The following is a 56,377-nucleotide window of genomic DNA, read 5'->3' as shown; positions in this document are numbered from 1 at the left end:
TTGGCCGGAGACGCCGTCCGCCGTGGCGACCAGGTGCGTCACCTGGCCCCCGGGACCAGCCAGCGCCGGCAGGCCGCCGCCGGTGGTGGCGCCGCGGACCAGCGGGCGGACCACGAAGAACAGGATGACCAGCGCCACCAGGCCCAGGATGCCCAGCTCCACGGCGCGCATGATGTCGTTCTTGTCGAAGCCCATCAGCGGGTTGGAGGCGCTGACCCCGTCCGGATCGTCGTCGTGCGGGAACTTGACGTTGACCACGCTGACCACGTCGCCGCGGTCGGCGGAATAGCCAATGGCGGCGCGCACCAGTTCATCCAGATGCTTCATCTCCTCGGGCGTGCGGGCGCTGTAGGCGCCCGGCTTGCCCTTGGCGCCGGGGGCGGTGACCCCGTCCACGGCCACGGCCACCGACAGTCGCTTCACCTGGCCCGGTGACTGCACCTCGGTGCGGGTGGTCTCGGAAATCTCGTAGTTGGTGGTGGATTCGGTCTGGCCGCTGGAGTTGCCGTTTTCCGTGCCCTGGCCGGGCGTCGTGCCGGGGGTGTTGGCGGTGGCCGAGGTCACCGCGCCGGAGTTGGCGTTGTTTTCCTTGGAATTCTGCTCGTTGGTCTGCTCGGAGCGGACCACCTGGCCATCTGGATCGAACTTCTTCTCCTGGGTGGTGACCTGGTTGAGGTCGACGTCGGCGGTGACCTGCACCCGCGCGTGGCCCGGACCGACCACGCCCTCGACCATGTCCTTCACGGTCTTGCGGATGCGCTCCTCGATGGCCGCCTTCTCGGTCTGCGCCACCTGGCTGGCCGAGCCGGCGTCGGAGCCGCCCGACAGGGTCTTGCCGTGCTGGTCGATCACCGTGACCCGGTCGGGCTTCATGTTCGGGACCGCGCCGGCCACCAGGTTCTGCACCGAGCGGACCTGGTCGGCGGAAGGTTCGCGCGCGCCGACGCCGATGGTCACGGCGGCGGTCGGCTGTTCGGCCTCGTCCTCGAACAGCTGGCGGCGCGGCATCACCAGGTGCACGCGGGCCTCGGTCACGCCGTCCAGCGAGCGGATGGTGCGCGCCAGCTCGCCTTCGGTGGCGCGCTTCATGTTCAGCTGCTGGACGAAGTCGGTCTGGCCGAGGGCGCTCTGGTTGTCGAAGATCTCGTAGCCGACCGAGCCGGCCGTCGGCAGGCCCTTGCCGGCCAGCAGCAGCCGCGCGGAGGCGACCTTGTCGCGCTCGACCATGATCGTCGAGCCGTCGCCCTTGACCTGGTACTTGATGCCGGCCTGCTCAAGCGCCTGGGTGATGGTGCCCGCCTCGCGCAGGTCGAGGTTGGAGTACAGCAGGCCCATGGGCTGGCCGCCCACGTTCAGCAGGATGGCGGCGATCAGGGCGGCTGCGCCGGCGCCGATGCCAAGCATCACCGCCAGTCGACCAATCCCGTAACGCTGAAGGGCGTTGAAAAGTTGATTCACGTCCGAAGCCGCAGGGCGTCCCTGAACAAACTCGCGCCGCCGGCCTTCTAGGCGCCCGTCGCTAGGCAGGATTTACCCAGTGCAAGGTAAACGACCCGTTTATGTTTGCCTGCGGCGCCTGCGACGTTTCGGACCGGGCGGCCAGATTTGCCGACCTGGAAAAGAAAGCGGCGGCGCCCTGGGGGGAGCGCCGCCGCGACTGTCGCGAACCTTATGGGGGAGGGTTCAGCGATATTGTTGCAGGCGCGTGGTGCGCAGGCCCGCAAGACCATGTTTTTCGATCGACGCCTGCCAGCCGAGGAATTCCTCGTTGGTCAGGGAGTAACGTTCGCAGGCTTCATCCAGCGTCAGCAGGCCACCGCGGACGGCCGCCACGACCTCCGCCTTGCGGCGGATGACCCAGCGCTGGGTATTGGCCGGCGGAAGGTCGGACAGGGTCAGGGGCGCACCGGTCGGACCGATGACGTACTTTTCGCCCCTGCTGTTCGTGCGTTGCTGCTGCAACATGGCTTTACGCCCTTCTCACCATCACTGTTGCGTCGGAGAATAGACGGTGTGCGATAACGACGACTTAATCGCGAAGGTGAAATTCCGTTTACACATGTGGTCTTCCTGGGGTCTCATTTTGGCACGACGTAGGTAAAACGCGATTAATCTTCGTTAAAGTCAGCGTTTACCTGATGATGTTGAGCAGGTCTTGCAGCATCTGGTCCGCAGTGGTGATGATCTTGGAAGACGCCGAGTAAGCCCGCTGGGTGGTGATCAGGCCGGTGAACTCGCTGGACAGGTCGACCGTCGAGCTTTCCAGGCTCTTGGGGGCCAGAAGACCGGCGCCGCCCACGCCCGGAGCCTTGAGGCTGTAGGTGCCGCTGGCCTGGGTGACGCGGAAGGCGTCGCCGGTGACCGCCTGCAGGCCGTCCGGGTTCGGGAAGGTGGCGATGGCCACCTGGGCGATCCGGCGGGTCACGCCGTTGTCGAAGTCGGCGGTGACGAAGCCGTTCTCGTCGATCTCGATCTTGGTCAGGTTGCCGAAGGCGGTGCCGTTGGTGCTGATCGACTGGGTGGCCGATGGGCTGTCGAACTGCGTCAGGCCGCCGGTGGCGGAGCTGATGCTGAACGCCACCGACTGGGTGTCGATGCCCAGCGACGCGGCCCAGTTGACCTGGCCGGCGCCCGGGGCGCTGGGCGAGTTGGAGGGGCCGAAGTTCAGCGTCGAGGTGCCGCCGAACAGGGTAGTGTTGGTCGGGTCCAGCTTGCCGTCGGCGGTGAAGGCCACCACCCCTGTGGAGATCTGGCCGTTCGACAGGCCCGCGCCGTCGACCACGTCGGAGGCCGGCACCGCGACGACTTCCGCATACCACTGGTTCGGCACGGCGCTCTTCAGGAAGTCGATCTGCACGGTGCGCTTGCCGCCCTTGGAGTCGGAGATCGGCACCTGCAGGCTGTAGTCGGGCTTCACCCCGGTGGCGTTGTTGGAATCGTACATCGCCATCGAGTTGGTGGAGGCGTTGTAAGCGCCGGCCGCGTCGGCGAGGGCCAGGGTGTGGGCCGCCGCGGCGACCGAGGCCGGCGTCGCGCCGGTGGCGGCGGCGGCGGCGTTGATGGCGGCGGTGGCGCTCGGCGCGTTCGTGCCGAGGGCGGCGATCGCGGCGGCCTGCACCGAGGCGACCGTGGCGCCGCCCGCGCCGGCGGCGGTGGCCGCGGCGGTGTCGGCGGCGGCGGCGGCGGCCATCTCGTTCTTGTCCGTGGCCGCGGTGGAGACGGCCTGGCTGGACTGCAGGTTGGCGTTGATGCCGATCTGGGTGGTCAGGTCGGCGGCGCCGCCGGCCTGCGACACGTTGATCGACTGCAGCTTGGTCAGGTCGGACGGGTCGGTGGAGATGTTGCCGTTGGCGTCCACCGGCCAGCCCTGCAGGTAGAGACCCGCCGAGTTCTTCAGATAGCCCTGGTCGTCCTTGGTGAACGAACCGGCGCGGGTGAACGAGCGGGTGTCGTTGGCCGTCACGCCGGTGGCATGGTCGGTGGCGATGAAGAAGCCCTGGCCCGAGATCGACAGATCGAGGTCGGAGCTGGTCTGGGTCTGCAGACCCTGTTCGCTGATCAGCTGGCGGTTCACCGCCAGCACGCCGCCGGACATGTCGTTAGAGCCGGCGGCCTGCGACGTGACCAGGCTCTCGAAGTTGGTCTGGGTCTGCTTGTAGCCAATGGTGTTCACGTTGGCGATGTTGTCGGAGATCGTCGACAGGGCCGTCGAATTGGCCGCGAGGCCCGAGACGCCGGCGAGCATGGCGCTGTTGATGCTCATGGAGGTGATCCTTGTCTTGAAGTCTGGATGAGGGGTCTCAGCTGCCGAGCAGGCCGCTGAGCGGGTTGTTGGGGTTCGACGACACGCTGGTGACCGTCGACAGATCGATGCTGTTGGAGCCCACCTTCAGCATGGTCTCCCCGTTGGACTGGCTGATCGAGGTGACCACCCCGGAGATGTCCGGGTCGCCGGCTTTCGCGCCTGGCGCCGTGACCACCTTGCCGATCAGATTGGCGCTGGCGCCGATCCCGGCCTGGGTGTTCACGAGCTGCTGCAGCAGCTTGTTGGAGAGGAGCTGCTGCTCCACCCCGGTCATCTGGGTGAGCTGCTGGGTGAACTGGTTGGTGTCCAGCGGCGACGTGGGGTCCTGGTTCTTCAGCTGCGTGGTCAGCAGCGTGAGGAAGGTGGTGAAGTTGTTGGCCATGCTGGCCAGGCTGGAGTTCAACCCGGCGCTCGACGTGCCGGTATTGCTCGTCGTCGGGGTTGTCGTGTTGGTGTTCACGGCCGTGGTCATGGTCTGGTCCTAGATCGTGATGTCGACGGCGCCGTCCGCGGTGCGGACGATCGCGGGCGAGGGGGGGGCGGCGTCATCGGCGGTGTCGGCGACCCGGATCTGGGGCTGGGCCGCGCCGCCGGCGCCGGTGTTGGAGCCGTCCTGGTTGCCGGCGAAGTTCGCGCCCGGGTCCGGGGACTGGAAGCTGAGCCCGCCCTGGCCGACGTCGAAGCCGGCCTGGCTGAGCGCCTGCTGCAGGTCGCCCGCCCGCGCCCGGGCTTCCGCCGCGGCGGCGGGATTGTCGAAGGCGATCTGCGCCGACAGCTGGCCGTTGGCGTCGATCCGCACCTTGACGTTCACCTTGCCCAGGCCGTCGGGGTCGAGGGCGATGTCGAACTGCGCCGCCTTGCCGCCGGACGCCTTGCGGGCGATCTGGTCGGCCAGCTGGCTGGTCATCGACGCGCCGTGTGCGGCGGCGAGGGCGGCGGGCGTGGTCGCCGGGGTCTGGGCGGGCGCCGGGCCGGCGACGAAGGCCTGGCTGGTGTCCGAGGCGGCGGTGGCCGCAGAGGCCGAGCCGGCGGCGGTGTCATCGTGCTCAGCCGTGGTGTCGTCGTTCGCGGACGCGGTGTTCGCCGGCGCGCTCACGGCGGCGGCCGTCATCGTGGCGGCGGGCGTGGCGCCGCTGCGGGACTGGGCCGGGTTCGCGGTCCGCGCCTCGACGGCGGCGGCGGTCTTGGCGGCGCCCTTTGGTGTCGTACCGGAGAGTGGGACAGCGGCCGGACCGGCCATCGGGCCGGCCGGGGGCGCCGGGTCGCCCGTGGCGGCGACCGCATCGCCGGCGAGGGCGGGCGAAGCCGGGACGGCCGGCGCCGCGGAGTCCGTCGTGGCGGCCGGGCCGGCAGGCGGCGCCGGCGAGGCGGCGACGTTGGTCGGCGTGGCGGGTGTGGTCGTCGAAGGGACCTGGGCGGCGGGCGCCGCGGCCTTGGCGTCCGTGGGCGCGCTGCCCGTCGGCGCGTCGGCCGGCGAGGCCGCCGCCGCGACGGTCGCCGGATCCGCCGGCGTGGCGGCGGAGGTCGCCAGCGTCACCACGACCGGCGCGTCGGGCGCCGACCGAACCGGCGCGGCCGGCTCAGGGGTGGAAGGCTGGGGCGTGGCCAGGCTGTCGGTCCGGATGAAAGCCGACGGGGCCGGGACGGATGGCTCGGAGGCCGCCTGGACGGTCGGTGCGGGGGCGGGCGCCGTCGCGCTGGCGTCGACCGTCCGGGCGCCCGTCGCGGCCGCATCGATCGGCGCTGCTGACACGGCCGTGGGCGCGGGGACGAGCGTGTCGGCCGTCGGCGCGGCGTCGGCTGAAGAGGGCGCCGTCGCCGGCGCCGCCGGCGGCGTGTTCGTGGCCGGCGCGGAAGCCGCGGCCGGGGCGGTGGTGGCGTCGCCGGTCACGGCGGCGACGAAGCGGCTGACGTTCGCGCTCTTGGCCAGGCTGGCGACGGCGGTCGGCAGGGCGGTCTCGCTCGCCGGCGCGCTCGCGTCGCCGGTCGCGGCGCTGGGCGCAGCCGCGGGAGCGCCGGGCGCGGCCGGCGGGGACGGGGCGGCCGCCGGCGCGGGCGCGCTGGACGACGAAGGCTGCGACAGTCTCTGGGTCGGCTCGCCGGGGCTCTTGGCGGGGGCGGCAGGCGGGGCCGGGGCAGGGGGCGGCGCGGCCAGGGGGACCAGCGCGCTGGCGTCGGCGGCGGCCGTCCCGGCGCTGGGCGCCGACGTCGCGGCGGTGGTTGCTGCCGCGGCGGTGTTCGTCGCCGCCACGCCCGCAGCGCTGTCCGCCGCGGCGGTCGGGACCGCCGTTCCGTTGATCGGGCCAGCCTTTGCGTCGGTGCTCGTGGCGCTGGGCGTCGCGGGGGCCGGCACCGTGGAGGCGGTCGCCGCGCTGACCACCGCGGAGGCGGCCGCGGACGTCGAGGCGGATGAAGCGCCATCGGTCGCCGTCGGCTTCGCCGGCGTGGCGATCGGCGCCGCGGGCAGGGCCGCCAGCAGGCTGGCGGCGAAGGCGCTGGTCATCGGCGCGGCGGCTGTGGCGGAGGCGGCGGCGGCGGTATCGCTGCCGTCCGTGCTGTCGCTCGTGGCGTCGCCCTTGGTCGTGGCGTCGGGTGTGGCGGTCTGCGCCGCCGCCGCCAGGCGCGCGGTCAGGCCGAAGGCCAGGGCCAGGGCGTTGGGTCCCACGGTGCTGGTGGAGATGCTGTCCGCACGCGCCGCCGTCGAGGTCGCGGCGCCCGGCGTGGACCTGGCGTCGGCGTTGACCGCCAGAAAGCCGGCGAGGGCGCCGAGGCTGAGGGCCGCGCCGCCCTTGATCGGGACCGCGCCCTTAGCCGGCGTCAGCAGCGCCTGGGCGTCGGCGAGGCCGGGCAGGCCGCCGGCGCCGGCCACGCCCGTCGTGTCCTGCGCGTTGCCGGAGAGGAGTCCGCTCGCCGGCAGGAGGCCGCTCTGGCCGCTGGTCGCCGCGTCGCCGTTCAGCTCGGCGATCAGCGCCGCCAGGGCGTCCGAGAAGCCGGCGCCAGCCGAGGGCGCGCCGGCGCCGGACGCAGCTTGGGCGGTCCCGGTCGACGACTGGGCGGTCAGGATCGCAAAGGTGGCGGCGGCCGACATGGCGCGGGCTGGAAGCCTGAACGGGAGGACGGGGGCGCCTGCTGCGCCGGACATTCGGCGTCCCAGTAGCAACCCCCGCGCCAAGTCGCTTGGCGCCTCATAAACAACGGAAAAATAAGCATATTATGAGGTTGTTAAGAGCCGGCTTCGGTTCGTGAGCGGCGGAAATTGCCGAGCGCCGATAGGCAAGGGCTCCCCCACCGGGGGCGTTCGCGCCCAGCGATCGTGACCGCCCGTGACGGCGTGTTTCAATCTTGGCGCCGCTCTTGCCTTGCTCTGCGTGACGGTTCTTCGGACCCGAACGAGAAAGCTATGAGATTCAATAGTTTGGCATTTCAGCGAGGTGAGGCCGAGGGCGTCGTTGGGCAGAATCTGCCGATCGTCGCGGTGCGGATTGCCGCCGTGGAGGCGCCCGCATGTCTCTGAACACCATCATGTCGATCGCCAACGCGGGCATGCAGGTGGCGCAGACGGGTCTGACGACCACGTCGGACAACATCTCCAACGTCAACACGCCAGGCTACGTCCGCAAGGTCGTCAACCAGAGCTCCACGGCGCTGAACGGCGCCGGCGCCGGGGTCACCGTGGCCCAGGTCCAGCGCGTCGCCGACAGCTATCTGCAGGCCGCCAGCCTCTCCGCCAGTGCGACCTCCAGCGCGGCCAGCGCGGTCTCGGACCTGCTGGACCAGGCGCAGACGGTGTTCGGCGATCCCTCGTCGTCGACCAGCTATTTCAACCAGCTGAACAGCGTGTTCTCGGCCTTCACCGCCGCGGCGAACGATCCGTCGTCCAGCCTGTCGCGCAGCCAGGTGATCGACCAGCTCAACACCTTCCTCAGCTCCACCCAGCGCATTTCCGGCCAGCTGCAGGGCTTCACCCAGCAGGCGGACTCCAAGATCGGCTCGGACGTCGACCAGGTGAACCAGCTGCTGGGCCAGATCGACTCGCTGAACTCGGACATCTCCCGCTCGCTGGCCAGCGGCTCGGACGCCACCGGTTCGATGGATGCGCAGAGCCAGCTGATCGACAAGCTGTCGACCTTCGTCGACGTGAAGATCACGCCCAAGAGCGGCGGCGGCGTGGTGCTGCGCACCAGCGCCGGCGACCTGCTGGCCGGCGACGGCGGCCCGGCGACCCTGTCCTACAATGCGGCGGGCAACGGGGCCGGCGTCCTCAGCCTGACCCCTCACGGCTCTACCCAGTCAACCGGCGTCACCATCGGCGACGGCGAGTTGCGCGGCCTGCTGGACGTGCGCCAGAACCAGCTGCCGGCGATCCAGGACCAGCTGGGCGAGTTCGTCTCCAAGACCGCCGATGCGATCAACCAGGCGTCCAACGCCGCGACCGCGGTGCCGCCGCCCAGCACCCTGACCGGGCGCAACACCGGCCTCGACCTGCCCACCATCATCGGCGACTTCTCGGGCAAGACCACCCTGGCGGTGGTCGACGCCTCCGGCAATCAGCAGGAGCGGGTGGACGTCGACTTCACCGCCGGCACCATGAGCGTCAACGGCGGGGCGGCGACCAGCTTCACGCCGGCGACCTTCCTCTCCAGCCTGAACACCGCGCTCAGCGGCTACGCCACGGCCAGCTTCAACACCGGCGCGCTGACGCTCAGCACCACCTCGGCGTCCAACGGCATCGCCATCCAAGACGACCCCACCACCCCGTCCAACGACGCCGGCCGCGGCTTCAGCCAGTTCTTCGGCCTCAACGACCTGGTCACCACCACCGGGATCACCAACTACGCCACCGGTCTGAAGGCGACCGACACTGCCGGCTTCACCGCCGGCGGCACGATCACCTTCCGCATGTCGGACACGCCGGGCTCGGTCACCCGCGACATCACCGTCACCATGCCGGCCGGCGGCGCCATGGCCAACCTGCTGTCGACGCTGAACGCCCAGGTGGGCGGGGTCGGCCAGTACGGCCAGTTCGTGCTCGACAGCCAGGGCACGATGACCTTCCAGCCGAACACGGGCTCGTCGACGACGCTGACGGTGCTGAGCGACAAGACCCAGCGCGGGGCCGGCGGCCCGTCGCTCAGCCAGCTGTTCGGCATCGGCTCGGCCCAGCGCGCCAGCCGCGCCGGCACCTTCTCGCTGAACAGCGCGGTGACGGCCAACCCGATGGCCATGCCGCTGGCCACGCTCAACCTGGCCAACGCCGCCCTGGGCCAGCCGGTGCTGGCGCTGGGAGACAATTCCGGGGCCCTGGCCCTGGCGAAGGCCGCCAATACCTCGCTCAACTTCGGCGCCGCCGGCGACCTGTCGGCGACCACCAGCAACGTCACCCAGTACGCCTCGCTGCTGGCCGGCTCGATCGGCCGCAAGGCCTCGGCCGCGGACGACGCCAAGACCGCCGCCGACGCGGTCAAGACCGAGGCCGACACGCGCCGGTCCTCCGTCGAGGGCGTCAACCTCGACGAGGAACTGGTGAACCTGACCACCTATCAGCAGGCCTACAGCGCCTCGGCCCGCCTCGTTCAGGCGGTCAAGGACATGTACGACACCCTGCTGCAGATGACCTGAGGCCAGCATGACCCGCGTCGCCACCGCCAGCACCTACAGCGCCGTCCTCGACAACCTGATGGCCGCCCAGCAGAAGCAGATCGACGCCGCCACGCGGGTGTCGTCGCAGAAGCAGGCCACCGACCTGAAGGGCTACTCGGCCAACGCCGAGACCCTGGCGGCGCTGCAGGCCAACCAGACCACGGTGAAGGGCTATCTGGACCAGAGCACGGTGCTGTCCAACAAGCTGTCCACCCAGGACCTGGCGCTGAACCAGGTGGCCGACGCCGCCACCGGCGCCAGCCAGGCGATCAAGAACGCCCTGGCGTCCGGTAACGGCGACAGCATGATGCAGGCGCTGCAGGGCTATTTCCAGAACGCCGTCGGCGGGCTGAACATGAAGTTCGACGGCCACTACCTGTTCTCCGGCGGCCAGGTGAACACGCAGCCGGTCAGCGCCACGCAGCTGAGCGACCTGACCGCGGCGCCGTCGGTGGCCAGCCTGTTCCACAACGACCAGTACGTGACCAGCAACCAGCTCGATGAATCCACCAGCATCAAGTCGGGCTTCCTGGCCGACGGCCTGGGCACGCCGCTGTTCAACGCCTTCAAGGCGATCGAGGCCTATGACCAGGGGCCCAACGGGCCGTTCACCGGCACGCTGACCCAGGCGCAGCAGACCTTCCTGCAGAGCCAGATCCCCAGCTTCGACACGGCGGGGACCAACCTGACCTATACCGCCGGGCAGAACGGCCTGATGCAGAACCAGGTGGACGCGGCGACCACCGACCTGACCAGCCGTCAGACCATGCTGCAGACCCTGACCGGCAAGATCACCGACGCCGATCCGGCCCAGGCGGCCGCCGACCTGTCGCAGGCGCAGTACGCCGTGCAGGCCGCCGCCCAGGTGTTCGCCTCGCTGAAGGCGTCCTCGCTGCTGACCCTGCTGCCGAACGGTTGAACGGCAGCGGCGCGGCGAGGTTAGTGTCTCAGTTGGGGAAGCGCGGGCCTTGCAAGCAGGCGGCGCAGTGACCCGGCGCCGGAGTTTCATTGTAGCTGTGGCCGCTATAATCACCGCATTCCTGGTATGGCGGGCTCCGGCCCTATACCGCATCTATCGGGATTGGCCCGCCATCGCGGCTTGTATCCACGATCACCGCGACTGCCCGTAATTTCAAACTTGAACACCGCGGTGGGGCGCCGCCCTCGCCATCGTGGCCCCGGCGCACTAAATAGCGCGGCTGGACCCGCCAGGACCCTCGACCGTGCCCCTCGACGCCCCCGCCATCGCCGCCGCCGACCAGGTGCTGGACCTGGTGCGCGAGGCGGTGCGCCTGCCGGCCGGCGCCCGCATCGTCGCGGCGATGTCCGGCGGCGTCGACTCCACGGTCACCGCGGCCCTGCTGAAGCGCGCCGGCTACGACGTGGTGGGCGTCACCCTGCAGCTCTACGACCACGGCGTGGCGGTGAAGCAGAAGGGCGCGTGCTGCGCCGGGCAGGACATCCTGGACGCCCGCACCGCCGCGGAGTCCCTGGGCATCCCGCACTATGTGCTCGACTACGAGAGCCGCTTTCGCGAGGCGGTGATGGAGGAGTTCGCCGACGCCTACCTGCGCGGCGAGACGCCGATCCCGTGCGTGCGCTGCAACCAGACGGTCAAGTTCCGCGACCTGCTGGACGTCGCCCGCGATCTCGGCGCCGAGGCCCTGGCCACCGGCCACTATGTGCAGCGGTCGGCCGACGGCAACGCCCCGCGCCTCAAGCGCGCCGTCGATCCGGCCCGCGACCAGAGCTACTTCCTGTTCGCCACCACGCCCGAGCAGCTGGACTTCCTGCGCTTCCCGCTGGGCGGCCTGGAAAAGCCGCAGGTGCGGGCGATCGCCGCCAGCCTGGGCCTGGGCGTCGCCGACAAGCCGGACAGCCAGGACATCTGCTTCGTGCCGGAGGGCCGCTACACCACGGTGATCGACCGGCTGCGGCCGCAGGGGGCGATCCCGGGCGACATCGTCCATCTGGACGGGCGGGTGCTGGGCCGGCACGAGGGGGTGACCCGCTATACGGTCGGCCAGCGCCGCGGCCTGAACATCGCCGTGGGCGAGCCGCTGTTCGTGGTGCGGCTGGACGCCGACCGGCGCCAGGTGATCGTCGGGCCGCGCGAGGCGCTGCTGACCCATGCCCTGACGCTGAAGGAAATCAACTGGCTGGGCGACCAGCCGACGCTCGAGGCCGCCGCCGCCGAGGGCCAGGCCGTGCTCGCCCGGGTGCGCTCCACGCGCGAGCCTGCCGCCGGCCGGCTGGCGCTCGAGGGCGCGGAGCCGCGGGTGGTGTTCGACAGTCCGGAAGAGGGCGTCGCCCCTGGCCAGGCCTGCGTGCTGTACGACCCGGCCGATCCGGCCCGGGTGCTGGGCGGCGGCTTCATCGCCGGGACGACGGGCGCCGTCTGACGTCCGTCGCGCCGATCAACCGGCGCGGCCCGCCGCGCGGAAGTCCGGGTCCGCCAGCAGGGCCTCGGTCAGCTTTCCGAACAGGCCGTTGTAGTGGTTGAAGGCGTCTGGAATGGCCACCGCCCCCACGAAGTCCGAGGACCAGCTGTCCTCGACCTTCAAGGTCTTGTCGAAGACGGGTTTGCCGTCCCGCACGAGTGTGAAGTGCGCCGCCAGGGAGGCGTGCGCCGTCGGCATGGCGCTGTCGACGTGGGTGTCCGTCACCACACCGGACACCACCAGCCGAGCGTGCTCATCCAGCCGTCCGCCGCCCTTCAGCTGGGCGGCGATGCTGTCGCCGAGATATTTCGCGAACGAGCCGCCGGGCGCGGGCTGAACCCCGGCGCGGACTGACACGGACCGGTCCATGTCGGCCGGCTTTCCGGGCGCGGCCGTGAAGTCGCCGACCCGCATGGGCGCAAGGTTGGCGGCCCGCACCGACTGTATGGCGTCCAGACTGGCCTGCGGCGGCGGCAACGGCGCCTCCGCGCAGGCCGCCACCACCAGGCAGGCGGCGGCGGCAAGGACGGGGCGGATCATTGGGCGGGCGCCGGGGCGGCCGGCTGAGCGGCTGCAGGGGCCGGCGCCGATCCGGCCGGGGCGGGCGGCGCCGCCGCCGCGGCTTGCGAAGCCGGGGTCGCCGCGGGCTGGGCCGGAGTTGCGGCGGCGCCGGGCGCGTCGCTGGCCAGGAAGCCCGGGTCCTTCGCAGCTTCGTTGAGCGGATTATCCACCAGCTCGGTCACCAGCGCCGCGATGGCGGCCTTGGCGTTCGCCATCTTGACCGCGTTCTGCGGGGCCGAATTGATCATCCCCAGCTGGGTCAGCAGCACCTGCTGGGCCGTGCGCGTGATCTTCGGCGAGGTCGGGCCGGGCACATAGTCGACGGTCGAGAGATAGTGGTCGGTCACCGTCGAGCCGGCGATGAAGAACGTGGCGCCCGTGACGACACCCTTGCCTTCCGCTTTGCGCAACTCCTCGGGGTCGACGACGTTGTCGATCGAGATGCTGAGGATCGCGCCGTTAGCCGCGGGGCCCTCCGACACTTCGGAGAACAGGCCGCTGGCCTTCACAGCATCGAACGCCTGCTGCTTGGTGATCTTGGTGGCCTGGGCGTTCGGCGCGCCCTTCGTCTTGAACACATAGATCAGCTGCACCGGCTGCGGGTGTTCGATCTTGGTTCGATCCTCAGGCTTCACGTCGCTGAGTCCGGTTCCCAGGAACATCGCGGCGTTGGCCGCCGAGGCGCATCCGACCAGCAGAACGACCGCGAGCAGCTTTGTCGCCCACGTGAATGACCAAGACAGCGCGCGCCGATCGGCGCGCTTGGCCGCAGACTTCATGACGATTTTCCCCCAAGGCCCAACATGGACACCCAGAGCCTAGGCCAAGCTTGAGCATGACTTCAACCGTCGAGAGAAGGACAGTTTCATGACAGCTGGGAATGCGCCCGATGGGCTACTCGGCGGCCTCGCCAGCCAGCGCTTCGCCGGCCAGCACCTCGCCCAGGGGCGGGGCGGCGTCGTTGCGCTCGGCGCCCTTGATGTCGCGCCCGTGCAGGGTCTCGCCGCACGCGTCGCACACCAGCCGGGGTTCCAGGTCGGCGCCGCAGCTGTGCTTGAGCACCGCCGGCGCCCCGCAGGCGCCGTAGACGTAGCGGTCGCCCCAGGCCTTGAGGGTCAGCAGCACCGGCAGCAGGTCCTGGCCCTTGCGCGTCAGGATGTATTCGTGGCGGGGCGGGCGCTCGGAATAGAGCCGGGTCTCCATCACCCCGAAGGCCACCAGGCTCTTCAGCCGCGCCGCCAGCACGTTGCGCGCCACGCCCAGGCGCGACTGCCACTCGTCGAACCGGCGCACCCCGGCGAAGGCGTCGCGCAGGATGATCAGCGTCCAGGGGTCGCCCACCACCGAAAGCGCTCCGGCGACGGAGCAGATCTCCTTGGAATAGTCGGCTGTGCGGCCCATGGGCTTAAGGTGCGGCCCATTCGGAGCGATGGCAAGCATTGCCTTTGAAGACTGTCCCCATCGGCTGTCAGTGGGGCGCCAGCAGGGCCGCCTTCAGCCACGCCAGCCGGTCGGCGTGCGCGGCCGGGGTCTCCAGGCTGTGGTCGACGTCGTAGACCTTCACCGTGTGCGGGCTGGGCGCGGCGGCGACGATCGCCGCCTGATGCGCCGGCGTGATGTACTCGTCGTGGCCGCTGAACTGCAGCAGCACGCCCCTGGCCTTCGCCCGCGCCAGGAAGCCTGGCGGATCCAGCACCCTCAGCCGCGCCAGGTAGGCGTCGCGGTCCGGGGTCTTCTTCTCCCACAGGTACCACTCGCCCATCGAGCTGTTGGGGGCCATGAACACGTACCAGGCGGGGCGGTGGTCCACCGACGCCATCAGCATGCCGAACATCGCCCCGAAGTCGTGGCCGACGAAGGCCACGCGGCTCGGATCGACGTCTGGGGACGCCAGCAGCGTGTCCAGGCAGCGGCGCAGTTCGACGACCGTGCCGGCGCTGTCGCGAAGGTCGCCCTCGGCCGACCCGCCCAGCGGCCCGAACCAGCCCTTCTGCGACCACGGCGCGTCGATCAGCATCGAGCTGACGCCCAGCCTGGCCAGGGCGATCGCGTCCGCCTCGAACTCGGTGTGATTGGTGGTGGCCGGATCGCCCAGCCAGTGGACGAACAGCACCGCCGGGTGCGGGCCGGGCCCCGCGCCGCGGATCATCTCGGCGCTCACGCGCCGGTCGCCGAGGAAATAGTCGATCTGCTGCGCCGTTACGCCCGGCGCCGGCGACGTCTGCGGCCCGAGGCCCGGCGGGGCAGGGACGGTGTTGGCGTCGTAGTCGAAGCTGGGCGCCGGGTCCGGTGCGGCGAATGCCGGCGTCGCGGCGGCCACGGCAAGGGCGAAGGCCAGCAGTCGAAGTCGCATCGGAGGCTCCCCCCACGGAGCCCATGCGGGTCCGGGCTCCCAGAAAATCGTTGTCGGCGCGACGCTAGCGTGCTTGTCCGCCCGCACACCATATCTGTGGATCGCAATTGTCGATCCTGGTCTCAAGGAGTTCCTCATGGCCGCCGCCGATCCCGTCGTCATCGCCGCCTATGCCCGCACCCCGATGGGCGGCTTCCAGGGGACGCTCACCGGCGCCAAGGCGACCGACCTGGGCGCCGCGGCGGTGAAGGCGGCGGTCGAGCGCGCCGGCGTGTCGCCGGAGGCGATCGACCAGATCATCATGGGCTGCGTGCTGCCCGCGGGCCTCGGCCAGGCGCCGGCGCGCCAGGCGGCGCTGGGCGCGGGCCTGCCGAAGTCGGTGGAGGCGACCACCGTCAACAAGATGTGCGGCTCGGGCCTGCAGGCGGCGATCCTGGCGCACGACGCCCTGGCGGCCGGCACGGCCGACGTGATCGTCGCCGGCGGCATGGAGAGCATGACCAACGCCCCCTACCTGCTGGCCAAGCACCGCGGCGGCGCGCGCATCGGCCACGACCGGGTGATGGATTCCATGTACCTGGACGGCCTGGAGGACGCCTATGATCCTGGCAAGCTGATGGGCGCCTTCGCCGAGGAGACCGCGGCGGCCTATCAGTTCACCCGCGCCGACATGGACGCCTACGCCATCGAGAGCCTGGTGCGCGCCAAGCACGCGGTCGAAAGCGGCGCCTTCCGCCGCGAGATCGTGGCGGTGGAGATCGCCGGCCGCAAGGGGACCGAGACGGTCAGCGACGACGAGCAGCCGCTGAAGGCCGACCCGCTGAAGATCCCCACCCTGAAGCCGGCGTTCGCCAAGGACGGCGCCATCACCGCCGCCAACGCCTCGTCGATCTCGGACGGCGCGGCGGCCCTGGTGCTGACCCGCGCCTCGGTGGCCGAGCGGCTGGGGATGAAGGTGGTGGCGCGCATCGCCGGCCACGGCGCCCACGCGCACGAGCCCGGCCTGTTCACCACCGCCCCGGTCCCGGCGATGCAGAAGGCCCTGGCGCGCGCCGGCTGGAGCGTCGGCGACGTCGACCTTTTCGAGGTCAACGAGGCCTTCGCCGTGGTGGCGATGATCGCCATGCGCGAGCTCGACATCCCGCACGAGAAGCTGAACGTGAACGGCGGCGCCTGCGCCCTCGGCCACCCGATCGGCGCCTCCGGCGCGCGGATCATGGCCACCCTGCTGTCGGCCCTGGAAGCCCGCGGCCAGACGCGCGGCGTGGCGTCCCTGTGCATCGGCGGCGGCGAGGCGGTGGCGATGGCGGTGGAGCGGGTGTGACCGCGCGCGTCAGCCCCCATCCCCGCTTCGCGGGGACTTCCCCCAAAGGGGGAAGAGAGACAGCGCCGAAGCCGCGCCCATCCGTTCTCTTCCCCCACTGGGGGAAGTACGGCCGAAGGCCGGGATGGGGGCTCCAGCGGAGCGCTGGCCCCAACGAAAAAGCCCCCCGCCGTCGGCGAGGGGCTTTCGCATAAAAAAGGCGGCGGCACGGCCGCCACCAGTAGACCGTTACGCCGGCAGGGCGATCTGTTCGGCGGCGATGGAGAAGCGGGCGGTGGCGCGGCTGGAGTTTTCCGCCGACAGCCGGCGCCAGGCGCGCGAAGCCTCGTCACGGGTTTCGAAGGGGCCCAGCATCTGCTGGGTGCCATCCTTGAGCTGCTTGAAGCCGATGCAGGCGTACTCGCCGCCGACGACCCAGAACCGTTCCTTCGTCATCTCGTCACTCCGTCCCGGGGGGCAGGACCCTTGTGTTGTTTTGACTGATACCGACAGTAATTCCCTTGCGCCAGAAGGGATCGGCCGAAGGAAAGCCATCTTGTAACAGCACGACATTGTCGCCTCTGTAAAAACATGACAACGTGCCGGCATGGCCCTGACCCCCGAACGCAAGCTGTTCCTTGGCGTGCGCCTGAAGCGCCTGCGCCGCGAGCTGGGCCTGACCCAGTCGCGCATGGCCGAGGACCTGGGCGTGTCGCCCAGCTATCTGAACCATCTGGAGCGCAACCAGCGGCCGGTGACGGCGCAGGTGCTGCTGCGCCTGGCCGAGGTCTACGACATCGACGTGCGCAGCCTGTCGGCCGACCAGGACGCCGCCGGGGCCCAGGACCTGTCCGAGGTGCTGGCCGACCAGCTGTTCCGCGATCTCGGCATTCCGAGGCACGAGATCGCCGAGGTGGCCGACAACGCGCCCGGCGTGGCCGACGCGATCGTGCGGCTGTACCGCGCCTACGACGACCGGCGGCGGCTGGCGGACCTGGGCGCCTTCGACCGCAGCGAGGACGGCCAGGGGCCGGGCCCGGCGGTGACGCCTTCGGACTGGGTGCGCGACTACATCCAGAGCCAGCGCAACTTCTTCCCCGAGCTCGACGAGATGGGCGAGCGGCTGGCGGCGGAGCTGAAGCCGGAGGTGCAGGGCTTCGTCACCTCGGCGCGCAACCGCCTGGCCGAGCGGCACGGGGTGCAGGTGCGGGTGCTGCCGATGGAGGTGCTGCCCGATTCCATCCGCCGCTACGATCACCACCGGCGCCGGCTGATGCTGTCGGAGCTGCTCGGCGGCCCCGGGCGGGCCTTCGCCATCGCCTACCAGCTGGCGCTGCTGGAGCACGACGCAGAGCTGAACGCCATGGTCGAGCGCTCCGGCGCGCCGATGGGGCCGACCCGGCGGCTGCTGAAGGTGTCGCTGGCCAACTATCTCGCGGCGGCGGCGATGATGCCCTACGAGACCTTCCGCGACACCTGCGAGAAGACCCAGTACGACATCGCCCTGGTGCGGGCCCGCTTCGGCGCCAGCTTCGAACAGGTCTGCCACCGCCTGACCACCCTGTCGCGGCCGACCGCGCGGGGCGTGCCGTTCTTCATGCTGCGGGTGGATTCGGCGGGCAACATCTCCAAGCGCTTCGCCGGGGCGGCGTTTCCGTTCTCGCGCTTCGGCGGCACCTGCCCGCGCTGGAAGATCCACTCGGCCTTCCGCACCCCGGGCAAGATCCTCACCCAGATCGTCGAGACCCCGGACGGCGCCCGCTATTTCACCCTGTCGCGCACGGTCTGGCGGATCGCCTCGCCCTATGCCGAGGAGGATTCCGAACTGGCGGTCGGCCTCGGCTGCGAACTGAAGCACGCCTCGCGGCTGGTCTATGCCCGCGGCCTGGACCTGACCGACCCGGTGGTCACCGAGATCGGCCCGGCCTGCCGGGTGTGCGAGCGCCCCGCCTGCCCGCAGCGCGCGGCCGAACCGGTCAGCCGCACCCTGACCGTCGACGATTTCACCAAGTCGATCTCGCCCTATCCGTTCGCGGGGTGAGGTGCGGACTCCCTTTGTCTGTCATCCCGGAAGGCGCGCAGCGACTATCAGGGACCGCCGGAAGCGCTGCGACTGGACGTGACGGCTCGCGCCGGCGTCTGCCGCGGTCCCGGATATCGGCTGCGCCGATTCCGGGATGACAGAGGAAAATTGGCCGCGATGGCGCGCGCCGGCTTACCGAAGTTTAAGCTGCCGCCGCGCCAAAACCGCTGGCGTTCAGCGCCGGCCCGGCACAACACTCCCGTAAAAGCATAAGCTATTTCATTCGGGAGATTGCGATGGGTTGGGGCCTGGCCGCCGCGCGGGGGCGCGCGGTATCGTGAGCATGTCCGGCAAGTCCGCCCGCGCGGATCTCTCCTTCGGGACCAAGCTGGCCTACGGCGTCGGCTCCATCGCCTACGGGGCCAAGCTGCAGGTGCTGGGCGTCGTGCTGTTCTTCTACAACCAGATGCTGGGGCTTCCCGCCCACATGGTCAGCACGGTGCTGTCGGCGGCGATCGTCATCGACGCCATCTGGGACCCGCTGGTCGGCCAGATCTCGGACAACACCCGCTCGCCCTGGGGGCGGCGGCACCCCTTCATGTACGCCTCGGCCCTGCCCGTCGCCCTGTGCGTGATCTTCATGCTCAACCCGCCGGCCGGCCTGTCTGGGACCGGGCTGCTGGTGTTCGCCGCGGCCATGGCGGTGGGCGCGCGGATGATGATCAGCCTCTACGAGATCCCCAACTCCGCCCTGGTGGCCGAGCTGGCGCCCGACTACGACCGCCGCACGAGCCTGATGAGCTGGCGCTATTTCTTCCAGACCGTCGGCCAGGCCACGGCCATCAGCCTGTCGAGCTTCGTGTTCCTGAGGCCGCACGACGGCCTGCCGGGGCAGTTCAACAAGGCCGGCTACGGGCCTTTCGCCCTGACCGTCGGGGTGATCATGTTCGCCTCGATCGTGGTCTCCAGCCTGGGCACGCACGGGCAGATCCGCCACCTGCGCACGCCGGAGCGGCGCAAGAGCTCCTTCCGGGAGATCGCCCGCGGCGTCCTGCTGACCCTCAGCAACCGCAACCTGGTGGTGCTGTCCGTCGCCGGCATGCTGTTCGGCTTCATGGTCGGCCTGGCCGGCGGCCTGACCTTCTATTTCAACACCTACCTCTGGGGGCTCAGCACGGCGCAGATCGGCACGATCGCCCTGTCGGCCCTGGTCGGCGCGGTGCCGGCGGTGATACTGGCGCCGCTGCTGTCGCGCCGCTTCGGCAAGAAGCCGGTGTGCGTGGCCCTGTTCTTCTGCTCGATCGTCGCGGTCACGGCGCCGATCGCCGGCAAGCTGGCGGGGATCATGCCGCCGTCCGGCTCGGGGGCGCTGGTGCTGCTGCTGCTGGCCGCGCACATGACCACGTCGGCCTTCTCGATGATGGGCTTCATCATCGTCTCGTCGATGATCGCCGACATTGTCGAGGAGATCGAGCTGACCACCGGCCAGCGCTCCGAAGGCCTGCTGTTCGCCGCCGACACCTTCCTGCAGAAGGTCACCACCGGCGTCGCCGCGGGCCTGCCGGGCTGGCTGCTGCTGCGCGTCGGCCTGCCGGTGGGCGCCCACCCGAAGACGGTGGATCCGCACATCATGATCCACCTGGCGCAGCTCTACCTGCCGACGGTGACGGTGCTGATGCTGTGCTCCACCACCTGCATCCTGTTCTATCGCATCGACCGCCAGCAGCACGAAAGCAACCTGCGGCGGATCGCCGATGCGGCGGCCCTGGCCGAGACGGTGGAGGAAGCCCTGCACCAGCCGCTCGACCCGGCCGCCTGAGCCGCCTGCGGCGCCGCGTCGGCCCCGCAAGGGTCGACGGGGCGGCCCGGGAATGTGACACTGGCCGCATAGACGCGTTGCTGGGCGGCATTTCATGCGCCGCCGGGCGGGCGCGGCGCTCCGGCCGGAGCGTCAGCCCGTCCAACAACATTATGATTTCAAAAGAGGTTCACCCTATTCGGGCGAGCCGCTGGGAGTTTGAGATGATCCTGTTCGGGCCGGACGTTGCCTCGGGCTTGGCGGGCGTGGATTCGCCCCGCGCCGGCCGCGTGCGTGGAGACAGGGCCTGATGGACGCCAAGACTCCCGCCGAAGATATCAAGCCGCGCCCCGGCGTGGCCGGCCCGCCGCCTGGACGTCCGCCGGGCGCGGCCGGTGGTCCTCCGCCGCACCTGCGCGGCAAGCGCAACCTCACCGAAGGGCCGATCACCCGCACCCTGCTGACCTTCTCCCTGCCGGTGCTGGGCGGCAATGCGCTGCAGTCGCTCAACCTCACCGCCAACCAGATCTGGGTCAGCCACACCCTGGGGGTGAAGGGCATCGCCGCCCTGGGCAACTCCAACCAGGTGATGATGCTGATGCTGGGGTCGATCTTCGGCGTCAGCATGGCCGCCAACATCCTGGTGGCGCAGTCGGTGGGCGCCGGCAACATGACCCAGGTCAAGAAGGTGATGGGCACGGCCACGACCTTCTTCTTCACCCTGGCGACCATCCTGGCGGTCACCGGCGGGGCCCTGGCGCCGCACATCCTGGCCATGCTCGACACGCCGCTGGACGCGCGCGCCGGCGCCATCGCCTACCTGCGGGTGGCCTTCGGCGCCGTGCCGTTCATGTACTTCTTCGCCTTCATGCAGATGGCCCAGCGCGGGGCGGGGGATTCCACCACGCCGTTCTGGTTCATGCTGCTGGCCGTGGCCCTCGACGTGGTGCTGAACCCGATGCTGATCCTGGGCATCGGGCCGTTCCCCAGGCTGGGCGTGGCCGGATCGGCGACCTCCACCCTGATCGGCCAGGGCGTGTCCCTGGTGTTCCTGATCGCCCACCTCTACCGCAAGAACAGCATCCTGCTGCTGCGGCCGGGCGAGTTCCACCTGCTGAAGCCGGATTGGGAAATCCTCTCGTCGCTGATCACCCGCGGCATTCCGATGGGCATCCAGATGCTGGTGATGTCCGGCGCCGGGATGGTGATGCTGTTCCTGGTCAACCAGTACGGGGCGATCACCTCGGCGGCCTATTCCATGTCGTCGATGGTCTGGAACTACCTGCAGATGCCAACCATGGCCCTGGGGGCGTCGATCTCGTCCATGGCGGCGCAGAACGTCGGCGCGGGGCGCTGGGACCGGGTGACCAAGGTGGCCCGCTCCGGCGTGATCAGCAGCGTGACCATCAGCGCCAGCCTGGCGGCGGTGCTCTACGCCCTCAACGACCAGGTGCTGGGCCTGCTGCTGGGCCAGCATTCCCCGGCCCTGGCCGAGGCGCACCACATCAACATCCTGTCGCTGTGGGGCTTCGTGATCTTCTCGATCACCTTCGCCCTGTCCGGGGTGGTGCGCTCGACCGGCGTGGTGTGGGTGCCGCTGATCATCCTGGCGTCGTCGATGATCCTGGTGCGCATCCCCTTCGCCATGGCGCTGCAGCCCCACCTGGGCGAGGACGCGATCTGGTGGAGCTTTCCCATGGGCACCATCACCTCGGCGACGCTGACCAGCCTCTACTACCGCTACGGCGGCTGGCGTAAGTCGCGGATGCTGCACAGCCAGGCCAGCGGCCAGACCTCGGACTCCGGCGGCTCAACGCCGGCCATGGACCCGCCCGAGGAGGACGGGGAGGCCGCCGAGGCCATGGCCGCCGGCGCCCGTCCGGCCTGAGACGAAGAGACGAAAGGAACACCCGCGCCGATGCCCGATGGGTCCATCGCCGTCACCGCGAAGTTCGGACGCAAGCGCGACACCATCGTCGCCGCCGCGACGGAACTGCTGAACCGCGAGGGCGTGAAGGGCATGACCCTGGCCAAGGTGGCCGAGCGGGTCGGGCTGATCACCACCTCGGTGACCTACTATTTCAAGAAGAAGGAAGACCTGGCCGCGGCCTGCTTCCTGCGCGGCATCGAGCGCATCGAGACGGTGGTGGCCGAGGCGCAGGCGGGCGGCTCGCCAGAGGCCCGGCTGGAGATCCTGCTGGACCGCTACCTGGCGCTGAAGGGGCGGGTGCTCAGCGGCCAGGAGCCGCCGATCCCGGTGTTCAGCGATATCCGCGCGCTTACCGACGAGCCGCACCGCCAGGTCCTGGAGGCCTATCTGCGGCTGTTCCGCGCCGTGCGCGAACTGCTGCGCGGAACGCCTGACCACGCCGGCCTGCACGGCACCGCCTTCACCCAGATGGTGCTGGAACAGCTGCACTGGCTGCAGGCCTGGCTGCACCGCTATCCGGAGGCCGAGTTCGGCGAGGTCCGCGCGCGCATGCATGACATCCTGCTGCGCGGCCTGGGCGCCCCGGGCCAGGCGTGGTCGCCGCGCCCGCTCGATCCGGCGGCGATCCATCCGGCGGAGGGCGGCCAGCGCGAGACCTTCCTGCTGGCGGCCACCCGGCTGATCAACCAACAGGGCTATCGCGGCGCCTCGGTGGACAAGATCAGCGCCTCGCTGAACGTCACCAAGGGCTCGTTCTACCATCACCACAGCGCCAAGGACGACGTGGTGGTGTCGTGCTTCAGCCGCTCGTTCCAGGTGGTGCGCGCCGCCCAGGACGCAGCCCTGGCGCTGCCGGACGCCGACGCCTGGACCCGGCTGTCCTCGGCCGCGGCCGCGCTGATGGGCTTCCAGCTGTCGCCGCATGGCCCGCTGCTGCGCACCTCGGCGCTGAGCGCCCTGCCAGAGGGGATGCGGGTGGAGATGGTGGCGCAGTCCAACCGGCTGTCGGAGCGCTGGGCCGCGATGATCGCCGACGGCGCGGCCGAGGGCTCGCTGCGCCCGGTCGACCCGTTCATCGCCGCCCAGATGTTCAACGCCGGCCTCAACGCCTCGTCGGACCTGCCCGTGCTGCTGGGCGGAGTGACGGCGCACCAGCTGGTCGACCTCTATGCCCGGCCAATGCTCACCGGCCTGCAGCCGGCCTGAGCCAGCGACGGGTCAGTTCGGCCAGCGGTTGGCGAAGTCGACGACCTGCTGGGCGACCATGTTCACCTGCCAGGCGTCGCGCGTGTCCTTGAAGGCGTCGGCCTCGTCGAACAGGCCGCCGGCGCTGTTCAGGGTCGCGCCGAGGGGGGTCGGCCAGCCGCGCATGGCGTGGACGATGCCGCGCAGGGCGGCCAGGGTCGAGGCGGTGGCCTGCCAGCCCTCCGCGGCCACGATCAGGCCGACGGCGCGGCCGTCGAAATAGGGCCGCCGGTCCTCGCGCAGACCCTCCAGCGTATCCAGAGCATTCTTCACCAGGCCCGAGATGGAGCCATGATACCCCGGACTGGAGACGATCACCCCGTCGCAGGCGGCGACCGCGGCCAGGAAGCCGTTGGCGCCTTCGCAGGCCGGATCGGACGGGTTGTAGATCGGCAGCCCGGCCAGGAACGGACCGTCGAACAGCTGGGTGGTGGCGCCCAGGGCCTCGGCCGCTTCCAGGGCCTTCTTCAGCGCCCGCTCGCTGGAGGAGGATGGGCGCACCGTGCCGCCCAGGCCGACGATGAAGGGGCGGCGCCCGTCAGACGTACTCAAGACCCTGGTATCCCCTTGCGCGCATCCAGCTGCTTGAGATCGTCTATAGACCGCCCCCCTCCACTGTCATCCCGGAATCCGCGCAGCGGATATCCGGGACCGCGGCAAGCGCCGGCGTGTGTCGCAGCTGGATGATCCGCGCTTCCGGCGGTCCCGGATAGGCGCTGGCGCGCCTTCCGGGATGACAGAAGAGGGAGGGCGGATCGGCGGGACCGGGGCTACGCCGTCTGCGTCTCGAACAGGGTTTTCAGCTCGCTCTTCAGGATCTTGCCGTTGGCGTTGCGCGGCAGGGTCTCGGGCCAGAACACCACCTTCACCGGCACCTTGAACGCCGCCAGGCGGTCGGCCACGAAGGCGCGCAGCTCGGCCTCGCTGGCTTCCGCCCCCGGCTTCAGCGTCACCACCGCGCCGGGTTCCTCGCCCAGGGTGCGGTGCGGGATGCCGACCAGGGCGGCGTCCATCACCGCCGGGTGCTCGTAGAGGACGTTCTCCACCTCGACGCAGTAGATGTTCTCCCCGCCGCGGATCAGCATGTCCTTGGCCCGGTCGATGATGAAGCAGAAGCCTTCCTCGTCCATGCGGGCCAGGTCGCCGGTCTTCACCCAGCCGTCGACGAAGGTCTGGGCCGTGGCCTCGGGCTTGTTCCAGTAGCCCTTCACCACCATCGGCCCCTTGGCCCACAGTTCGCCCACCTCGCCGATCGGCAGTTCGCGGTCGCCCTCTACCGACATGATCTTCATCTCGCAGACGGCGGCGGCCGGGCCGCAGCTGTCGGGGCGGCGCATGTAGTCCAGCCCCATGTTTGAGGTGAAGGTGGCGGAGGTCTCGGTCATGCCCCAGCCCTGGCCGGGGACGGAGCCCTTGAAGGTCTCGCCGATCTTGCGCACCAGCTCGGGCGCTGACGGGGCGCCGCCGTACGAGACGCCCTGCAGCGACGACATGTCGTACTTCGCCCGCGCCGGATGCTCGATCAGCTGCCAGGCGATGGTCGGCACGCCGCCGGTGGCGGTGACCCGCTCGCGCTCGATCAGGCGCATGCCTTCCTCGGCGTCCCAGCGCCGCATCAGCACCAGCTTGCCGCCGCTGTTGATCGCCGGGACGGTGGTGGCGTTGCAGCCGGTGACGTGGAACATCGGCACCACCAGCAGGGTGACCCGCTGCGGCAGGTTCGGATCGTCCGGATCGGGGGCCGGCTCGCCACGCCGCAGGAAGCCCCGGGCCGCCGCTGCGCCGGAGGTGAAGATGTTGGTGGTGATGTTGCGCTGGGTGCCCAGCGCCCCCTTCGGCCGGCCGGTGGTGCCGGAGGTGTAGAAGATCGTCGCGTCGTCCTCGGGGCCGATCTCGACCGCGGGCAGGGCGGCGTCGGGCAGCCGGCCCCAGTCGTTCACCGCGCCCAGCAGGTCCTCCAGCCTGGCGACCAGGGGATGGGCGACGTCTTCCGGATGGCGGGTGACGAACACCCGCTTCAGGTCCGGGCAGTTCTCCAGGTGCTCGGCCAGCCGCTCCAGGCGCTCGCCGTCGACGATCGCCACCTTGGTCCCGGAATCGGTCAGGCCGTATTCCAGCTCCGGCCCGGTCCACCAGGCGTTCAGCGGGGTGATGATCGCGCCCACCACGGCCGCGGCAAAGAAGGCCACCGGCCACTCCGGCAGGTTGCGCATGATCACCGCCACCCGGTCGCCCTTGCCGACCCCGAGCGCCACCAGTTCGTTCGCCAGGGCGATGGTCGCCTTGTGGAACGCGCCGTAGGTGGCCCGCTCGGTCTCGTAGACCACGAACTCGCGATCGCGGAACGCGAGGCTGTTCTCGAACACCGCGCGCAGGGTCGGCGGGCAGTGCTTCCAGACCCGGGTGCGGACGCCGCGGATGATCAGCTCTTCGGTCTCGAAGCGCTGGCCCGGGGCGGTGAGCCGGGCGTGCGCCTCGGCGATCGACATCGCCGGCCAGCCGGCCGGAAAAGCAGAGGGAGCGGCCGCAGCCGCTCCCTCTTCACGCACGACTTCCGTCATGAACTTAAGCTCTCTCTGAAATACAGCCAGAAGCACCCCGCCGCGGTCAGGCCGAGGCGGTTTCCTTGGCCTTGTTCTCCGCCTTCAGGTCCTCGATGGCCGCGCCGTACTTGTCGAGCGCCGCCTCCTTGAGCTTGGGCAGGTGGTAGTTGGGGAACAGGTCCTGGTCGGGCCGGTAGTTCTTCAGCACCTGCTTGGCCACCGTGGCCTTGTGCACCTCGGTGGGGCCGTCGGCGATGCCCATCACCATGGCGCTGGTGACCATGCCCATGAACGGCATCTCGTTGGACACGCCCATGGCGCCGTGCAGGTGCGCGGCGGTGGCGGCGATGTCGTGATAGACCTTGGGCATCGCCACCTTGATCGCGGCGATGTCCTTGCGCACCAGGTTGTAGTCCTTGTGCTTGTCGATCAGCCAGGCGGTGTGCAGCACCTGCAGGCGGAACTGCTGCAGCTGGATCCAGGCGTCGGCGATCTGTTCCTGCACCACCGGCATGTCGGCCAGGCGGCCGTCGCGGGTCTGGCGGCTGACGGCCCGGCGGCACATCAGGTCGAAGGCGCGCTGGCAGGCGCCGACGGTGCGCATGGCGTGGTGCACCCGGCCGCCGGAGAGGCGGGTCTGGGCGATCAGGAAGGCGCCGCCGCGCGGGCCCAGCAGGGCCTCGGGGCCGACCTCGACGTCGGTGTAGCGCATGTAGGCGTGGCCGCCGCCCTCGCCCGCGCCGACGCCGATGCCGCGCACGATCTCAACCCCCGGGGTCTTGGTGGGCACGATGAAGATCGACGTGCGCTGGTGGATGTCCTTGTGGTCCGGATCGGTCACCGCATAGACGATCAGAATCGACGAACCGTAGGCGCCGGACGAGAAGTACTTCTCGCCGTTGATCACCCACTTGCCGTTCTTCTCCTCGGCGCGGGTCTTGAAGGTGGTGGGGTCAGAGCCGCCGGCCGGTTCGCTCATCGAGAAGGCCGAGCGGATCTCGCCGTTCAGCAGCGGCCACAGCCACTTCTCCTTCTGCTCGGGGGTGCCGTAGTGGGCGATGATCTCGGCGTTGCCGGTGTCGGGCGCCTGGCAGCCGAAGATCGACGGGGCCAGGCCGTTGCGGCCCAGCTTCTCGTTCATCAGGCCCAGCTTCAGCTGGCCATAACCCTGGCCGCCCAGCTCCGGACCCAGGTGGCAGGCCCACAGGCCCTGGGCCTTCACTTCGTCCTGCAGCGGCTTGATGAACTTTTCCCGGGCCCCGGGGACCATCAGGTTGCGGCCGAGGTTGGAGAGGGGCTCGACCTTCTCCTCCATGAACTCCTCGATCCAGTCGAGCTTCTTCTGAAATTCCGGGTCGGTCTCAAAATCCCAGGCCATGAAATCTTCTCCCTTACGCCCCGGCGTTCCGGTGGCGCGTGCAATCGTTCGCTCTTGAAGGCGGCATTATCCGGCGCCGCCAGGACAGGCGCAACGGGGCCGAACGGCTGTTTGAATGAAAATTTGAAAAACCGGAATGTCCTCCCTCCCCCTTTGTGGGGAGGGACAGGCGGCGAAGCCGCCAGGGTGGGGAACGTCTGCCGGAGCACAGGCGATCTGGCGAGCAGGCGCACGGCCCCTCACTTCCCCACCCTGATCGCTTCGCGATCTGTCCCTCCCCATGAAGGGGAGGGCGGGCGTCAGGCGTCGAACAGCCCCAGCAGATCGGCGACGCTGTCCACCACGGTATCCGCGCCTGCCGCCAGCAGCGCAGCACGACTGGGGGCGATGCGAGCCTCGCGCGCATCGGGGGAGAGGGCTTCCAGCGCCTCGCGGCTCAGGCCGACGCCGTTGCCGGAGGCGGCCACGCCCACCGTGAAGCAGCCGGCGGCGCGGCCCTCGGCGACGCCCGCCTCGGCGTCGTCGACCTTGATCACCCGGCTCAGCGGCCAGACGCCCAGGTCCGCGCAGGCCTTGTAGATCATCAGCGGCGAGGGCCGGCCCTGCGGTGTCTCGCCGGCGCAGACCAGGTGGTCGGGGCGGTAGCCCTGGGCCGCGGCCCGCTCAAGCACCGGGGCCATCATCTCGCGGGTATAGCCGGTGGACGAGGCGACCCTCAGGCCCCGCCGGCGCAGTTCGGCGACGGTCTCGGCGGCGCCGGGGATCAGCTCGGCGGCGCCGGCGGCGGCGTCGCGCATCAGCGGGCCGAGGTCGGCCATCAGCAGGGCCACCGCCGCCTCGTCGGGCTCGCAGGCATTGGCGGCGCGCCAGGCGCCGGCGATCTGCGGCCGGGCCAGCAGGGCGCGGACGTGGTCGTCCTTGGCCTTGCCCATGTCGGCGCGGGCGACGGCCTCGTCCAGGGCGACGCCGTGCCGGGCGAAGGCGGCCAGCAGGGCGGCGATGGGCGCGCGGCAGCCGAAGTCGACCATGGTCCCCGCCCAGTCGAAGATCACCAGGTCGAAATCGCTCAGGCGCGGGCGGGGGGCGGTCATGGCTCAGAAGGCTCCATCGAACAGGTCGGCGACCACCTGCTCACCCAGGGCAAAGCCCGTCGAGGCTCCGGCGCCGGTGGTGACCATCGCCAGGCGCACGCCGGGCAGGGGGGCGTCGACCAGCAGGGTGCGGTCGGCGGCGGCGGCATAGGTTCCGATCCAGCGCTCCAGCACCGGCGGGACGGCGCCGAACACGGCGGCGAATTCGTCGAGGATCAGCTGGTCCACCGCCTGCGCGCCGAAGGGATCGGGGGTCGGGGCGTAGTGATGGCTGTCGCCCACCACCAGCGCGCCGTCGGCGCCCTGCACCACGATCAGATGTACGCCATTGGCCAGCTGGCCGGGCTGCTCGGCGCGCAGTCGCTGGCGCAGGGGCTCGGCCTGGGGCAGGGCGCCGTAGCCGGCGTAGCGCTCCAGGCCGAGATCCGACATCACCCCGGCGGCGAGGCGAAAGCCCGGATCGGCCAGGCGCAGCATCTGCAGCTTGCAGCGGGTGACGCCGAAGCTGGCGATGCGTTCGGGGAACAGCGCAGCCAGGTCGTCGCCAGGACAGACGGCGATCGCCTCGGCCCGGACGTCGCCCGCGGCCGTCACCACCCGGCCGGTCTCCACGGCCAGGGCCGCGACACCGCGACGGAACTCCACGCCGTGACGCTCGGCCAGCCAGGCGGCGAGCCTGGGGATCGCCTGTCGGGACTCGACGCGCAGCTCGTGCGGGCTCCACAGCGCGCCGAGCAGCGGCTCGCCGGCCAGGCCCGGCTGGCGCGCGTGGGTCTCGTCGGCGGTCAGGCGCCGGCAGCCCTCGCCCATCTCGGTGGCCAGGAAGGCGTCGATCACGTCCAGCGACTGCGGCCGCCGGGCGGTCATCAGCAGGCCCCGGTGCAGGATGGGAATGCCGGCCTCGGCCGCCACCTCGGCCCAGACCGCGCGCGAGCGGCGCGCCTTGTCCCACATCTCGCCGCGGGCCTGGCCGGTGACGGTCACGAAGCCGAAGTTGCGCACCGAGGCGCCGTTGGCCTGGGCGTCGCGGTCCAGCACGACCACCCGCCTGCCCCGCCGCGCCGCCGCCAGGGCGCAGGCCAGGCCGACGATGCCGGCGCCGACCACGGCGAGATCGAACGGACGGGTGTCGGGCATCGGCGCTCCCAGCTGGACTCGCGGCTGGTTAGCATGACGGATGTGACAGGGGCGCGACGAAAGTCCGCTCTCCGCGGGAGCCCCCATCCCCGGCTTCGCCGGTACTTCCCCCAGAGGGGGAAGAGAATAGTGCTGCAGCCTGCAAGTCCGTTCTCTTCCCCCTCTGGGGGAAGTACGGCCGGAGGCCGGGATGGGGGCTCCAGCGAAGCTCGATCCCATAATCATATCGCGACAATATGAATTGAAAGCCGTCGCAGGTTTTCTGAGTTCCCAGGTCCTGCCCGAGGGGCCAAGGATCACCGCCGCCGGGCCGATCCCGGGCACAACGACAGGAGCTACCCATGCCGACCCTCAGGACCCTGAACGTCAGCCGCCAGGGCTTCGGCGCCATGGGGCTTTCCAACACCTACGGCCCGGCCGAGGACGCCCAGTCGATCGCCACCCTGCACCGGGCGATCGAGCTGGGGATCAACTTCATCGACACCGCCACCGGCTATGGCCAGGGCCACAACGAGCGGCTGGTGGGCCAGGCCGTGGCCGACCGCCGCGACAAGGTGGTGATCGCCTCCAAGTTCGTGCATCGCCCCGCCGGCGGCGACGTGAAGGACGCCGTGCGCCCGCGCGACGCCGTCGAGGCCAGCCTGAAGCGCCTCGGCCTGGACCACATCGACCTGTACTACCTGCACCGCGTCGACCTGGAGATCCCGATCGAGGAGTCAGTGGGCGAGCTCGGCCGGCTGCAGGACGAAGGCAAGATCGGCGCGGTGGGCGTCTCCGAGGCCACCGCCGACGGCCTGCGGCGCGGCAACGCGGCCTATCCGATCGCGGCCCTGCAGAGCGAGTACTCGCTGTGGACCCGCGACGTGGAGGTTGAGATCCTGCCCACGGCGCGCGAACTCGGCATCGGCTTCGTCGCCTACAGCCCGCTCGGCCGCGGCTTCCTGGCCGGGTCCGAGGTGACCGACCCCAAGGATCGCCGCCATCAGCACCCGCGCTTCCAGGCCGAGGCGGTGGCCGCCAACAGCCTGCGCCGCGCCACCATCGAGCAGGTCGCCCAGCGCCTGGGCGCCAGCGTGGCCCAGGTCAGCCTGGCCTGGGTGCTGAGCAAGGCCGTGGTGCCGATCCCCGGTACGCGGTTCATTCCGCACCTGGAAAGCAACTGGGCGGCCAACGACCTGGTGCTGGACGCCGAGTCCGTCGAGGCCCTGGAAAGCGCCTTCCCCCGCGGCTCCACCGTCGGCGCCCGCTACCCGGCCGACGGCCTGCGCCTGGTGCCGCCCGAGCCGGTGGTGGCGTAACAACTCGACTTCGCTGGAGCCCCCATCCCGGCCTTCGGCCGTACTTCCCCCAATGGGGGAAGAGAACGGAAGGCGCCGCGCTGGCTCTCTTCCCCCTCTGGGGGAAGTACCCGCGAAGCGGGGGTAGGGGGCTCCAGCGGAGAACCGCGGGGACGTCATCCCCCGTTGACCTGCGGCCCGTTTCGGACTTGCCTGCCGGCCGACACCAGAGGGAGCTCCGCCCATGACCAAGCCCGAGACCGTCGGTCTTTCCCGCGCGCGGCTGGCGCGCATCGACCAGTTCCTGAAGGACCGCTACGTCGACGCCGGCAAGCTGGCCGGCGCGTCGGTGATGGTTTCGCGCAAGGGCGAGATCGCCCACTTCGGCGTCATCGGCCAGGGCGACGTCGAGCGCGGCCAGGCGCTGAAGGAAGACTCCATCTTCCGCATCTATTCGATGACCAAGCCGCTGACCTCGGTGGCGCTGATGATGCTGGTCGAGGAGGGCGCCATCGCCCTCGACGATCCGGTGGAGAAGTACATCCCCTCGTGGAAGGACCTCGGCGTGTTCGAGGCCGGCGTCGCGCCGCAGTTCCTGACCCGCCGCCCCGCCCGGCCGATGCAGGTGGTGGACCTGCTGCGACACACCTCGGGCCTGACCTACGGCTTCCAGAACCGCACCAACGTCGACGCCGCCTACCGCAAGGCCGCGTTCGGCGGGGTCGATTCCAAGCTGCCGCTGGAGGCGATGATCGAGGAGCTGGCCCGGCTGCCGCTGGAGTTCTCTCCGGGCGAGGCGTGGAACTATTCGGTCTCCACCGACGTGGTCGGCTACCTGGTGCAGGTGGTCTCGGGCATGCCGTTCCCCGCCTTCCTGCACAGCCGCCTGATCGACCCGCTGAAGATGGTCGACACCGGCTTCCACGTGCCCGCCGACAAGGCCGACCGCTTCATCGCCTGCTATGCGCGCGGGCCCAAGGGCGAGCTCAGCCTGCAGGACGACCCGAAGAAGAGCAGCTACCTCACCCCGCCCAGCTTCTATTCCGGCGGCGGCGGCCTGGTGTCGACGGCCGGCGACTACATGCGCTTCTGCCAGATGCTGCTGAACGGCGGCGCGCTGGACGGCACGCGCTACCTCAGCCGCAAGACCCTGGCGCTGATGACGGCAAACCACCTGCCGGGCGGCCAGGACCTGACCCAGATGTCGCGCTCGCTGTTCTCCGAGGCGACCAACGCCGGCATCGGCTTCGGCCTGGGCTTCGCGGTGAACCTGGACCCGGCCAAGGCGCTGATCTCGTCGAGCAAGGGCGAGTACTACTGGGGCGGCGCCGCCTCCACGGCCTTCTGGGTCGACCCGGCCGAGGAGCTGGCGGTGGTGTTCATGACCCAGCTCTTGCCCTCCAGCACCTATGCGCTGCGGCGCGAGCTGCGCACCCTGGTCTACGCCGCGTTCGACGACTGAACGGCCGGCTGAAACGGGCGTTGGAGGAAACCGCCTCCAGCACCTGACCTAGCGGCAGTTTGGACTGGACGAAACGGCGTGGGACCGCCATGCGTTCCGCCGCCATGAGTGACCTGACCCCGCAGATTCAACGCCTCGTCATCTTCGGCGCCACCGGCGACCTTGCCGCGCGGATGCTGCTGCCGTCGCTGTACTTTCTGGACAGCGACAAGCTGCTGCCCGACGGCCTGAAGATCATCGGCTCCGCCCGCTCCGAGATGGACCGCGACGCGTTCGTCAAGCTGGTGCGTGGCATCATGGACAAGCGGTCCGAGGGCGTCGACGAGGCGGTCTGGAAGCGGTTCGCCGAGCGGCTCGACTATTGCGCCGCCGACGTCACCAAGGGGGCCGGGCTGAAGGCCCTGTCCGAGGTGATCGAGGGCAGGCCGTCGATCTATTACCTGGCCCTGTCGCCCAGCCTCTACGGCGCGGTGTGCCGGGCGCTGGACGAGAGCGGCCTGTCGTGCGGCGAGTGCCGCATCGTGCTGGAAAAGCCGCTGGGCCACGACGCGGAAAGCTCGCGCGCGATCAACGCCGAGGTCGCCGAGGTGTTCGAGGAGAGCCGGGTCTTCCGTATCGACCACTACCTGGGCAAGGAAACCGTCCAGAACCTGATCGCCCTGCGCTTCGCCAACACCCTGTTCGAGCCGCTGTGGAACAACCTGGCCATCGACCACGTGCAGATCACGGTGGCCGAGACGGAAGGGGTGGGCGACCGCTGGCCGTACTACGACGAGTACGGCGCGCTGCGCGACATGGTGCAGAACCACATGCTGCAGCTGCTGACCCTGATCGCCATGGAGCCGCCGGCCGACGCCGGCGCCGATTCCGTGCGCGACGAGAAGGTCAAGGTGCTGAAGTCGCTGCGCCCGTTCAGCCGCCACGACGCCCAGCAGATGGCGGTGCGCGGCCAGTACAAGGCGGGCGTCGTCGAGGGCAAGACCGTCAAGTCCTACGAGGAGGAACGCGGCGGCCCGAGCCAGACCGAGACCTTCGTCGCCCTGCGCGCCGACATCGACAACTGGCGCTGGGCCGGGGTGCCGTTCTTCCTGCGCACCGGCAAGCGGCTGCCCGAGCGCCGCACCCAGATCGCCATCCAGTTCAAGCCGCTGCCGCACTCGATCTTCGGCCAGGCGGCCGACAACGACCTCAGCGCCAACCGGCTGGTGATCGATCTTCAGCCCAAGGAAGACATTTCCCTGCTGCTGATGAACCGCCGTCCGGGCCTGGCGGGCACGCGGCTGCAGGCCCTGCCGCTCAGCCTGTCGCTGGACGACGGGGGGCGGCGGCGCATCGCCTACGAGCGCCTGCTGCTGGATGTGATCCTCAACAATCCCCAACTGTTCGTCAGGCGCGACGAGGTCGAGCTGGCCTGGGCCTGGATCGACGGCGTCGCCGACAGCTGGGCCGACTCGGGCCAGGCGCCCCGGCCCTACGCCGCCGGCAGCTGGGGCCCGGCCGGGGCCTTCGCCCTGCTCGAACGCTCGGGCCGCGCCTGGCTGGACGAATAGAGGGATCGCCGGCGATCGGCTGCTGATGACGGCTCGAACCCATCTCTTCCTTCTCCCCTTGCGGGAGAAGGTGGCCCGCGCAGCGGGTCGGATGAGGGGTCGATGGAGCCATGCCGGATGGCTGTTGCGCCGGTCTGACTGGAAGCGCCGCCCGACCCCTCATCCGGCCGCCTTCGGCGTCCACCTTCTCCCGCAAGGGGAGAAGGGCGAGCGCGAGGCCCAAGTCCACATGTTCACCGCTCGAGACGGAGCCCAGTCATGCATCCCGTAACCGCCGAGGTCACCGAGCGGATCGCCGAGCGCAGCCGTGAGGCGCGCGGGGATTATGAGGCGCGGATGGCCGCCGCCCGCGACAGCGGCGTGGCGCGGGGCAAGCTGTCGTGCGCCAACTGGGCCCACGCCTTCGCCGCCGAGGACGGCGACGTGAAGACCGCCCTGCGCAACCCGACCGCGCCCAACATCGCCATCGTCTCGGCCTACAACGACATGCTCTCGGCCCACCAGCCGCTGGAGCGCTATCCGGCGATCATCAAGGCGGCGGCGCGCGAGGTGGGGGCCACGGCCCAGTACGCCGGCGGCGTGCCGGCGATGTGCGACGGGGTCACGCAGGGCCGGCCGGGCATGGAGCTCAGCCTGTTCTCGCGCGAGGTGATCGCCATGGCCACGGCGGTGGCCCTGACCCACGACGCCTTCGACGCCGCCCTGATGCTGGGGGTGTGCGACAAGATCGTGCCCGGCCTGGTGATCGGCGCCCTGGCGTTCGGCCATCTGCCGGTGATCTTCGTGCCCGCCGGGCCGATGACCTCGGGCATCCCCAACGCCCAGAAGGCCCAGGTCCGCGCCCTCTACGCCCAGGGCAAGGCCAGCCGCGACGAGCTGCTGGACAGCGAGATGAAGTCGTACCACGGGCCGGGCACCTGCACCTTCTACGGCACCGCCAACTCCAACCAGATGCTGATGGAGATGCTGGGGCTGCACCTGCCGGGCTCGGCCTTCGTCAACCCGGGCACCGACCTGCGCCACGCCCTGGTCGCCGCCGCGCCGAAGCGGGCGGTGGAGATCAGCCGGGGCGGCAACGCCTACGCCCCGATGGGCGAGGTGGTCGGGGTCAAGAGCATGGTCAACGCCGTCGCCGGCCTGATGGCCACGGGCGGCTCGACCAACCACACCCTGCACCTGGTGGCCATGGCGCGGGCGGCGGGCATCCTGCTGACCTGGGAGGACCTGGACGACCTGTCGCGGGTCACGCCGCTGATCGCCCGGGTCTATCCGAACGGTTCTGAGGACGTGAACGCCTTCCACGCGGCGGGCGGCATGGCCTTCGTGGTGCGCCAGCTGCTGGATGCCGGCCTGGCGCACGACGACGTCGCCACGGTCGCCGGCCACGGCCTGCGCCGGTACCAGACGGAACCTTTTCTCCAGGACGGGGCGCTGGTCTGGCGCGAAGGGACCGCGCGCAGCCTCGCCAGCGACATCCTGCGGCCGGTGGACGACCCGTTCCAGGCCGAGGGCGGGCTGCGGCTGCTGACCGGCAATCTCGGCCGGGCGGTGATCAAGACCTCGGCGGTCAAGCCCGAGCACCGGGTGGTGGAGGCCCCGGCCCTGGTGTTCGACGACCAGGACCAGCTGCTGGCCGCCTTCCAGCGCGGCGAGCTGGACCGCGACTTCATCGCCGTGCTGCGCTTCCAGGGGCCAAAGGCCAACGGCATGCCGGAACTGCACAGCCTGACGCCGACGCTCAGTGTGCTGATGGATCGCGGGCGCAAGGTGGCGCTGGTCACCGACGGGCGCATGTCCGGCGCCTCGGGCAAGGTCCCCGCCGCCATCCACGTCACCCCGGAAGCCGCCAGCGGCGGCCCGCTGGCCTACGTCCGCGACGGCGACCTGATCCGCCTCGACGCCGAGGCCGGCGCCCTGCAGGTCAAGGTCGAGAACCTGATGGCCCGCGAACCGGCCCGCGCGCCCAAGGCCGCCAGCGGCTACGGCCGCGAACTGTTCGCCTGGATGCGCCAGGGAACCTCGAACGCCGACGAGGGGGCCAGCGCCCTGTTCGGGTGACGGCTTGGCGGGCTGGCCGCCATTTCTCTTCCCCCGCTGGGGGAAGTACCCGCGAAGCGGGGGTAGGGGGCTCCAGCGGAGCGCCGACCTTTCCCGCGGTTCAGACAGCGCGCTTCAGCCCCCATCCCCGCCTTCGGCGGTACTTCCCCCAGTGGGGGAAGAGAATCGAGTGAGCCAGCCTCCGGCGTTCCCATGCGGTTGCTCGCGCAACCGCCGCCCCTCACCCCCGGAAGATCACCCGTCGTTCCGCCAGCATGCGGATGCGGTCCTTGTCGAAGCCGTACTCCAGCAGCACCTCGACGCAGTGTTCGCCGAGCTCCGGGTGCAGCCGATCGAACCCTGAGCCGCCGCGGCTGAAGTCGGCGTAGGCGCGGCTGGCGAGCAGTTCGCCCCAGCGCGGGTGGGCCTGCAGCTGGAAGAACCCGGCCTCCCACAGCCAGTCCTCGCCGCTCGCCTCGTCGCCGTGGAACACGGGCGTGGCGGGGACGCCCGCGGCCAGCAGCGCCTGGACGGTCTCGTTCCGCGCGCGGTCCGACAGCAGCACCTCGATCTCTTCGGCGAGCTCGCCGCGGCGGGGCTGGACCAGCAGCGCGTCGCCGAAGCGGGCGCGCCAGCCTCTCGCGCCCAGCACCCGCGCCAGGGCGTCTGCTTGCGCCTCGCTGGTCAGGGCCAGGGTCAGCCAGCCGTCGGCGCAGGGGTAGTAGCGGTCCAGGGCGGCAAAGCCGATGCAGTCCGGTTCGCCCTCCGGCGGGGCCGGCGCCCCCGGCCAGGTGGTCAGGGCGTCGGACTGGAACATGGCGCTCTGGGCGGCCAGGCAGGTGTCGATGTTCTGGCCCTCGCCGGTGATCTCGCGGGCGTTCAGGGCGGCGATCACCCCGAAGCTGACCGTTGCGGCGGTGGCTACGTCGTTGATCGCCACCGAATGGAACACCGGCTCGTGGCCAGGTCCGCCCTGCGCCGACATCATGCCGCTGCGCGCCTGCATCAGCGGGTCGAAGCCGGGGCGATGGGCGTCGGCGCCGACCGGCCCATAGGCGTTGATCGAACAGGAGATGATCCGCGGGTTCACCGCCCTCAGCGCCGCGTAGTCGATGCCCAGCCGCTGGCGCACGCCCAGGCGATAGTTGTCGATCACCACGTCGGCCTGGCGGACCAGGTCGAGGAAGGCGGCGTGGCCCTCCGGCGCCTTCAGGTCGAGGCCCAGGCCGCGCTTGCCGCGGTTGTAGTTGACGAAGCCCAGGCCGTAGGGGCGGAAGGGGTCGCCGTCGGCGCCCTCGATCTTGATCACGTCGGCGCCGAAGTTGGCCAGGATCGACGAGGCGTAGGCGCCGGCGATGACGCTGCCCAGGTCCAGCACCCGCACCCCGGCCAGCGGCGGCCGCGGCGCGGCGCCGGTCGCGGGCGGGGCGGCGCGCGGCGCCGTGAAATCGTCGAGATCGCCGGGCGTGGCGGGCCGCGCCAGCGCGCGCACCGACCCCGGCGTGCGGCTGAGCTTCAGCGGCACGCCCGGCATCTCCACCGGCCCCAGCTGCGGGTCCTCGATCTCCACCCGCATGGCGTTGTCGGCCATCGGCCCGCTCTTAAGCCAGTCCGCGCGATGCTGCACGGGCGCCACCGGGGCGTCGCCGGCCAGCAGCAGGTCCAGCCAGTGCTGGCGCGGCGCCTGCGCGAAGACGTGCTCCATCAGCCCGCCGATGTCGAACACGCCCGGCGGATAGTGGCGCAGCTTGGCCAGGCCCATGGCGTCGACCGCCTTCTGGAAGAAATGCGGAAACAGGGCCCCCAGGAACAGCCACTCGCCGTCACCGCAGCGGTACAGCCGATAGCTGGCCCCGCCGCCCAGCGGGTGCCCCTGCATGCCCGCCGAATCCAGGAAGCCGATCGGGCCGGAGATCTCGGCGGCGCCGTGCGCCCCGCTGACGGTCACCGCCTGGCCCTCGCCCGTGCGGGCGCGGTCGAGCAGGGCGGCGGCCATGGCGCTGGCGGTCATCACCGCCTGGCCGTGGTGCATCATCGGCATCACGTGCCACACCGGCTGGTCGGCATAGCTGCCCTGCCGGAAGGCGGCGCCGGTCAGGCCGGTGAGCATGGCGTGGTGCTCGGGCAGGTGGCTGTAGGGGCCGCTGACGCCGAACGGCGGGGCCCAGACGTGGATCAGCCGCGGGTGGCTCGCCGTCAGGGTGGCGGCGTCCAGACCCAGCGCTTCAAGGCGGCCGGGCGCATGGTCGAAGACGGCGACGTCGGCGCCGGCGATCAGCCGGTCCAGCGCCGCGCGGTCGGCGGCGGCTTCGATGTCCAGCGTGTGGCGCAGCTTGTTGCGGTTCCAGACCACATGGCCGGGGCTCCCGGCGATGCGATCACCGCTTGGGGGCTCGATCTTCAGCACCTGCGCGCCGAAGTCGCCCATCAGCATGGTCGCCATCGGCCCGGCGTGCCCCTGGCTGAAGTCGAGGATGCGAACGCCTGCAAACGCCGTCACCAGAAGCCATCCCGAAGCTGCATCCCGAGCTCAGCCCGCAGATACAGCCTCCGCCGGCAACGTCGCCAGGAAATCCAGCACCGCCTTGTTGAACGCGGCCGGCTGGTCGAGGTTGGCCGAGTGGCCGGCGTGCGGGATCACCGCCTTCTGCGCGCCGGGGATCTTGCCGGCCATGTAGTCGGACGCCGCCAGGAACGGGGTGTCGTCGGCCCCCACCACCACCAGGGACGGCACGGCGATGTCCGGCAGGCTGTTGATCACCCGGGCGTCGCGCTGGGTGAGCATGCCGCGGGCCGCGCGCACCAGGCCGTCGGCCGAGCGGTGGCTGGCGGTGCGCATCTCCTCGCTGCCGGCCGCCAGGCGCGCCAGGCCGTCCTTCTGGTAGCGCTCGGCGGTCTTCAGGGCGTTGGCGTTCCAGCCTTCGCGACCCTCGTCCTTCTTGTAGCCGGGGCCGGTGTCGATGATCAGCAGCGCGCGGGTGCGCTCCGGGTGCTTCAGGTGGAAGGCCAGGCTCATGTAGCCGCCCAGCGACAGGCCGCCGATGATCGCCCGCCGGGCGCCGACGGCGTCCAGGATCGCCGCCATGTCGGCCACCGTGGCGGCCTCTGAATAGGCGCCCTGGTCGTCGGGATAGTCCGACTGGCCGTGGCCGCGCATGTCCCAGGTGATCAGCTTGAAATGCTTGGAGAACGGCTCGATCTGCGGGCGCCACATCTGCGCAGTCGCCGAATACCCGTGGGTCAGCAGCAACGGGGGGCCGTCGCCGTGGACCTCGTAGTGGATGTGCACGCCATCCCGGTCGAGCTTGGGCATGCGGTGTCCTCCCGCTGTTGGACGTCTGCCGCGCCCCTCGCGATCACTTTCCGGCAAGCGACCGGCGACGGCAAGGCCTGCGCTCTAGGAACGGCGTTCTTCCAACGCTACCATGCCGGCGGCCGGGGCAGGGCGATGTCTCCAACCGTGGGAAACGAGGGCGACGATGGGTCTGGTGCGTATCTATTCCGAGCAGGAAGTCGGCAAGATTCTCAAGGAGAGCGAGGGCGTCGGGCTACCGAACGAGGGCGGCCAGGGCCATTCCGAGGGCCTGCATGAAATCGTCGCCGTGGGCCGCGGCCGCGAGAGCACCAGCGTCGCCGGCCTTGAAGACCGGGCGCTGACCGAGCGCAAGTCGACCGTCGGGGCCTTCGACGGCTCGCAGATCAAGGCGGTGACCTTCGCCCTGAACACCCAGGCCGGCCAGAACACCCTGGCCTTCCTCAACGCCAAGGCGGTCTGGTACGTGTTCACCAAGATCAACGTCTCCGGCCAGGGCTTCAAGATGAAGCTGACGCAGGTCGCCGACATGCCGAAGATCGGGCCGGCCACCGCGCCGGTGACCTCCGACAAGATCGCCCAGTTCGTCTGCATGAAGCTGATGGCGAACGACGGCGCGCTGCACATCCGCACGGCCTATCCGGTGTGGGACCAGGCGCCGCTGCCGCAGCCGACCTGCGAGATCGTCTACCGCGGCGACGGCGGAAAGATGAACCAGGAGCTGCCAGTCTGACAGTCTGCTGACCGTCTCCTGGCTGACCTCCTGATGGCGGCCTGACCCTGCGGGGTCAGGCGCCGACGAAGTTCCCGGGGCGGCGTTCGTTCACCGAGCGGACGCCCTCGGCGAAGTCCTTGGTCTCGCGCAGCCAGGTCTGTTCCACCAGTTCGTGGTCGGTCTGCGCCTTCACCGCGGCGGCGAGGTCGGCGCGGAAGGTCTTGCGCGTGGCCTGCACCGCCAGCGGGGCGTTCTCGGCGATCTCCTGGGCCAGGCGCAGGGCCGCCGGGCGCAGGTCCTCCAGCGGGACCACCTCGTCCACCAGGCCCCAGGCCAGGGCCTCCTCGGCCTTCACCCGACGCCCGGTGAGGCACATCAGCAGCGCCTTCTGTTCGCCGACCACCCGGGGCAGGGTGTGGGTGATGCCGAAGCCGGGGTGGAAGCCCAGCTTGACGAAGTTGGACACGAACCGCGCTTCCGGCGCGGCGATGCGGAAGTCGCCGACCAGCGCCAGGCCCAGGCCCGCGCCCACGGCCGCGCCCTGCACGGCCATGACGATCGGCTTCTTCACCGAGAACAGCCGCACGGCCTCGTGGTACAGCGGGTTGATCCCCTGCATGCCCGAGCCGCCGACGCCGGTGGGCGAGGCCAGGTCGGCGCCGGCGCAGAACGCCTTGCCGGCCGAGCACACCACGCTGGCGCGCACGCCCTTGTCGTCGTCCGCCGCGTGCAGGGCGTCGGCCAGGGCGCGCACCAGCTCGACGCTGACGAAGTTGGTGGGCGGCCGGTTGAACTCCAGCACCGCCACATGGCCCTCGGTCCTCGCCGAGACGTCGCCGTATTGAGCTTGCATCGTCGTCTCCCCAAAAAGTCTTGTCATCCCGGACGCAAGCGGCGCAGCCGCTGATGATCCGGGACCGCCACGGGCGCCATCGCCCGCCGTTTTCGATCCCTTAGCGCTTCCGGCGGTCCCGGATAAGCGCGGCGCGCCTTCCCGGACGACAGCCGGAAACAGGCTAGCGCCGCGTTCCCAGCAGGTTGCGGGCCACCACCCACTTATGCACCTCGGTGGGGCCGTCGTAGATGCGCATGGTGCGGATCTTGGAGGCCATCAGCTGCAGCGGCATCTCCTTGGTCATGCCCATGGCGCCGAAGGTCTGCATGGCGCGGTCCACCACCTCCCACGCCATCTCGGTGGCGTAGGCCTTGATCATCGAGATCTCCTGGCGGACGTCGCGGCCCTGGTCCAGCTTCCAGGCGCAGTCGTAGGTCATCAGCCGGCAGGCGTGGATGCGGGTCGCCGCGTCGGCCACCCACCACTGGATCGCCTGGCGCTCGCTCAGCGGCAGGCCGAAGGTCTTCCGCTGCGGCGCGTACTCGCAGATCATCTCCAGCGCCCGCTGCGCCATGCCGATCGACCAGGCGGCCATCTGCACGCGGCGGGTGCCCAGCCGCAGCTGCATGGGGGCAAAGCCGTTGCCCTCGGTCCCCAGCAGCTTCCAGCCCTCGACCCGGCAGTCTTCCAGCGCCACCTCGTAGGTGGCCGCCCCGCCGATCATCGGGATGCGGCGCAGCACGTTGAAGCCGGGCGTGCCCTTGTCGACCAGGAAGGCGCTGATGCCGCCGCGCGCGCCCTTTTCCTTGTCGCTGACCGCCATCAGGATGGTGAAGTCGGCCTCGGCGGCGCGGCTGATCCAGATCTTGCGGCCGTTGATGATCCAGTCATCCCCGTCCCGCTCGGCCCGGGTGATCATCCCCGCCGGGTCGCCGCCGGCGCCGGGCTCGGAGATGCCGATCGCCGAGATCGTCTCGCCGCGGACATAGGGCTCCAGATAGGCGACGCGCTGGCGCTCGTTCACCGTCGCCATCAGCATGCGCAGGTTCGGGCTGTCGGGCGGGAAGGTGTAGGGGGTGACGGTGCGGCCGATCTCCTCCTCGACGCCGACCATGGCCACGGCCGGCAGGTCCGAGCCGCCGATGTCCTCCGGCGCGTCCAGGCCCCACAGACCCAGCGACTTGGAGATGTCGTCCAGCCGGGCGTTCTCGGCGGCGTCGAGATACAGGCCCTTGCCCTCGGCTTCCCGCGCCAGCACCCCGGCCTCCAGCGGCATCAGCTCGTCGCGGACGAACCGGCCCACCAAGTCCTTGAGCATGCGGTGCTCTTCGGAGAGCTCGAAATCCATGGCGTCTCTTCTCCCGGCCGCCTTCCCCGGCGGCCTGTCTAGCACCGGCGTCCGTCGGGGCAGCAAGGCCGTTGTGCCGACGGGCGTGAGGGGATACTAGGCGATCGGTGGTTCTGCTGCCCATATGTGGCTTTAGAATACACATATGTGAAATCAATTGACGCTGGGGCGCCATGGCGGAGGATGCGGTCAAGTCGGCCCGGCGGGTGTTCGAGATCCTCGAATACTTCGACCGCGAGCGGCGGCCGCTGGCGCTGAAGGACGTGCTGGAGGGGCTGGACTATCCGGCCTCCAGCGGCTCGGCGCTGATGAAGTCGCTCGTCGCCCTGGGCTACCTGGACTACGACCGCGAGCGGCGGACCTATTTCCCCACCATGCGCATCGCCGCCCTGGGCGCCTGGGTGCACGACGCCCTGTTCGGCGACGGGGTGCTGTCGGGGCTGATGGACCACCTGCGCCAGGTCACCGGCGAGACCGTGATCCTGGCGGCGCAGAGCGACCTGCACGCCCAGTACGTGCACCTGGTCCACTCGTCCGAGCCCCTGCAGGTCACCGTGCCGCCGGGCGCGCGGCGCCCGCTCGCCGCCTCGGGCCTCGGCTGGGCGCTGCTGAGCGTCAAGAGCGAGGCCGACGTCGAGAAGCTGCGGCGGCGGATCAACGCCGAGGCGCCCGCCGACGCCAAGCTCTCGCGCGAGGCCCTGGCCGAGCGGCTGGCCGAGGTGCGCCAGCGCGGCTACGCCTTCTCCAAGCACACCGTGTCGGAGGGGGTGGGCGTGATCGGCGCGGCCCTGCCGCGCGGCCGCTTCGGCCGCGACTACGCCATCGGCGTCGCCGGCCCGGTCGAGCGCCTGGAGCGCAAGGAGGCGCTGATCGTCGCCGAGCTGAGGGACGGTCTCGCCCGCCTGGGCGGATGACCGGTGCGCGCGGCGCCGCAGAGGTTCATAACAGGGGCCAAGACGCCGGCCACGGCGCTCTGGCCTGTCAGAGGCACGAGGAAAGGTCAGGATCATGAACACCCGCACGCTCGCCAGCGAGGTCACCGGACCGCTGAAGGGGATCCGCATCCTGGACATGACCAGCGTCGTGTTTGGCGCCTACGCCACCCAGATGCTGGGCGATCTCGGGGCAGACGTGATCAAGGTGGAATTCCCGGGCGGGCGGCGCGGCGGCGGCGGCGACATCATGCGCTGGGCCGGGCACGTGCCGGAGGGCTGCCCCGACGACCTGGGGCCGATCTTCATCACCATCAACCGCAACAAGCGCTCGGTGCTGCTGGACCTGCGCGAGGAAAAGGCCGCCAAGGCCCTGCGCCGACTGATCAAGACCTCGGACGTGTTCGCCGCCTCGGTGCGCTACGAGGGCCTCAAGCGCCTGGGCCTGGACTATGAGGCGGTCAAGGCGATCCGGCCGGACATCGTCTACGCCCACGGCGCGGGCTATGCCGCCGCCGGCCCCTACGCCGGCGAGCCGGCCTATGACGACCTGATCCAGTCCGCCTCCGGCATGGCCGACATCCTGCCGCGGGTGGACGGCGATCCGACGCCGCGCCTGCTGCCCAGCCTGATCGCCGACAAGGTCTCGGGCCACTTCATGGCCCAGGCCATCCTCGCCGCCCTGTTCCACCGCCAGCGTTCGGGCGAGGGCCAGTTCGTCGAGGTGCCGATGTTCGAGTGCATCACCAGCTTCAACCTGGCGGAGCACTTCTACGGCCACGTGTTCGACCCGCCGACGGGGCAGTGGGCCTATCCGCGCGTGGCCAATCCGGAGCGCAAGCCCTTCCCCACCAGCGACGGCTACATCGGCCTCCTGCCCTACACCGACGGCCAGTGGGACCAGTTCTTCGAGGTCGCCGGCTGGGGCGAGACCTTCGCCAAGGACCCGCGGTTCTCGGACTACAAGATCCGCGGCCGGCACATCCGCGAGCTGTACGGCCTGGTCGACCAGGTGACCCGCACCAAGACCACCGACGAATGGCTGGCGATCCTCAAGCCGCTGTCGATCCCGGTGGTGCGCATGAACCGGCTGGACGACCTGATGAGCGACCCGCACCTGCAGGCCGTCGAGCTGTTCCAGCGCTATGACCATCCGGACGTCGGGCCGTACTATAACCTCAAGCCGCCGGTGAACTATTCGGCGACGCCGGCCAACATCCGCCGCCATCCGCCGCGCATGGGCGAGCACACCGACGAGGTGCTGGCCGAGCTGGAAGCCGAGCGCAGCGCCGCGGAATAGCCGTTGGCAAGGCCCGGACGGGCGGGAAGGGGAGACACGCATGCGCCTGAGGCAGGTGGCCATCATGGCCCACAAGATCGCGCCCGTCGCCGGGCAGCTGGAGTACGTGTTCGGCCTGAAGGTGGCCTTCCGCGATCCGGGCGTCGGCCATTTCGGCCTCGCCAACGTGGTGATGCCGGCGGGCGGCGAGTTCATCGAGGTGCTGGAGCCGATCCGCGACGACGCCTCCGGCGCCCGCTACCTGCAGCGCCGCGGCGGCGACGCCGGCTACATGGTGATCCTGCAGGACGACGACGCCCTGGCCCACCGCGCCCGGCTGGAGGCGATGGGCGTGCGCGTGGTGGCCCGAAGCCGCGAGGAGCACTACCGCTACACCCACTTCCACCCGGCCGACACCGCGGCGGTGCTGCTGTCGATCGACAGCGTCCAGGGCGACCCCGACTGGCGCGAGCCGCTCAGCGACTGGCCGCCGGCCGGCGAGCAATGGCGCGACTACGAGAGCGAAATCACCCTGGGCATGACCGCCGTCACGATCCAGCACCGCGACCCCGCCGCCGCCGCCGCCCGCTGGGCCCAGCTGCTGGACAAGGTCGCCCTGGCCGACGGCGAGGCCTGGGAGATCGCCCTCGACGGCGAGGCGATCCGCTTCGTGGCCCCGGTGGACGAGGATGGCACGGGCGTGGTGGGCATCGAGCTGGTGGTCGACGACGTCGACGCCGTGCTGCAACGCGCCGAGGCGATCGGCGTGAGGACCCCCGACGATGCCGTGAAGATCGGCGGCGTGACGTTCACCCCGGTGTCGGGGGAATAGGGGGCGGGGCCCGAACCCCTCACCCTCCCACGCGCCTTGCTACGCAAGCCCCGCGGGCCCCTCCCTCTCCCTGCGGGAGAGGTGTTTTTACCTGAGCGTTCAAAGAGATAATTCTCCCGAGCCGCCCCCTCTTCCACCTCTCCCATAGGGAGAGGAAGGGGCCCATGGCGCAGCCATGGGAAGGTGAGGGGTTCCGCCCCTTCAGAACACCGTCACCAATCACCCGCCGTCATCCTCGGGCGTCAGTCCCGAGGATCCATGAACACGTGAAGGGCAGTCGCGAGCGGCAGCGGAGCGTTGCTGGAGCGGCAGCCGCCCCATCGTGGCGCGCCCTTCGAAGCGCGCCAATCCTTCTCACGCGTGCATGGACCCTCGGCACAAGGCCGAGGATGACGGCTGAAGGAGTGGAGGCGTGGAGCCCCCCCCTACCGCGCCAGGAACCGCACGAACCCCTGGTCGGCGATGCGGTCGATGTGGGGGCGGTAGGCCGCATACAGCGGATGGCCGGGCGGGATCTTGCCGTAGGCGGGGTCGGGCCAGTCGCGCATGGGCAGCAGGGCCACGGCGGCGCTGGAGGGGGTCAGGTGCGAGCCGGCGCCGGCGTAGAGGGTGGTGATCAGGCCGTACAGCTCGCCCTTGATGGTCGGCCGGCCGAACACGCCCAGCCGGTACTGCCCGGCCGAATTGGTCACCAGGTACAGCATCCCCGACTGGGTCGGCAGCGACACCAGCCCGTGCTGGGTGAAGGCGCTGTCCTCCCGCGCCGCCTCGCGGAAGGCAAGGGCGGAGGCGTCGTCGTCCCAGTAGATCTCGGTGCGGTAGGCGAAGGCCGCGTCGACGCCCTCGAACGACGGGCGCAGGGTCAGGTACTCGCCCTCCAGCCAGCGCACCGCCGCCCGGGCGTAGGCGCCCAGCTCGTCCGGCGCGGAGGCGCCCGGCGCCGGGCGCGCCGTGGGCAGGGGCATGGCGGGCGGCCGCAGGCGCCGGCCGAGCGCCTCCTCCAGGCGGATGGTGGTGGCCAGGGTGAACGGCCGGCTGCCGGCCAGCGCCTTTTCCAGGGTCGAGATGCTGATCTTCGCGTCGTCGGCCAGGCGCTGGCGGGAGATGCGGCGGCGCGCCAGCTCCTCGCGCACGGCCTCGGCGATGGCCCGGCTCTGGTCGTGGGAGAGGTCGATCTCGACCCCGGACGCGCTCACTGGGAAGGGCTTCCTGCCGAAGTTGCGGACAAATCCTCACACGCGCCGCCCGGGGCGGCAAGGAAATGCGGGGCGCGACAATAAATTCGCGAAGCCGCCTCTGGAGCGGCGCGCCGAAATCGCGGAAAAGACGAGTAGCTGCTGTTCCCGCTTCCGTTCCCCCCGTTCCCGCCCGTTCCCAAATGCTGGAGTCCAAGATGAGGGCCGTGGTCCTCGACCGCACCGCCGTGCTGTTCGTTGGCGTCGCCATGGGCGTGATGATGGGCTTGGCCTTCGCCAGCCACGCGCCCGCCCCGCCGCGCGTCGCGCCGGCGGCGAGCGCCGCCTCCGCGGCGCCGGCCAGGACCCCGGCGATCAAGGCGGCCGCGGCGCGCGCGGCCGAGTGCGACGTCCCCGTCCAGGCGCGCATGCTGCAGACGCTCGCCAAGGGCGGACAGATCAATGTCGGCGTGTTCGGCGACAGCTTCGGCGACGGCGTCTGGGCGGCGCTCTATCGGCGCCTGCCCAAGTCCGACCACTACAACGTGGTCAAGTTCAGCCAGGAATCCACCGGCCTGACCCGCTATGACCTGGCCTCGCTCGAGGACCGCACCACCGCCCAGATCGCCAGCCAGCCGGTGGACGTGGCGGTGATCGACTTCGGCGCCAACGACATGCGCGGCATCGTCCAGGACGGCCACGTCTACCAGCTGTTCACCCCCGCCTGGCGCGTCGCCTACGGCCAGCGCATCGACCGCATGGTCGCCCTGCTGCGCAGCCGCGGCGCGGTGGTCTACTGGGTGGGCCTGCCAAAGATGCGCGACGCCGCCTACGACCAGGACGTGGCGCAGATGAACGCCTTCCTCTCCGACCACATGGCGCAGCTGGGGGTGCCGTTCATCGACACCCAGCCGCTGTCGGTGGACCAGAGCGGCGCGTTCAACGCCTATCTGCCGACGCCAGGCGGGACGGAGCCCAAGCTGATGCGGGCCAACGACGGCATCCACATGACCATGGCCGGCTACGAGCTGATCACCGCGCCGCTGGTGGACCGGATCCAGGCCTACGTCGCCCAGTCGCGCAAGGCCGCCGCCGCCCTCTCGCCGGCCGGTCCCGCCGCGCCCGCCGGCCAGGCCGTCGCCGCCCCGGCCGAGGCCGCCGGCGCCGCCCCGGTCTCCCCGGCCGCCTGATGCCCATCGCCCTATGATTGCCCATGGCCTCCTGGCCGCGGCGGTCGCCCTGCTGGCGCCGGTGGCGGCGCTGACCCCCACCATACCGGGCGCCCAGAGCTGCGTCGGCGGCCTGTGCGGCGCCGAGAGCCTGGCCCCCTATTTCCAGGCCATCGCCGACGACCAGCAGAGCCATCGCGGCCGGCCGGTGCACGTGCTGATCATCGGCGACAGCCACTCGGCCAGCGACAACATCTGGGGCGCCCTGCGCAACCCCCTGCAGGCCCGCTTCGGCTATGGCGGGCGCGGCGTGCTGCCGGCCGGCAAGCCCTACGTCGGCTTCCTGCCCCAGGGGGTGCACATCGAACAGTCCGAGGGCTGGACGGTGCAGAACATCCTCAAGGACTTCGAGCCCGGCCACCCGTTCGGCATCGCCGGCTTTCGCCTGACCGCCCAGCACGACGGCGCCAGCCTGTCGCTGACCGCCGAGCCGTCGCAGACCTTCAACCGCCTGGTGGTCTGCGCCCGCGACCAGCCGGGCGCCGGGACCCTGATCGTCAACTTCGGCCCCACCCAGTCGCGCGTCTCGCTGTCGGCCCAGACCCCGGGCGAGGTCTGCACCCAGTTCCAGGTCAAGGACCAGGCCTCCAGCGCCTCGCTCTCCACCGAGGGGCCGGTGACCCTGACCTCGTGGGCCACCTTCAACGACGCCGGCGGCGTGGCGGTCTCCAACCTGGGCGTGGTGGGCGCCACCCTGGCCGACTTCTCGCGCACCAACGACGGCGCCGTCGCCGAGGAGCTGCGCGCCTACCAGCCGGACCTGATCGTCCTGGAGTACGGCACCAACGACGGCTTCGTCGGCCACTTCGACGGGGCCCAGTTCGAGGCCCTGCTGCACGCCCAGATCCAGCGCGTGCGCCGCCTGTCCGGCGGGGCGCCGATCCTGATCGTCGGCGCGCCGGACGCCAACTCCAACCGCCCCGGCCAGCGCAACAACGCCGACGGCTACGCGGCCGACCCGGACCCCTCGGGCAGCGCCTGGTATTCGCCGCCGGGCCTGCGCGCGGTGCGCAACATCCAGCGCCGGGTGGCCGGCGCCGAGGGCGTCGCCTACTGGGACTGGGCCGACCGCATGGGCGGGCCGGGCTACGCCGAGGGCTGGGCGCGCGCCGTCCCGCCGCTGATGCGCGGCGACCACGTGCACTACACCCTGGCCGGCGGCGCCCGGGTGGCCGACGCGCTGCAGGCCGACATGGACCGGGCCGCCAACGTCGCCCCGCCGCTGCCGATGCGGCCCTCGCAGCAGCCCTGAGCCATGCTGTTCCCCACGCTCACCTTCGGCCTGTTCTTCCTGGGCCTGTTCGCCGTGGCCTGGGCCGCGCGGCGCGACAACGAGTGGCGCAAGATCCTGCTGCTGGCCGCCAGCTGGATCTTCTACGGCGCCTGGGACTGGCGCTTCGTCGCCCTCTTGATCGGCTCGGCCGTCGTCAACTGGGGCCTGGCGCGCGAGATCGCCCGCAGCGCCGCTTTTCACTCTGAGGGCGGCGACCCGAACAACCTGCGCCGCCGCAAGGCCCTGGTCGCCGTGGGCGTCGCCGCCAACCTGGCGGTGCTGGGCACGTTCAAGTACTGCGGCTTCTTCCTGCAGCAGGTCTCCGGCACGCTGCACGCGCTCGGCTGGCAGCGCGACCTGCCGGTGCTGCAGATCGTCCTGCCGGTGGGGATCAGCTTCTTCACCTTCCAGGGGATGAGCTATCTGATCGACATCTATCGCGGCAAGACCACGCCGGCCCGGCTGCTCGACGTCACCCTGCTGATGAGCTTCTTCGCCCACCTGGTGGCCGGCCCGATCGTGCGCGCCAGCGACCTGATCCCGCAGTTCCAGACCGTCCCGAAGCTCACCCGCGAGGCCGCCGCCACCGGCTTCCTGCTGATTGCCTGGGGCCTCTTCAAGAAGGCGGTGATCGCCTCGCAGCTCGCCACCGGCTTCGTCGACAACGTGTTCTTCGACCCGGCCAGCCACGGCCCGATCGACCTGATCGCCGCCACCTATGGCTACGCGGTGCAGATCTACTGCGACTTCTCGGCCTACAGCGACATGGCCATCGGCCTGGCCGCCCTGCTGGGCTACCAGTTCCCGCGCAACTTCGACCAGCCCTACCGCGCCGCCTCGCTGCAGGACTTCTGGCGGCGCTGGCACATCAGCCTGTCCAGCTGGCTGCGCGACTACCTCTACATCTCCCTGGGCGGCAACCGCGGCGGCCTCATCAAGGCCTGCCGCAACCTGATGATCACCATGCTGCTGGGCGGCCTGTGGCACGGCGCCTCCTGGACCTTCGTCATCTGGGGCGCCCTGCACGGAACCGTCCTCGCCGCCGAGCGCCTGTGGCGCGAGTTCAAGCCCAAGGCCTGGCCGTCGCTGCCGCAATGGATCGGCGTGCTGGTCACCTTCCACATCGTCTGCCTGGCCTGGATCTTCTTCCGCGCCGACAGCTTCGCGTCGGCGATCGCCTTCCTGCAAGGCATGACCCACTGGGGCGCCGCCGCCGGGGCCGCCCCCGCGGTCGCCGGCGCTGCCCTGACCGTCACCCCATTGGCCGTGGCCCTGATCCTGATCGGCCTCTCCACCCAGGCCCTCCCGCCCCGCCTGGTCGAAACCGCCGGCGCCCGCCTGGCCAGGATGCCCGCCATCGGCTTCGCGCTCAGCCTCGGCGTGGTGATGGTGATGATCGAGGCCCTGCGCCCGGCGGGCGTGGCGCCCTTCATCTACTACCAGTTCTAGGGGGCCGAGATGAGCGCCGCCGACGACCTGGATAAGGTTGCCCCCAAGGCGAAGCCTGTCGCCAAGCCCGCAGCGAAGGCCGCCAAGGCGGCGGCGAAGTCCGCCAAACCACCGACGAAGTCCGTCAAGGCCGGGGTCAAACCGGCGGCCGAAGCTGGCGCCAAGCCCGCGGCCAAGACCGCTACCAAGCCTCAAGCCAAGCCCGGCGCAAAGCCGCAAGCCAAGCCAGCCACGACGGGCGCCAAGACCGCCACGAACCCCAGGGCCGCGTCCACCAAGGCCGGACCCAAACCCGCCGCGAACGCCGGCGCCAAATCGCGCAAGTCCGCCCCGACCGCCAAGGCCGGCGTCGCGCCTGCAACCCGCCCCCAGGCCTTGGTCGAGACTGCCGCCGTGGTCGAAGCCAGGGCTGGCGCGGCTGTCGTGGCGGAAGCTGCGGCCAAGGCAGCGGTGATGCCGCCGGCGCCCGCGGCGGGCGCCTGGGACGCCGTCGCCCGGGACTCTCTGCGCTGGACCTCGACGGTGATGGCCATCGTCCCGCTGTTCCTGCTGGTCTTCAACGCCGCCTCGCTGAAGAACTGGGCCGACCAGCTGGCCCCCAGCCCCACCACCGTGGTGATCAAGACCACCGCCGACCAATGGGAAGCCACCACCCGCACCCTCGCCCTCTCCGCCCCCCGCGACGCCCTGCACAACGCCTGGAACAAGGCCGTGGCGCTGAAGTGGGACGGTTCGTCCGGTGACAGCGCCGACCCTCAATAACCCCCAACATCCGCTCATCCCCGCGCCGGCTGGCGCAGGCGGCCCAGGCAAAACACGTCGGCTCAATCCGATCAGGACGACCACGGCTCCAAAGAAACCAACCTATAGCGGCGTCGCCCGAATGATGCGCACGTCAGTGGTGAACTCCCGGCGTCCGCCTCGTTCCAGCCGCCGCACGCACGTTCAAGGTCCCGCAACCTCCAGCGCGACCGAGAGCGTACTGGCTGCCCGCTGTCGAGCGTTGCGAAGGGTACCGCCGCAGCGAGGTCGATCCTCGCGGACACCATCATCCCGCTATGCGTTCCAACAAATATGACCGACGTCAGCGACTCCGCTATAGTGGGACCGGCCGGAAATGGCTGTCGGATGTTTGAGGCATGCCACTTCCCGTGATTTCGGAAGAACCAGACGCTGATCCGTTGCACTTCAAGATCAGCTCCGCGCTAAATCGCCTCCACCATTGTTCGCCTGAGCTTTCACGCGAACTAGGTTTAGAAGCTAGCGGCGCGAATGCTTCAATATTGGACCCAACGGTGCACAGTGGAGGAACCGATGTCTGACGAACTCACGCGCTGGGCAATTGCTGAGCGCGACTTCATTCGTGCGGAGATCAAGTGGTTTAAGGCAGGCGCGAAGCTTTTCTCGCCAAGTCGCGATGACATCACCTCGACCAAACTCACCGAGCTGGAAACGCGGTTGGAGCAAGTCCAGCTCGCTCTCAAGGAGTAGTCAGGCGCTGATTTGTGGGTTGCGAGATGCAGAGATCAAGTCCGCACCAAGCTCTGAAGGAACGTGGATTTGTCGCGCATTCCGACCATGGCCGCCTTCCCGACAGCAAAACGCCGCCGAAGTCTCCCCTCGGCGGCGCTCGCTCGTCTCTCAATCAGTCAGCGGGGGCGCGTCCGCCCCCTCACACCGGCGCGAACGTAAACACCGGCGGCCCGCCCTCCGTCGGCGTCCACTTCACCTTCACCCTTGCGCCGATCTTCAGCGTCTCGGGGGTGTAGTCGATGATGTTGGTCAGGACGGCCGGGCCTTCGTCCAGGTTGACGTAGGCGATGGCGTAGGGGACCGGGGTGTTCCGGTGCATCACGCTGTAGGTGTAGATCACGCCCTCGCCCGGGCTCTCTTCCCAGACGGTGTCGCCCGAGAAGCAGTGCGGGCAGATGGCGCGCGGGTACCAGTGCGGCTTGCCGCAGGCGTTGCAGCGCTTGATCAGGAACCTGCCCTGCTGGGCGGCGTCCCAGAACGGCTTGGATTCCACGTTCACCGCGGGGGCCGGGATGCGGCGGGCGGTCGGGGCTTCGGTGGTGGTGGTGGTGGTGGTGTCGGCCATCGTGCGGCTCCCTATTCCCGTTCCATGACCAGGGTCGCCGCGCCGTGGCGCGTGCCCAGCGAGCCGCCGGTGCCGTGCGCCAGCACCAGGCTGGGGTCGGGCACCTGGACCTTGGGGTGGGCCTCGCCGCGGGCCTGGCGCACCGCCTCGATCACCTTGGTGATGCCGCCGCGGTTGGTGGGGTGGTTGTTGCACAGGCCGCCGCCGTCGGTGTTGAACGGCAGCTTGCCGACGCCGGAGATCAGGTTGCCGTCGGCGACGAACTTGCCGCCCTCGCCCTTCTTGCAGAAGCCGAGATCCTCGAGCTGCATGAGGACGGTGATGGTGAAGCTGTCGTAGATCGAGGCGTACTTGATGTCCTGCGGGGTGACGCCGGCTTCCTCGAAGGCGATCGGGCCGGACCACACCGCGCCCGAATAGGTCAGGTCCAGGTCCAGGCCGCCGCGCGGGCCCTTGGGGGCCTCGCCGGCGCCGATCACCTTGACCAGCGGCCGCTTCAGGCTCTTGGCGATCTCCGGGCGGGTGACGATCACCGCGCCGCCGCCGTCGGTCACCACGCAGCAGTCCATGCGGTGCAGCGGGTCGGCGATCATCGGCGAGTTGATCACGTCCTCCACCGTGACCACGTCGCGCAGGAAGGCGTGCTCGTTGTACTGGGCGTGGTGCGAGGCGGCGACCTTGATCCAGGCCAGCTGCTCGGACGTGGTGCCATAGTCGTGCATGTGGCGCATGGCGCACATGCCGTAGGTGTTGTGCGTCGAGCCGCCCCAGATGTTCTCGAATCCGGCTTCCGGCACGTCGGACATGCCGGGCGGGCCGCCGCGGCCGCCCCCGCCGCCGCCGCGCTGCTGGCGCGGCCGGCCGGCCAGGGTGATCAGGGCGACGTTGCACTTGCCCTCGGCGATCGCCTGGGCGGCGTGGCCGACGTGCAGGATGTACGAGGAGCCGCCGGTCTCGGTGGAGTCCATGTGGCGCAGCTTCAGGCCCATGTAGTCGGCCATCGACATGGCGCCGAAGCCGGGGGCGTCGCCGGCGCAGAAATAGCCGTCGATGTCGTCCTTGGTCAGGCCCGCGTCGGCCAGGGCGCCCATGGCGCTCTCGGCGTGGATCTGCGGGGTGGAGATGTCCGGGGCGTCGCGCGTGGGGTGCTCATACACCCCCGCGACATAGGCCTTTCCCTTGATGCTCATGCGTCTCTCGTTCCGTGTTGCTCGTTCTTGTTATGGGAGGGGGCAGCAGCGCCGGTCAGGCGCCCACCTTCAGGCGCTCTGTGCCGCTTTCAGCCTGGCGATGCGTTCGTCGCGCAGCTGGGTGCGGCGCACCTTGCCGGCGTCGTCGCGGATGTTCTCGGTCACGAACTCGAAGGTCCGCGGCTGCTTGTAGGTGACCAGCATGCCGCGCAGGTGCTCGCGCACGGCGTCCTCGGTCAGGCCGTCACGGGGCTGGATGATGGCGTGGATCTGGTTGCCCATCTCGTCGTCCGGCAGGCCGATCACCGCGCTGGACTGCACCAGCGGATGCTCGTCGAGCGCCGCCTCGATCTCGGCCGGATAGACGTTGGAGCCGCCCACCAGGATCATGTCGGTGCGCCGGTCGGCCAGGTACAGGAAGCCGTCGGCATCGAAGTAACCGATGTCGCCCAGGCTCTCCCAGCCGCCCTCCAGGGTGCGCGCCGTGGCGCCGCGGTAGTGGTAGGACGGGGCCGCGCCGGCCGGCCGGCGCATGAAGATCTCGCCCACCTCGCCGGGGGGCAGCGGCTGGCCGTCGGCGTCGAAGGCCTGCATCTCGCCCATCGTCACCCGGCCCACCGAGCCGCGGTGCGCCAGCCACTCGGTCCCGCTGATGATGGTCACCGCCTGGGCCTCTGTGCCGGCGTAGAGCTCCATGATCACGTCGGCGCCCAGCCAGTTGATCCAGGCCTCCTTCAGCCAGGGCGGGCAGGGGGCGGCCAGGTGCCAGACCGTGCGCAGGGTGGAGACCTTGTAGCGGGCCCGCACCTCGTCCGGCAGCTTCCAGATCCGGCTCATCATGGTCGGCACCAGGTACATCCAGGTGCCGCCGTGGCGGTCGACCGCCTCCAGCGTCTTCTCGGCGTCGAAGCGGGGCAGCAGCACCAGGTGCGCGCCCTTGAACAGGCCGCCGAAGGCCGAGGTGAACGGGCCGTTGTGGTACATCGGCCCGGGCATGATCATCACGTCGTCCTCGACGGTGCGATAGGCGCCCGCGGCGTTGCGGTTGTGCACGCCCGGCCCGCCGGACAGGATCAGCTTCGGCCGCCCGGTCGAGCCGCCGCTGGTGGGGGCCTTGTAGTAGGGGGCGATGCGGTCCTCGTGCGGGCCGTCGTCGTCCGACAGGGCCAGCAGGGCCGGCACGTCATAGCGCGGCTTGTTGCCCTCGACCGTGTCGCCGGCGATCAGGATCGGCGTCTCGGCCAGGTCCATCACCGCCTCGGCCTCGTGCCGGGGCAGGCGGTAGCTGATCGGCTGCGGCGTCGCGCCGGCCTTCCACAGGGCGAAGCACGCCTCGACGAAGTCGACGCTGTTGGGCAGGCCGATGGTCACCAGGTCGCCCGGCTTCACGCCGGCCGCCGCCAGGCCGCGGGCGATGCGGTTGCTGCGAAGGTCCAGCTCTTTCCAGGTGACGGTGCGGGTGTGGTCGGTGACGGCGGGGCGGTCAGGCCGCTCCTGCGCCAGCTCGGTCAGCCGCCGCCCCAAGGATACGGTATCCGGGGAGACGGTATCCGGGGAAACGGTGTCCGGCGAAACGGTATCTGGGGAGACGGTGTCGTTCGGGGGGGTGTCGCTCAATCGACGCTCCTTGGACCTAATGCAAATGGCTTCAATGTCCGCGGCCGCTTGATCAATGCGGCTCTTGTTGCGGTGCGTTATCGACGGGCGGCGCGGCCTTCGCAAGGCCGGATCGGGCCGTGGGCGCCGCGACGTCAGCCCGGGCTTGCAGAAACTTCGTTGCCCAGGTCAAGTAATCTGCTTTGACCGCCCCCGCCGCGCGCGGGCATCAACGCCGTCCGCACAAGGAGTCGCCCGGATGCGTCGTCCGTTTGGTCAGAACTACGCCTATGTGGTGGTCGCCACGATCTTCCTGGCGCTGCTGTCGGCCGCCGCCCTGCGCGCCGCGCCGGGGGTGCTGATCCTGCCGCTGGAAAAGGCGTTCGGCTGGAGCCGGGCCAGCATCTCCCTGGCCGGGGCGGTGGGCATCTTCCTCTATGGCCTGACCGGACCGTTCGCCGCCGCCCTGATGCAGAGCTTCGGCCTGCGCCGCACGGTGACCCTGGCGCTGGTGCTGATGGCGCTCTCCACCGGGCTCTCCACCCTGATGACCCAGGCCTGGCAGTACACCGCCACCTGGGGCGTGCTGGCCGGGTTCGGCTCGGGGGCGGTGGCGCCGGTGCTGGGGGCGAGCGTGGTGAACCGCTGGTTCGTGGAGCGCCGCGGGGTCATCATGGGCCTGCTGACCGCCAGCACCGCCACCGGCACGCTGATCTTCCTGCCGGCCATGGCCGCCCTGACCGAAGCGGGGGGCTGGAAGCCGGTGGCGATTGCCATCGCCGCGGCCACCGCCATCCTGGCCCCGGTGGTCTGGCTGCTGGTTCCCGAGCGGCCCGAGAGCATCGGCCTTCGCCCCTATGGCGCGCCGGCGGACTGGCCCGCGCCGGCGGCGGTGTCGGGCTCCGGCGCGCTGACCGCCGCGTTCGGGGCGCTGGGCCGGGCGGCCCGCACGCGCACCTTCTGGCTGCTGTTCGCCGGCTTCTTCGTCTGCGGCCTGACCACCAACGGCCTGGTCGGCATGCACCTGATCGCCTTCTGCGGCGACCACGGGATGCCGGAGGTGAAGGCGGCGGGCATGCTGGCGGCGATGGGCCTGTTCGACCTGATCGGCACCACCCTCTCGGGCTGGCTCACCGACCGGTTCGACAGCCGCAAGCTGCTGTTCGCCTATTACGGCCTGCGGGGGCTGTCGCTGATGGCGCTGCCGTTCACCGACTTCTCGATCGTCTCGCTCAGCGTGTTCGCGGTGTTCTACGGCCTGGACTGGATCGCCACCGTGCCGCCCACCGTGCGCCTGGCCAGCGAGGCGTTCGGCGATACCGACGGGCCGATCGTGTTCGGCTGGATCGCCGCCGGCCACCAGGCGGGCGCCGCCACGGCCGCCTTCGGCGCCGGTCTGATCCGCACCGCCGAGGGCAGCTACCTGCAGGCCTTCGTGATGGCGGGCTTCACCGGCCTGATCGCCGCGGTGCTGTCGCTGATGATCGCGCGCCAATCTCCTCCCCCCATGGGGGAGGGGGACCGCGAAGCGGTGGAGGG

The 56,377-nt window shown here is 70.4% G+C and carries 45 protein-coding genes (1 of these 45 cut by a window edge); 22 read left to right on the top strand and 23 right to left on the bottom strand.

The annotated features are described in order from the left end of the window. From fliF to ACO2Q3_RS13580, 5 genes are all read right to left on the bottom strand, one after another. Nucleotides 1-1,404 carry the 5' portion of a flagellar basal-body MS-ring/collar protein FliF gene (fliF, locus tag ACO2Q3_RS13600; protein ID WP_423307313.1) on the bottom strand. Its footprint begins 180 nt before the window's first position, so the window shows 1,404 of its 1,584 coding nt (coding positions 1-1,404); its start codon is at nucleotides 1,402-1,404; its stop codon lies beyond the left edge, outside the window. Nucleotides 1,405-1,683: 279 nt separating this feature from the next. Further along, entirely contained in the window at nucleotides 1,684-1,965 is a 282-nt protein-coding gene (locus ACO2Q3_RS13595; protein WP_423307311.1) for a DUF1153 domain-containing protein, read from the bottom strand. Between the two features lie 166 nt (nucleotides 1,966-2,131). Then, nucleotides 2,132-3,763 (bottom strand): flagellar hook-basal body complex protein, encoded by a 1,632-nt coding sequence (locus ACO2Q3_RS13590; protein WP_423307309.1) that lies wholly within the window; start codon nucleotides 3,761-3,763, stop codon nucleotides 2,132-2,134. Between the two features lie 37 nt (nucleotides 3,764-3,800). Continuing rightward, on the bottom strand, nucleotides 3,801-4,277 hold the full coding sequence (locus ACO2Q3_RS13585; protein WP_423307307.1) for a flagellar hook capping FlgD N-terminal domain-containing protein: 477 nt from the start codon (nucleotides 4,275-4,277) through the stop codon (nucleotides 3,801-3,803). Between the two features lie 9 nt (nucleotides 4,278-4,286). After that, the gene (locus tag ACO2Q3_RS13580; RefSeq protein ID WP_423307305.1) at nucleotides 4,287-6,893 is read right to left on the bottom strand and encodes a flagellar hook-length control protein FliK; all 2,607 of its coding nucleotides are present in this window, start codon (nucleotides 6,891-6,893) and stop codon (nucleotides 4,287-4,289) included. Between the two features lie 416 nt (nucleotides 6,894-7,309). On the opposite strand from ACO2Q3_RS13580, the gene flgK reads away from it, so the two are divergent. The 3 genes from flgK to mnmA all read left to right on the top strand — a co-directional run bounded on the left by flgK (nucleotide 7,310) and on the right by mnmA (nucleotide 11,847). Continuing rightward, nucleotides 7,310-9,424, top strand: coding sequence for a flagellar hook-associated protein FlgK (flgK, locus tag ACO2Q3_RS13575; protein WP_423307303.1), 2,115 nt, complete (start codon nucleotides 7,310-7,312; stop codon nucleotides 9,422-9,424). Nucleotides 9,425-9,431: 7 nt separating this feature from the next. Further along, nucleotides 9,432-10,364: a flagellin gene (locus ACO2Q3_RS13570; protein ID WP_423307302.1), complete on the top strand. Its 933-nt coding sequence runs from the start codon at nucleotides 9,432-9,434 to the stop codon at nucleotides 10,362-10,364. A 304-nt stretch (nucleotides 10,365-10,668) separates the two neighbouring features. After that, nucleotides 10,669-11,847, top strand: coding sequence for a tRNA 2-thiouridine(34) synthase MnmA (mnmA, locus tag ACO2Q3_RS13565; RefSeq protein ID WP_423307300.1), 1,179 nt, complete (start codon nucleotides 10,669-10,671; stop codon nucleotides 11,845-11,847). A gap of 15 nt (nucleotides 11,848-11,862) precedes the next feature. Here mnmA and ACO2Q3_RS13560 read toward each other — a convergent pair whose 3' ends face one another. The 4 genes from ACO2Q3_RS13560 to ACO2Q3_RS13545 all read right to left on the bottom strand — a co-directional run bounded on the left by ACO2Q3_RS13560 (nucleotide 11,863) and on the right by ACO2Q3_RS13545 (nucleotide 14,800). Beyond that, a complete protein-coding gene (locus ACO2Q3_RS13560; protein WP_423307298.1) occupies nucleotides 11,863-12,426 on the bottom strand; it encodes a hypothetical protein in 564 nt (187 codons plus the stop codon). Beyond that, complete coding sequence (locus tag ACO2Q3_RS13555) at nucleotides 12,423-13,226, bottom strand: hypothetical protein (RefSeq protein ID WP_423307296.1); 804 nt, start codon at nucleotides 13,224-13,226, stop codon at nucleotides 12,423-12,425. The genes ACO2Q3_RS13560 and ACO2Q3_RS13555 overlap by 4 nt, the downstream gene beginning before the upstream one ends. Before the next feature lie 115 nt (nucleotides 13,227-13,341). Further along, entirely contained in the window at nucleotides 13,342-13,848 is a 507-nt protein-coding gene (locus ACO2Q3_RS13550; protein ID WP_423307294.1) for a winged helix-turn-helix transcriptional regulator, read from the bottom strand. Between the two features lie 67 nt (nucleotides 13,849-13,915). Continuing rightward, nucleotides 13,916-14,800 (bottom strand): dienelactone hydrolase family protein, encoded by an 885-nt coding sequence (locus ACO2Q3_RS13545; RefSeq protein ID WP_423307292.1) that lies wholly within the window; start codon nucleotides 14,798-14,800, stop codon nucleotides 13,916-13,918. Nucleotides 14,801-14,936: 136 nt separating this feature from the next. On the opposite strand from ACO2Q3_RS13545, the gene ACO2Q3_RS13540 reads away from it, so the two are divergent. Then, entirely contained in the window at nucleotides 14,937-16,124 is a 1,188-nt protein-coding gene (locus tag ACO2Q3_RS13540) for an acetyl-CoA C-acyltransferase (RefSeq protein WP_423307290.1), read from the top strand. Between the two features lie 228 nt (nucleotides 16,125-16,352). Here ACO2Q3_RS13540 and ACO2Q3_RS13535 read toward each other — a convergent pair whose 3' ends face one another. Next, complete coding sequence (locus ACO2Q3_RS13535; protein WP_423307288.1) at nucleotides 16,353-16,559, bottom strand: DUF4170 domain-containing protein; 207 nt, start codon at nucleotides 16,557-16,559, stop codon at nucleotides 16,353-16,355. A gap of 151 nt (nucleotides 16,560-16,710) precedes the next feature. Here ACO2Q3_RS13535 and ACO2Q3_RS13530 point away from each other — a divergent pair, with 151 nt between their 5' ends. From ACO2Q3_RS13530 to ACO2Q3_RS13515, 4 genes are all read left to right on the top strand, one after another. Beyond that, on the top strand, nucleotides 16,711-18,144 hold the full coding sequence (locus tag ACO2Q3_RS13530; RefSeq protein WP_423307286.1) for a helix-turn-helix domain-containing protein: 1,434 nt from the start codon (nucleotides 16,711-16,713) through the stop codon (nucleotides 18,142-18,144). Between the two features lie 325 nt (nucleotides 18,145-18,469). After that, nucleotides 18,470-19,945 (top strand): MFS transporter, encoded by a 1,476-nt coding sequence (locus ACO2Q3_RS13525; protein WP_423307284.1) that lies wholly within the window; start codon nucleotides 18,470-18,472, stop codon nucleotides 19,943-19,945. A 289-nt stretch (nucleotides 19,946-20,234) separates the two neighbouring features. Next, nucleotides 20,235-21,812: an MATE family efflux transporter gene (locus ACO2Q3_RS13520; protein WP_423307282.1), complete on the top strand. Its 1,578-nt coding sequence runs from the start codon at nucleotides 20,235-20,237 to the stop codon at nucleotides 21,810-21,812. Between the two features lie 30 nt (nucleotides 21,813-21,842). Further along, nucleotides 21,843-23,060 (top strand): TetR/AcrR family transcriptional regulator, encoded by a 1,218-nt coding sequence (locus ACO2Q3_RS13515; RefSeq protein ID WP_423307280.1) that lies wholly within the window; start codon nucleotides 21,843-21,845, stop codon nucleotides 23,058-23,060. Nucleotides 23,061-23,072: 12 nt separating this feature from the next. On the opposite strand, the gene ACO2Q3_RS13510 is transcribed toward ACO2Q3_RS13515, so the two are convergent. From ACO2Q3_RS13510 to ACO2Q3_RS13490, 5 genes are all read right to left on the bottom strand, one after another. Beyond that, nucleotides 23,073-23,651: an NADPH-dependent FMN reductase gene (locus tag ACO2Q3_RS13510; RefSeq protein WP_423307278.1), complete on the bottom strand. Its 579-nt coding sequence runs from the start codon at nucleotides 23,649-23,651 to the stop codon at nucleotides 23,073-23,075. 218 nt (nucleotides 23,652-23,869) lie between these two features. After that, entirely contained in the window at nucleotides 23,870-25,660 is a 1,791-nt protein-coding gene (locus tag ACO2Q3_RS13505; protein ID WP_423307276.1) for a class I adenylate-forming enzyme family protein, read from the bottom strand. Nucleotides 25,661-25,706: 46 nt separating this feature from the next. Next, nucleotides 25,707-27,020 carry an acyl-CoA dehydrogenase family protein gene (locus ACO2Q3_RS13500; RefSeq protein WP_423307274.1) on the bottom strand — a complete coding sequence of 438 codons (1,314 nt, stop codon included), beginning with the start codon at nucleotides 27,018-27,020 and terminating at the stop codon, nucleotides 25,707-25,709. A 299-nt stretch (nucleotides 27,021-27,319) separates the two neighbouring features. Then, nucleotides 27,320-28,111 carry a phosphonoacetaldehyde hydrolase gene (gene phnX / locus ACO2Q3_RS13495; protein WP_423307272.1) on the bottom strand — a complete coding sequence of 264 codons (792 nt, stop codon included), beginning with the start codon at nucleotides 28,109-28,111 and terminating at the stop codon, nucleotides 27,320-27,322. Nucleotides 28,112-28,114: 3 nt separating this feature from the next. Further along, nucleotides 28,115-29,248 carry a TIGR03364 family FAD-dependent oxidoreductase gene (locus ACO2Q3_RS13490; protein ID WP_423307270.1) on the bottom strand — a complete coding sequence of 378 codons (1,134 nt, stop codon included), beginning with the start codon at nucleotides 29,246-29,248 and terminating at the stop codon, nucleotides 28,115-28,117. A gap of 341 nt (nucleotides 29,249-29,589) precedes the next feature. On the opposite strand from ACO2Q3_RS13490, the gene ACO2Q3_RS13485 reads away from it, so the two are divergent. The 4 genes from ACO2Q3_RS13485 (at nucleotide 29,590) to edd (ending at nucleotide 35,595) form a co-directional block, all read left to right on the top strand. After that, nucleotides 29,590-30,546: an aldo/keto reductase gene (locus ACO2Q3_RS13485; protein WP_423307268.1), complete on the top strand. Its 957-nt coding sequence runs from the start codon at nucleotides 29,590-29,592 to the stop codon at nucleotides 30,544-30,546. A 223-nt stretch (nucleotides 30,547-30,769) separates the two neighbouring features. Next, on the top strand, nucleotides 30,770-31,987 hold the full coding sequence (locus ACO2Q3_RS13480) for a serine hydrolase domain-containing protein (protein WP_423307266.1): 1,218 nt from the start codon (nucleotides 30,770-30,772) through the stop codon (nucleotides 31,985-31,987). A 104-nt stretch (nucleotides 31,988-32,091) separates the two neighbouring features. Further along, the gene (gene zwf, locus ACO2Q3_RS13475; RefSeq protein ID WP_423307264.1) at nucleotides 32,092-33,537 is read left to right on the top strand and encodes a glucose-6-phosphate dehydrogenase; all 1,446 of its coding nucleotides are present in this window, start codon (nucleotides 32,092-32,094) and stop codon (nucleotides 33,535-33,537) included. A 258-nt stretch (nucleotides 33,538-33,795) separates the two neighbouring features. After that, entirely contained in the window at nucleotides 33,796-35,595 is a 1,800-nt protein-coding gene (gene edd / locus ACO2Q3_RS13470; protein WP_423307262.1) for a phosphogluconate dehydratase, read from the top strand. Between the two features lie 220 nt (nucleotides 35,596-35,815). Here the strand turns inward: edd and ACO2Q3_RS13465 are convergent, their stop codons facing one another. Both ACO2Q3_RS13465 and ACO2Q3_RS13460 read right to left on the bottom strand, forming a co-directional pair. Beyond that, nucleotides 35,816-38,074 (bottom strand): CoA transferase, encoded by a 2,259-nt coding sequence (locus tag ACO2Q3_RS13465; protein WP_423307260.1) that lies wholly within the window; start codon nucleotides 38,072-38,074, stop codon nucleotides 35,816-35,818. Between the two features lie 30 nt (nucleotides 38,075-38,104). Then, complete coding sequence (locus tag ACO2Q3_RS13460; protein WP_423307258.1) at nucleotides 38,105-38,887, bottom strand: alpha/beta fold hydrolase; 783 nt, start codon at nucleotides 38,885-38,887, stop codon at nucleotides 38,105-38,107. Between the two features lie 166 nt (nucleotides 38,888-39,053). Between ACO2Q3_RS13460 and ACO2Q3_RS13455 the strand changes: the two genes are divergently transcribed. Then, nucleotides 39,054-39,620: a hypothetical protein gene (locus ACO2Q3_RS13455; RefSeq protein WP_423307256.1), complete on the top strand. Its 567-nt coding sequence runs from the start codon at nucleotides 39,054-39,056 to the stop codon at nucleotides 39,618-39,620. 55 nt (nucleotides 39,621-39,675) lie between these two features. Here ACO2Q3_RS13455 and ACO2Q3_RS13450 read toward each other — a convergent pair whose 3' ends face one another. Both ACO2Q3_RS13450 and ACO2Q3_RS13445 read right to left on the bottom strand, forming a co-directional pair. Beyond that, a complete protein-coding gene (locus ACO2Q3_RS13450; RefSeq protein WP_423307254.1) occupies nucleotides 39,676-40,455 on the bottom strand; it encodes an enoyl-CoA hydratase/isomerase family protein in 780 nt (259 codons plus the stop codon). Nucleotides 40,456-40,618: 163 nt separating this feature from the next. Next, a complete protein-coding gene (locus ACO2Q3_RS13445) occupies nucleotides 40,619-41,785 on the bottom strand; it encodes an acyl-CoA dehydrogenase family protein (RefSeq protein ID WP_423307252.1) in 1,167 nt (388 codons plus the stop codon). A gap of 173 nt (nucleotides 41,786-41,958) precedes the next feature. Here ACO2Q3_RS13445 and ACO2Q3_RS13440 point away from each other — a divergent pair, with 173 nt between their 5' ends. The 3 genes from ACO2Q3_RS13440 to ACO2Q3_RS13430 all read left to right on the top strand — a co-directional run bounded on the left by ACO2Q3_RS13440 (nucleotide 41,959) and on the right by ACO2Q3_RS13430 (nucleotide 44,828). Beyond that, nucleotides 41,959-42,699, top strand: a complete 741-nt coding sequence (locus ACO2Q3_RS13440) for an IclR family transcriptional regulator (protein WP_423307250.1) — start codon at nucleotides 41,959-41,961, stop codon at nucleotides 42,697-42,699. Nucleotides 42,700-42,793: 94 nt separating this feature from the next. After that, a complete protein-coding gene (locus ACO2Q3_RS13435; protein ID WP_423307248.1) occupies nucleotides 42,794-44,017 on the top strand; it encodes a CaiB/BaiF CoA transferase family protein in 1,224 nt (407 codons plus the stop codon). A gap of 40 nt (nucleotides 44,018-44,057) precedes the next feature. Continuing rightward, entirely contained in the window at nucleotides 44,058-44,828 is a 771-nt protein-coding gene (locus ACO2Q3_RS13430; RefSeq protein ID WP_423307246.1) for a VOC family protein, read from the top strand. Between the two features lie 425 nt (nucleotides 44,829-45,253). Here ACO2Q3_RS13430 and ACO2Q3_RS13425 read toward each other — a convergent pair whose 3' ends face one another. Continuing rightward, the gene (locus ACO2Q3_RS13425; protein ID WP_423307244.1) at nucleotides 45,254-46,024 is read right to left on the bottom strand and encodes a transcriptional regulator; all 771 of its coding nucleotides are present in this window, start codon (nucleotides 46,022-46,024) and stop codon (nucleotides 45,254-45,256) included. 197 nt (nucleotides 46,025-46,221) lie between these two features. On the opposite strand from ACO2Q3_RS13425, the gene ACO2Q3_RS13420 reads away from it, so the two are divergent. The 5 genes from ACO2Q3_RS13420 (at nucleotide 46,222) to ACO2Q3_RS13400 (ending at nucleotide 51,445) form a co-directional block, all read left to right on the top strand. After that, nucleotides 46,222-47,193, top strand: coding sequence for a DUF459 domain-containing protein (locus ACO2Q3_RS13420; RefSeq protein WP_423307242.1), 972 nt, complete (start codon nucleotides 46,222-46,224; stop codon nucleotides 47,191-47,193). A gap of 13 nt (nucleotides 47,194-47,206) precedes the next feature. Beyond that, nucleotides 47,207-48,484: a GDSL-type esterase/lipase family protein gene (locus tag ACO2Q3_RS13415; protein ID WP_423307240.1), complete on the top strand. Its 1,278-nt coding sequence runs from the start codon at nucleotides 47,207-47,209 to the stop codon at nucleotides 48,482-48,484. A gap of 3 nt (nucleotides 48,485-48,487) precedes the next feature. Continuing rightward, entirely contained in the window at nucleotides 48,488-49,954 is a 1,467-nt protein-coding gene (locus ACO2Q3_RS13410; protein WP_423307238.1) for an MBOAT family O-acyltransferase, read from the top strand. A gap of 9 nt (nucleotides 49,955-49,963) precedes the next feature. Next, nucleotides 49,964-50,716 carry a hypothetical protein gene (locus ACO2Q3_RS13405; RefSeq protein ID WP_423307236.1) on the top strand — a complete coding sequence of 251 codons (753 nt, stop codon included), beginning with the start codon at nucleotides 49,964-49,966 and terminating at the stop codon, nucleotides 50,714-50,716. A gap of 552 nt (nucleotides 50,717-51,268) precedes the next feature. Further along, complete coding sequence (locus ACO2Q3_RS13400; RefSeq protein WP_423307234.1) at nucleotides 51,269-51,445, top strand: hypothetical protein; 177 nt, start codon at nucleotides 51,269-51,271, stop codon at nucleotides 51,443-51,445. A 181-nt stretch (nucleotides 51,446-51,626) separates the two neighbouring features. On the opposite strand, the gene ACO2Q3_RS13395 is transcribed toward ACO2Q3_RS13400, so the two are convergent. The 3 genes from ACO2Q3_RS13395 to ACO2Q3_RS13385 form a co-directional block, all read right to left on the bottom strand. Beyond that, nucleotides 51,627-52,052, bottom strand: a complete 426-nt coding sequence (locus tag ACO2Q3_RS13395; RefSeq protein WP_423307232.1) for a Zn-ribbon domain-containing OB-fold protein — start codon at nucleotides 52,050-52,052, stop codon at nucleotides 51,627-51,629. An 11-nt stretch (nucleotides 52,053-52,063) separates the two neighbouring features. Beyond that, on the bottom strand, nucleotides 52,064-53,242 hold the full coding sequence (locus ACO2Q3_RS13390; RefSeq protein ID WP_423307229.1) for a thiolase domain-containing protein: 1,179 nt from the start codon (nucleotides 53,240-53,242) through the stop codon (nucleotides 52,064-52,066). A gap of 69 nt (nucleotides 53,243-53,311) precedes the next feature. After that, nucleotides 53,312-54,859: an AMP-binding protein gene (locus ACO2Q3_RS13385; RefSeq protein ID WP_423307227.1), complete on the bottom strand. Its 1,548-nt coding sequence runs from the start codon at nucleotides 54,857-54,859 to the stop codon at nucleotides 53,312-53,314. Nucleotides 54,860-55,097: 238 nt separating this feature from the next. On the opposite strand from ACO2Q3_RS13385, the gene ACO2Q3_RS13380 reads away from it, so the two are divergent. After that, a partial coding sequence (locus tag ACO2Q3_RS13380; protein WP_423307225.1) for an MFS transporter occupies nucleotides 55,098-56,377 on the top strand: 1,280 nt, incomplete at its 3' end.

This window comes from Caulobacter sp. KR2-114 (assembly GCF_049446115.1).
Lineage (GTDB): Bacteria > Pseudomonadota > Alphaproteobacteria > Caulobacterales > Caulobacteraceae > Acaudatibacter.
Note: the sequence above shows the minus strand (reverse complement) of the source record. Positions and strands in the feature narration are given on the sequence as shown.

What these genes read in the sequence shown, in the direction of transcription:
- ACO2Q3_RS13555 (WP_423307296.1), bottom strand. Translation starts at nt 13,226, where the DNA reads ATGAAGTCTGCGGCCAAGCGCGCCGATCGGCGCGCGCTGTCTTGGTCA.
- phnX (WP_423307272.1), bottom strand. Translation starts at nt 28,111, where the DNA reads ATGACCGCCCCCCGCCCGCGCCTGAGCGATTTCGACCTGGTGATCTTC.
- ACO2Q3_RS13390 (WP_423307229.1), bottom strand. Translation starts at nt 53,242, where the DNA reads ATGAGCATCAAGGGAAAGGCCTATGTCGCGGGGGTGTATGAGCACCCC.
- ACO2Q3_RS13460 (WP_423307258.1), bottom strand. Translation starts at nt 38,887, where the DNA reads ATGCCCAAGCTCGACCGGGATGGCGTGCACATCCACTACGAGGTCCAC.
- ACO2Q3_RS13410 (WP_423307238.1), top strand. Translation starts at nt 48,488, where the DNA reads ATGCTGTTCCCCACGCTCACCTTCGGCCTGTTCTTCCTGGGCCTGTTC.
- ACO2Q3_RS13535 (WP_423307288.1), bottom strand. Translation starts at nt 16,559, where the DNA reads ATGACGAAGGAACGGTTCTGGGTCGTCGGCGGCGAGTACGCCTGCATC.
- ACO2Q3_RS13430 (WP_423307246.1), top strand. Translation starts at nt 44,058, where the DNA reads ATGCGCCTGAGGCAGGTGGCCATCATGGCCCACAAGATCGCGCCCGTC.
- ACO2Q3_RS13520 (WP_423307282.1), top strand. Translation starts at nt 20,235, where the DNA reads ATGGACGCCAAGACTCCCGCCGAAGATATCAAGCCGCGCCCCGGCGTG.
- ACO2Q3_RS13550 (WP_423307294.1), bottom strand. Translation starts at nt 13,848, where the DNA reads ATGGGCCGCACAGCCGACTATTCCAAGGAGATCTGCTCCGTCGCCGGA.
- ACO2Q3_RS13405 (WP_423307236.1), top strand. Translation starts at nt 49,964, where the DNA reads ATGAGCGCCGCCGACGACCTGGATAAGGTTGCCCCCAAGGCGAAGCCT.
- ACO2Q3_RS13480 (WP_423307266.1), top strand. Translation starts at nt 30,770, where the DNA reads ATGACCAAGCCCGAGACCGTCGGTCTTTCCCGCGCGCGGCTGGCGCGC.
- flgK (WP_423307303.1), top strand. Translation starts at nt 7,310, where the DNA reads ATGTCTCTGAACACCATCATGTCGATCGCCAACGCGGGCATGCAGGTG.
- ACO2Q3_RS13435 (WP_423307248.1), top strand. Translation starts at nt 42,794, where the DNA reads ATGAACACCCGCACGCTCGCCAGCGAGGTCACCGGACCGCTGAAGGGG.
- ACO2Q3_RS13515 (WP_423307280.1), top strand. Translation starts at nt 21,843, where the DNA reads ATGCCCGATGGGTCCATCGCCGTCACCGCGAAGTTCGGACGCAAGCGC.
- zwf (WP_423307264.1), top strand. Translation starts at nt 32,092, where the DNA reads ATGAGTGACCTGACCCCGCAGATTCAACGCCTCGTCATCTTCGGCGCC.
- ACO2Q3_RS13395 (WP_423307232.1), bottom strand. Translation starts at nt 52,052, where the DNA reads ATGGCCGACACCACCACCACCACCACCACCGAAGCCCCGACCGCCCGC.
- ACO2Q3_RS13580 (WP_423307305.1), bottom strand. Translation starts at nt 6,893, where the DNA reads ATGTCGGCCGCCGCCACCTTTGCGATCCTGACCGCCCAGTCGTCGACC.
- ACO2Q3_RS13455 (WP_423307256.1), top strand. Translation starts at nt 39,054, where the DNA reads ATGGGTCTGGTGCGTATCTATTCCGAGCAGGAAGTCGGCAAGATTCTC.
- ACO2Q3_RS13505 (WP_423307276.1), bottom strand. Translation starts at nt 25,660, where the DNA reads ATGACGGAAGTCGTGCGTGAAGAGGGAGCGGCTGCGGCCGCTCCCTCT.
- ACO2Q3_RS13490 (WP_423307270.1), bottom strand. Translation starts at nt 29,248, where the DNA reads ATGCCCGACACCCGTCCGTTCGATCTCGCCGTGGTCGGCGCCGGCATC.
- ACO2Q3_RS13530 (WP_423307286.1), top strand. Translation starts at nt 16,711, where the DNA reads ATGGCCCTGACCCCCGAACGCAAGCTGTTCCTTGGCGTGCGCCTGAAG.
- edd (WP_423307262.1), top strand. Translation starts at nt 33,796, where the DNA reads ATGCATCCCGTAACCGCCGAGGTCACCGAGCGGATCGCCGAGCGCAGC.
- ACO2Q3_RS13450 (WP_423307254.1), bottom strand. Translation starts at nt 40,455, where the DNA reads ATGCAAGCTCAATACGGCGACGTCTCGGCGAGGACCGAGGGCCATGTG.
- ACO2Q3_RS13560 (WP_423307298.1), bottom strand. Translation starts at nt 12,426, where the DNA reads ATGATCCGCCCCGTCCTTGCCGCCGCCGCCTGCCTGGTGGTGGCGGCC.
- ACO2Q3_RS13525 (WP_423307284.1), top strand. Translation starts at nt 18,470, where the DNA reads ATGTCCGGCAAGTCCGCCCGCGCGGATCTCTCCTTCGGGACCAAGCTG.
- ACO2Q3_RS13545 (WP_423307292.1), bottom strand. Translation starts at nt 14,800, where the DNA reads ATGCGACTTCGACTGCTGGCCTTCGCCCTTGCCGTGGCCGCCGCGACG.
- ACO2Q3_RS13595 (WP_423307311.1), bottom strand. Translation starts at nt 1,965, where the DNA reads ATGTTGCAGCAGCAACGCACGAACAGCAGGGGCGAAAAGTACGTCATC.
- ACO2Q3_RS13415 (WP_423307240.1), top strand. Translation starts at nt 47,207, where the DNA reads ATGATTGCCCATGGCCTCCTGGCCGCGGCGGTCGCCCTGCTGGCGCCG.
- ACO2Q3_RS13420 (WP_423307242.1), top strand. Translation starts at nt 46,222, where the DNA reads ATGAGGGCCGTGGTCCTCGACCGCACCGCCGTGCTGTTCGTTGGCGTC.
- ACO2Q3_RS13500 (WP_423307274.1), bottom strand. Translation starts at nt 27,020, where the DNA reads ATGGCCTGGGATTTTGAGACCGACCCGGAATTTCAGAAGAAGCTCGAC.
- ACO2Q3_RS13540 (WP_423307290.1), top strand. Translation starts at nt 14,937, where the DNA reads ATGGCCGCCGCCGATCCCGTCGTCATCGCCGCCTATGCCCGCACCCCG.
- ACO2Q3_RS13400 (WP_423307234.1), top strand. Translation starts at nt 51,269, where the DNA reads ATGTCTGACGAACTCACGCGCTGGGCAATTGCTGAGCGCGACTTCATT.
- ACO2Q3_RS13590 (WP_423307309.1), bottom strand. Translation starts at nt 3,763, where the DNA reads ATGAGCATCAACAGCGCCATGCTCGCCGGCGTCTCGGGCCTCGCGGCC.
- ACO2Q3_RS13440 (WP_423307250.1), top strand. Translation starts at nt 41,959, where the DNA reads ATGGCGGAGGATGCGGTCAAGTCGGCCCGGCGGGTGTTCGAGATCCTC.
- ACO2Q3_RS13485 (WP_423307268.1), top strand. Translation starts at nt 29,590, where the DNA reads ATGCCGACCCTCAGGACCCTGAACGTCAGCCGCCAGGGCTTCGGCGCC.
- ACO2Q3_RS13445 (WP_423307252.1), bottom strand. Translation starts at nt 41,785, where the DNA reads ATGGATTTCGAGCTCTCCGAAGAGCACCGCATGCTCAAGGACTTGGTG.
- ACO2Q3_RS13570 (WP_423307302.1), top strand. Translation starts at nt 9,432, where the DNA reads ATGACCCGCGTCGCCACCGCCAGCACCTACAGCGCCGTCCTCGACAAC.
- ACO2Q3_RS13585 (WP_423307307.1), bottom strand. Translation starts at nt 4,277, where the DNA reads ATGACCACGGCCGTGAACACCAACACGACAACCCCGACGACGAGCAAT.